General features: G+C 62.4%; 48 protein-coding genes. 26 read left to right on the top strand and 22 right to left on the bottom strand.

Annotation, left to right across the window (positions count from 1 at the left end):
• Positions 1-129: 129 nt before the first annotated feature.
• Complete coding sequence (locus G7016_RS23610; protein WP_181118234.1) at positions 130-1,320, bottom strand: CaiB/BaiF CoA transferase family protein; 1,191 nt, start codon at positions 1,318-1,320, stop codon at positions 130-132.
• 93 nt (positions 1,321-1,413) lie between these two features.
• Entirely contained in the window at positions 1,414-1,584 is a 171-nt protein-coding gene (locus G7016_RS23615; protein ID WP_181118235.1) for a hypothetical protein, read from the bottom strand.
• A gap of 189 nt (positions 1,585-1,773) precedes the next feature.
• Here G7016_RS23615 and G7016_RS23620 point away from each other — a divergent pair, with 189 nt between their 5' ends.
• On the top strand, positions 1,774-2,739 hold the full coding sequence (locus tag G7016_RS23620; protein WP_181118236.1) for an endonuclease: 966 nt from the start codon (positions 1,774-1,776) through the stop codon (positions 2,737-2,739).
• 19 nt (positions 2,740-2,758) lie between these two features.
• Here G7016_RS23620 and G7016_RS23625 read toward each other — a convergent pair whose 3' ends face one another.
• Both G7016_RS23625 and G7016_RS23630 read right to left on the bottom strand, forming a co-directional pair.
• Complete coding sequence (locus G7016_RS23625; RefSeq protein WP_181118237.1) at positions 2,759-3,493, bottom strand: aspartate/glutamate racemase family protein; 735 nt, start codon at positions 3,491-3,493, stop codon at positions 2,759-2,761.
• 13 nt (positions 3,494-3,506) lie between these two features.
• A complete protein-coding gene (locus tag G7016_RS23630; protein ID WP_181118238.1) occupies positions 3,507-4,220 on the bottom strand; it encodes a GntR family transcriptional regulator in 714 nt (237 codons plus the stop codon).
• A gap of 307 nt (positions 4,221-4,527) precedes the next feature.
• On the opposite strand from G7016_RS23630, the gene G7016_RS23635 reads away from it, so the two are divergent.
• Both G7016_RS23635 and G7016_RS23640 read left to right on the top strand, forming a co-directional pair.
• Positions 4,528-5,964 (top strand): NCS1 family nucleobase:cation symporter-1, encoded by a 1,437-nt coding sequence (locus G7016_RS23635; protein WP_181118239.1) that lies wholly within the window; start codon positions 4,528-4,530, stop codon positions 5,962-5,964.
• A gap of 214 nt (positions 5,965-6,178) precedes the next feature.
• A complete protein-coding gene (locus tag G7016_RS23640; RefSeq protein ID WP_181118240.1) occupies positions 6,179-7,954 on the top strand; it encodes a beta strand repeat-containing protein in 1,776 nt (591 codons plus the stop codon).
• A 168-nt stretch (positions 7,955-8,122) separates the two neighbouring features.
• Here G7016_RS23640 and G7016_RS23645 read toward each other — a convergent pair whose 3' ends face one another.
• Both G7016_RS23645 and G7016_RS23650 read right to left on the bottom strand, forming a co-directional pair.
• On the bottom strand, positions 8,123-8,905 hold the full coding sequence (locus G7016_RS23645; RefSeq protein ID WP_181118241.1) for an SDR family NAD(P)-dependent oxidoreductase: 783 nt from the start codon (positions 8,903-8,905) through the stop codon (positions 8,123-8,125).
• Between the two features lie 112 nt (positions 8,906-9,017).
• Positions 9,018-9,740 carry a haloacid dehalogenase type II gene (locus G7016_RS23650; protein WP_181118242.1) on the bottom strand — a complete coding sequence of 241 codons (723 nt, stop codon included), beginning with the start codon at positions 9,738-9,740 and terminating at the stop codon, positions 9,018-9,020.
• A 146-nt stretch (positions 9,741-9,886) separates the two neighbouring features.
• On the opposite strand from G7016_RS23650, the gene G7016_RS23655 reads away from it, so the two are divergent.
• Entirely contained in the window at positions 9,887-11,014 is a 1,128-nt protein-coding gene (locus G7016_RS23655) for a metallophosphoesterase (RefSeq protein ID WP_181118243.1), read from the top strand.
• Between the two features lie 3 nt (positions 11,015-11,017).
• On the opposite strand, the gene G7016_RS23660 is transcribed toward G7016_RS23655, so the two are convergent.
• The gene (locus G7016_RS23660) at positions 11,018-12,016 is read right to left on the bottom strand and encodes a GlxA family transcriptional regulator (RefSeq protein WP_181118244.1); all 999 of its coding nucleotides are present in this window, start codon (positions 12,014-12,016) and stop codon (positions 11,018-11,020) included.
• Between the two features lie 103 nt (positions 12,017-12,119).
• On the opposite strand from G7016_RS23660, the gene G7016_RS23665 reads away from it, so the two are divergent.
• The 3 genes from G7016_RS23665 (at position 12,120) to G7016_RS23675 (ending at position 14,368) form a co-directional block, all read left to right on the top strand.
• The gene (locus G7016_RS23665; protein WP_181118245.1) at positions 12,120-12,671 is read left to right on the top strand and encodes a cysteine hydrolase family protein; all 552 of its coding nucleotides are present in this window, start codon (positions 12,120-12,122) and stop codon (positions 12,669-12,671) included.
• A gap of 77 nt (positions 12,672-12,748) precedes the next feature.
• Positions 12,749-13,543, top strand: a complete 795-nt coding sequence (locus tag G7016_RS23670) for an SDR family NAD(P)-dependent oxidoreductase (RefSeq protein WP_181118246.1) — start codon at positions 12,749-12,751, stop codon at positions 13,541-13,543.
• Between the two features lie 135 nt (positions 13,544-13,678).
• Complete coding sequence (locus G7016_RS23675; RefSeq protein ID WP_181118247.1) at positions 13,679-14,368, top strand: YoaK family protein; 690 nt, start codon at positions 13,679-13,681, stop codon at positions 14,366-14,368.
• Between the two features lie 7 nt (positions 14,369-14,375).
• On the opposite strand, the gene G7016_RS23680 is transcribed toward G7016_RS23675, so the two are convergent.
• The 3 genes from G7016_RS23680 to glpT are packed head-to-tail and all read right to left on the bottom strand — an operon-like array spanning position 14,376 to position 16,674.
• Positions 14,376-14,576 carry a hypothetical protein gene (locus tag G7016_RS23680; RefSeq protein ID WP_181118248.1) on the bottom strand — a complete coding sequence of 67 codons (201 nt, stop codon included), beginning with the start codon at positions 14,574-14,576 and terminating at the stop codon, positions 14,376-14,378.
• A gap of 34 nt (positions 14,577-14,610) precedes the next feature.
• Positions 14,611-15,279: a dTMP kinase gene (locus tag G7016_RS23685; RefSeq protein WP_181118249.1), complete on the bottom strand. Its 669-nt coding sequence runs from the start codon at positions 15,277-15,279 to the stop codon at positions 14,611-14,613.
• 42 nt (positions 15,280-15,321) lie between these two features.
• Positions 15,322-16,674, bottom strand: a complete 1,353-nt coding sequence (glpT, locus tag G7016_RS23690; RefSeq protein ID WP_181118250.1) for a glycerol-3-phosphate transporter — start codon at positions 16,672-16,674, stop codon at positions 15,322-15,324.
• Positions 16,675-16,893: 219 nt separating this feature from the next.
• Between glpT and G7016_RS23695 the strand changes: the two genes are divergently transcribed.
• The 3 genes from G7016_RS23695 (at position 16,894) to G7016_RS23705 (ending at position 20,141) form a co-directional block, all read left to right on the top strand.
• A complete protein-coding gene (locus G7016_RS23695) occupies positions 16,894-17,934 on the top strand; it encodes an SDR family oxidoreductase (RefSeq protein WP_181118251.1) in 1,041 nt (346 codons plus the stop codon).
• A gap of 36 nt (positions 17,935-17,970) precedes the next feature.
• Positions 17,971-18,858 carry an alpha/beta fold hydrolase gene (locus G7016_RS23700; RefSeq protein WP_181118252.1) on the top strand — a complete coding sequence of 296 codons (888 nt, stop codon included), beginning with the start codon at positions 17,971-17,973 and terminating at the stop codon, positions 18,856-18,858.
• Positions 18,859-18,953: 95 nt separating this feature from the next.
• A complete protein-coding gene (locus G7016_RS23705; protein ID WP_375139221.1) occupies positions 18,954-20,141 on the top strand; it encodes an MFS transporter in 1,188 nt (395 codons plus the stop codon).
• A gap of 9 nt (positions 20,142-20,150) precedes the next feature.
• Here G7016_RS23705 and G7016_RS23710 read toward each other — a convergent pair whose 3' ends face one another.
• From G7016_RS23710 to G7016_RS23725, 4 genes are all read right to left on the bottom strand, one after another.
• Positions 20,151-20,990 carry a hypothetical protein gene (locus G7016_RS23710; protein ID WP_181118253.1) on the bottom strand — a complete coding sequence of 280 codons (840 nt, stop codon included), beginning with the start codon at positions 20,988-20,990 and terminating at the stop codon, positions 20,151-20,153.
• On the bottom strand, positions 20,990-21,172 hold the full coding sequence (locus G7016_RS23715) for a hypothetical protein (protein ID WP_181118254.1): 183 nt from the start codon (positions 21,170-21,172) through the stop codon (positions 20,990-20,992). The genes G7016_RS23710 and G7016_RS23715 overlap by 1 nt, the downstream gene beginning before the upstream one ends.
• A gap of 113 nt (positions 21,173-21,285) precedes the next feature.
• Positions 21,286-22,302, bottom strand: a complete 1,017-nt coding sequence (locus tag G7016_RS23720; RefSeq protein WP_181118255.1) for an aldo/keto reductase — start codon at positions 22,300-22,302, stop codon at positions 21,286-21,288.
• 233 nt (positions 22,303-22,535) lie between these two features.
• A complete protein-coding gene (locus tag G7016_RS23725; protein WP_181118256.1) occupies positions 22,536-22,838 on the bottom strand; it encodes a hypothetical protein in 303 nt (100 codons plus the stop codon).
• A gap of 235 nt (positions 22,839-23,073) precedes the next feature.
• Between G7016_RS23725 and G7016_RS23730 the strand changes: the two genes are divergently transcribed.
• From G7016_RS23730 to G7016_RS23760, 7 genes are all read left to right on the top strand, one after another.
• Positions 23,074-26,499, top strand: a complete 3,426-nt coding sequence (locus G7016_RS23730) for an ATP-binding protein (protein WP_181118257.1) — start codon at positions 23,074-23,076, stop codon at positions 26,497-26,499.
• Between the two features lie 84 nt (positions 26,500-26,583).
• Positions 26,584-27,504 carry an ABC transporter substrate-binding protein gene (locus G7016_RS23735; protein ID WP_181118258.1) on the top strand — a complete coding sequence of 307 codons (921 nt, stop codon included), beginning with the start codon at positions 26,584-26,586 and terminating at the stop codon, positions 27,502-27,504.
• A complete protein-coding gene (locus G7016_RS23740; RefSeq protein WP_181118259.1) occupies positions 27,501-28,646 on the top strand; it encodes a phosphotransferase enzyme family protein in 1,146 nt (381 codons plus the stop codon). Before G7016_RS23735 ends, G7016_RS23740 begins: the two co-directional genes overlap by 4 nt.
• Positions 28,643-29,518 carry a sulfurtransferase gene (locus tag G7016_RS23745; protein ID WP_181118260.1) on the top strand — a complete coding sequence of 292 codons (876 nt, stop codon included), beginning with the start codon at positions 28,643-28,645 and terminating at the stop codon, positions 29,516-29,518. Before G7016_RS23740 ends, G7016_RS23745 begins: the two co-directional genes overlap by 4 nt.
• A gap of 99 nt (positions 29,519-29,617) precedes the next feature.
• On the top strand, positions 29,618-31,774 hold the full coding sequence (locus tag G7016_RS23750) for a TonB-dependent siderophore receptor (protein WP_181118261.1): 2,157 nt from the start codon (positions 29,618-29,620) through the stop codon (positions 31,772-31,774).
• 12 nt (positions 31,775-31,786) lie between these two features.
• Positions 31,787-32,380: a nicotinamide riboside transporter PnuC gene (gene pnuC, locus G7016_RS23755; protein WP_181118262.1), complete on the top strand. Its 594-nt coding sequence runs from the start codon at positions 31,787-31,789 to the stop codon at positions 32,378-32,380.
• A complete protein-coding gene (locus G7016_RS23760) occupies positions 32,377-33,105 on the top strand; it encodes a UTRA domain-containing protein (RefSeq protein WP_181118263.1) in 729 nt (242 codons plus the stop codon). Before pnuC ends, G7016_RS23760 begins: the two co-directional genes overlap by 4 nt.
• A 6-nt stretch (positions 33,106-33,111) precedes the next feature.
• On the opposite strand, the gene G7016_RS23765 is transcribed toward G7016_RS23760, so the two are convergent.
• Complete coding sequence (locus G7016_RS23765; protein WP_181118264.1) at positions 33,112-33,414, bottom strand: ArsR/SmtB family transcription factor; 303 nt, start codon at positions 33,412-33,414, stop codon at positions 33,112-33,114.
• A gap of 85 nt (positions 33,415-33,499) precedes the next feature.
• Between G7016_RS23765 and G7016_RS23770 the strand changes: the two genes are divergently transcribed.
• Positions 33,500-34,591 carry an NADH:flavin oxidoreductase/NADH oxidase gene (locus G7016_RS23770; protein WP_181118265.1) on the top strand — a complete coding sequence of 364 codons (1,092 nt, stop codon included), beginning with the start codon at positions 33,500-33,502 and terminating at the stop codon, positions 34,589-34,591.
• 98 nt (positions 34,592-34,689) lie between these two features.
• Positions 34,690-35,370 (top strand): GNAT family N-acetyltransferase, encoded by a 681-nt coding sequence (locus G7016_RS23775; protein WP_181118266.1) that lies wholly within the window; start codon positions 34,690-34,692, stop codon positions 35,368-35,370.
• A 44-nt stretch (positions 35,371-35,414) separates the two neighbouring features.
• On the opposite strand, the gene G7016_RS23780 is transcribed toward G7016_RS23775, so the two are convergent.
• The 3 genes from G7016_RS23780 to G7016_RS23790 form a co-directional block, all read right to left on the bottom strand.
• Positions 35,415-36,575, bottom strand: a complete 1,161-nt coding sequence (locus tag G7016_RS23780) for a (R)-mandelonitrile lyase (protein WP_181118267.1) — start codon at positions 36,573-36,575, stop codon at positions 35,415-35,417.
• A 167-nt stretch (positions 36,576-36,742) separates the two neighbouring features.
• Positions 36,743-37,516: an ABC transporter ATP-binding protein gene (locus G7016_RS23785; RefSeq protein WP_181118268.1), complete on the bottom strand. Its 774-nt coding sequence runs from the start codon at positions 37,514-37,516 to the stop codon at positions 36,743-36,745.
• An 89-nt stretch (positions 37,517-37,605) separates the two neighbouring features.
• Entirely contained in the window at positions 37,606-37,848 is a 243-nt protein-coding gene (locus G7016_RS23790; protein ID WP_181118281.1) for a hypothetical protein, read from the bottom strand.
• A 183-nt stretch (positions 37,849-38,031) separates the two neighbouring features.
• Here G7016_RS23790 and G7016_RS23795 point away from each other — a divergent pair, with 183 nt between their 5' ends.
• Positions 38,032-38,433, top strand: coding sequence for a YybH family protein (locus tag G7016_RS23795; protein ID WP_181118269.1), 402 nt, complete (start codon positions 38,032-38,034; stop codon positions 38,431-38,433).
• 185 nt (positions 38,434-38,618) lie between these two features.
• Complete coding sequence (locus G7016_RS25840; protein WP_181118270.1) at positions 38,619-40,244, top strand: methyl-accepting chemotaxis protein; 1,626 nt, start codon at positions 38,619-38,621, stop codon at positions 40,242-40,244.
• A gap of 54 nt (positions 40,245-40,298) precedes the next feature.
• Here G7016_RS25840 and G7016_RS23805 read toward each other — a convergent pair whose 3' ends face one another.
• From G7016_RS23805 to G7016_RS23820, 4 genes are all read right to left on the bottom strand, one after another.
• Positions 40,299-40,973, bottom strand: a complete 675-nt coding sequence (locus G7016_RS23805; protein ID WP_181118271.1) for a DUF421 domain-containing protein — start codon at positions 40,971-40,973, stop codon at positions 40,299-40,301.
• Positions 40,970-41,638, bottom strand: coding sequence for a DUF421 domain-containing protein (locus G7016_RS25425; protein ID WP_181118272.1), 669 nt, complete (start codon positions 41,636-41,638; stop codon positions 40,970-40,972). Before G7016_RS25425 ends, G7016_RS23805 begins: the two co-directional genes overlap by 4 nt.
• A 75-nt stretch (positions 41,639-41,713) precedes the next feature.
• On the bottom strand, positions 41,714-42,340 hold the full coding sequence (locus tag G7016_RS23815) for an antibiotic biosynthesis monooxygenase (protein WP_181118273.1): 627 nt from the start codon (positions 42,338-42,340) through the stop codon (positions 41,714-41,716).
• An 82-nt stretch (positions 42,341-42,422) separates the two neighbouring features.
• A complete protein-coding gene (locus G7016_RS23820; RefSeq protein WP_181118280.1) occupies positions 42,423-43,544 on the bottom strand; it encodes a glycoside hydrolase family 5 protein in 1,122 nt (373 codons plus the stop codon).
• 329 nt (positions 43,545-43,873) lie between these two features.
• Between G7016_RS23820 and G7016_RS23825 the strand changes: the two genes are divergently transcribed.
• The 5 genes from G7016_RS23825 (at position 43,874) to G7016_RS23845 (ending at position 48,991) form a co-directional block, all read left to right on the top strand.
• Positions 43,874-44,860, top strand: coding sequence for a LacI family DNA-binding transcriptional regulator (locus G7016_RS23825; protein ID WP_219854580.1), 987 nt, complete (start codon positions 43,874-43,876; stop codon positions 44,858-44,860).
• A 91-nt stretch (positions 44,861-44,951) separates the two neighbouring features.
• Positions 44,952-45,731: an AP endonuclease gene (locus tag G7016_RS23830; RefSeq protein WP_181118275.1), complete on the top strand. Its 780-nt coding sequence runs from the start codon at positions 44,952-44,954 to the stop codon at positions 45,729-45,731.
• On the top strand, positions 45,724-46,674 hold the full coding sequence (locus G7016_RS23835) for a sugar kinase (protein WP_181118276.1): 951 nt from the start codon (positions 45,724-45,726) through the stop codon (positions 46,672-46,674). Before G7016_RS23830 ends, G7016_RS23835 begins: the two co-directional genes overlap by 8 nt.
• A 43-nt stretch (positions 46,675-46,717) precedes the next feature.
• A complete protein-coding gene (locus tag G7016_RS23840) occupies positions 46,718-48,007 on the top strand; it encodes an MFS transporter (protein ID WP_181118277.1) in 1,290 nt (429 codons plus the stop codon).
• A 12-nt stretch (positions 48,008-48,019) separates the two neighbouring features.
• Positions 48,020-48,991 carry a 2-hydroxyacid dehydrogenase gene (locus G7016_RS23845; protein ID WP_181118278.1) on the top strand — a complete coding sequence of 324 codons (972 nt, stop codon included), beginning with the start codon at positions 48,020-48,022 and terminating at the stop codon, positions 48,989-48,991.
• Positions 48,992-49,019: the final 28 nt, after the last annotated feature.

Here is a 49,019-nt window from a genome sequence, read left to right on the forward strand (position 1 = left end):
GGCGTTGGCCGTCAACCGGTCGCAGCCAAGGCTTGCTGCTACAGGCTGCTTCAAACTGTGTAGCAGCAGGGCTTGCCCGCGATCTGGTGTTGGCCGGCAAACCGGATGAAGGGCTCAAGCAGGCAGTGCTCATTCCACGATCCCTTCATCTTTCAACCGCTGAATCGCGCCACTGCTCATCCCCAGTTCGGCAAGCACCGCCTGAGTGTGCTGCCCGAGGGTGGGCCCTTGCCAGTTCACATTGCCGGGGGTATCCGAGAGCTTGGGAACGATCCCGGGCATTTTGATCGCAGCGCCATCTGGCAGTTGAGCGTCCAGAATCATGCCGCGTGCCTGGTAGTGAGGGTCGGCGACGATATCGGCAACTGAATAGATGCGGCCCGCCGGTACCTCGGCTTTCTCCAGTGCATCAAGCACGCGCTCGATTGGCAGTTTGGAGCTCCATTCACTGATGGCCCGGTCAAGTAGGTCACTTTCGGCAGCCCGGCCGTCGTTGTGGGCGAACGCCGGGTTCTCGGCCAGATCTATGCGACCAATCGCGGCCATCAGGCGCTTGAAGATAGGGTCGCTGTTACCGGCGATGACCACATAGGCGCCGTCAGCAGTTGGATAGGTATTGGAAGGGGCGATACCTGGCAAGGCGCCGCCGCTGCGTTCCCGTACATGGCCCAGCATCGCGTATTCGGGTACCAGGCTTTCCATCACATTGAACACGCTTTCAGCGAGCGATACATCGACGACTTGGCCATCACCCTGCCCTGTCTTGACTCGAAGCAGCGACATCAGTGCCCCCATCACCGCATGCATTGAAGCCAGTGAGTCGCCAAGGCTGACACCCACCCGAGCCGGCGGTGAATCCGGGCTCCCTGTGGTGTAACGGATGCCTCCCATGGCCTCGCCAATCGCACCAAAGCCTGGGCGATCGCGGTAAGGGCCGGACTGGCCATAGCCTGAAATACGTACCAGGGTCAGCTTTGGGTTGAGTGCGTGCAGCACGTCCCAACCAAGACCCAGTTTTTCCAACGCTCCGGGGCGCAAATTTTCTATGAGCACATCGGCGCTTTCGGCCAATTGCTTGACGATGTCGATCCCTTCCGCGGACTTGAGATTCAGCGCCAGTGACTTTTTATTCCGGGATTGGAGATACCACCAAAGGGATGTGCCGTTGTGCAGTTTTCGCCACTTCCGAAGCGGGTCGCCCTGCCCCGGAGCCTCAATCTTGATCACCTCGGCGCCAAACTCCGCCATCAACCGCGCGGCGAAGGGCGCGGCGATGAGCGTTCCGATCTCGATGACGCGGATTCCGCTAAGAGCAGTCATGGGGCGGCCTCGATGTTCCTGGAATTTGCACCAAGACTAGAAGCTAACGGGAGAAAATTCTTAACCTCGGATAGAAAGCCCCGGGCACCTCACCTAGGTACCGAAATCCGGCCATTCTCCAATGGCCAGGAAGGCGACCTGCGGCACCAACACAATCGCCAGCATCGTATCTACGTCCACGAGGCCCAGCCCGCCCAAGCCGGCGCCCAGGCACACAGCCGTTGCGGTCCCTACACCGGTCCATAGCTTGGACAGTTTCCTCATGTGCCACCCTCCGCTCGCGTATACTGTATGGATAAACAGTATACGGGTATCGCGAGCTGGTCAATGGCTTCAGATAGGCTTTGCCCGAGCGGTATTCGGCGGGATGCCGACACGGGAAAACGACTATTCACTCGGCATCCACGCGCAACGTCCTTAAGATATTGGTCTTGATTTGTTACCGTCGTGCCCATGAAAACTCTGATTGCTGTTCTCGCCCTGTTCCTTTCCACGGCCCTGCCCGCCCTCGCCTCTCCACCTTCAACCTTTACCGAGGCCAAGGTCGTGGCCAAGCAGCAGGTCTACCTTGACCAGGCCAACAGCGCCATGGGAGAGCTTTACTGCGGGTGCCAATGGTCATGGACGGGCAAGTCCGGTGGCCGCATTCACCCGGAGTCATGCGGCCTTCAGGCCAGGAAGCAGGAAAACCGTGAAACCAGGGTCGAGTGGGAACACATCGTGCCGGCGTGGACGTTCGGTCACCAACGCCAATGCTGGCAGAATGGCGGCCGAGAGCACTGTGTCGACGATGACCCGGTGTTCCGTGCCATGGAGGCGGATCTGTTCAACCTTTATCCGTCGGTGGGCGAAGTGAACGGCGACCGCAGCAATTTCAACTACGGGATGGCGTCAGGGGTTGCGCCCCAGTACGGCCAATGCAAAACCAAGGTTGATTTCGATGAGCGGGTCGCTGAGCCACGCGATGAGGTAAAGGGCCTGGTAGCCCGCACTACCTTTTATATGTTCGACCGTTACAACCTGAGCATGTCAAGGCAGCAGCAACAACTGCTCATGGCGTGGGATAAACAGTTTCCTGTCACGCCATGGGAGCTGGAGCGGAACACGCGTATTGCCGCCATCATGGGCCACCCGAATGCCTTCGTGACGGGCCAGCGGTCCTGGACTGAAGGTTACAAGCCGGTTGGCGATGGCGTGGTCGTCCCGATCACTCGGCCCACGGCCAAGCCAGCACCGGCAGCGGATCCCAGCAGGCCTGAAACCACCGGGATGGTTATCGGGAACAAGAACAGCCATGTGTACCATCTCCCCAGCGGGTGCCCGAGCTATGGCAAGGTGGCGCCGAAGAATCAGGTAGCGTTCAAATCCGCAGCTGAGGCGGAAGCGGCAGGGTTCCACAAGGCTGCAGATTGCCGTTAGCTTTCACGCACAGGGCAACCTAGCTCCCAAAATGCGCAAATCGCCCACTGAAGCGCTTGGCCAGTGGGTTGGCGAGGTCGCCGTGTTTGCTGGTACCCAAGCCCAGCTCGACCAGGGCTTCGGCTAGCTTGACAGCGGCTGCCACGCCGTCGACTACCGGGAGCCCTACCCGCTCGCTGACCTTGGCCGCCAGGTCCGCCATACCGCCGCAGCCCAGAACAATCGCCCCGGCACCTTCGTGGTCCCGGGCGTGCATGGCATGTTCGGCCACCCGCTCCACCAGGCCTTCCGGGCCTAGCGCCTCCAATTCCAGCACAGCGATATCCACGCAGCGCACGGACGTACAGTGCTCGGCCATGCCGTAATTGCGTAGCAAATGCTCGGCGATGATGCGCGTGCGGGTCAACGTGGTGACCACGGCGAAGCGCGTGCATATCAGGCTTGCGACATGGAAGGCGGCTTCGGCTATGCCAATCACCGGCCCGCGCGCCAGCTCACGCGCGGCCAACAGGCCTGGGTCGCCGAAGCAGGCGATGATATGGGCGTCATATCCAGCGGCCACGCCCTTGCGCACCTCCTCCAATACACCCACGGCTGCAATGGCTTCGTCGAAGTGCCCTTCGATGGATTCGGGCCCATCGGCTGGGCAGCAGGCAATGATGTCAGTCCCTGGGCGAGCGGCGGCCGCTGCGGCACGGGCGATGCTGGCCGTCATGCGTTCGCTGGTGTTTGGGTTGATAACCTGGATTCTCATGATGGCTCGTGACTCAGCGCTTGAAGAGGCTTTTGAAATCCGGCTCGATCACAGGGCGCTCTTCGACCTGCAGGCTGGCGCGGATGCTTGCAAGGTGCTTGCTCATCCACTTCGCAGCGGCCTTGCCTTCCCCTCGCTCCACGAGCTGGAGCAATTCGAGGTGGTCACCACATTCACAACCCACGCTACGCCGCGATCCGTAGACGGCGATGATCAACGAAGCGCGGGTGGTCAAGTGGGCGATCTGCTCGGTGAGCACCTGGTTGTCGGCCAGGGCCACCAGTTGCACATGAAAGCGCGCCGACAGCTGGATAGCTTTGCTGTGCAGCCCGGCGCGTTGTGCACGATGTTCCTCATCCACCAAGGCGCGCAATGCCGTGAGCTGAGCAACACTGGCCTGGGCCGCCACAGCGGGCATGAGCGCCGGCTCGATGACTTCGCGTGCGGCGAATACGTCCTGCGCCTCTTTCGCGTTGGGTTGCGCGACTTCGGCGCCGCGGTTCGGGCGTAGAGTGACCAGGCGTTCAAGTGCCAGGCGTTGCAGTACCTTGCGAATGCCGGTACGGCTGACGTCGAATACCTCCGCCAAGGCGTCTTCCGGCAGCCGGGTTCGTGGCAACAACCGGTGCTCGACGATCGCCTCAAGGATGTCCTGGTAGATCTGCTCGTCACGGCTCAAGGCTGAACTGTCGATAGTTGGGCCGGTGAGAAAAAGATGGGCGTTCATAGGTGCGCTTGGCGAGGATGTGATGAGATCGTATACAAACGAATCAACGCTGACTAGCGCTGTGACCTCCCATCAAAGGGTCAAGCCATTTGCACTGACTGCGTGCGCAAGCGCCCTCTAACCGCGCAAAGCTAGCTTTAGATCTTCATTCCGGCCTCTATCGAAAGGTGCCCTTTCAGGCCAGAGCCCTCGGATTTTCTGGCCCCGGCATTATCTGGCATGCATTCTGCCTCCCTGGATCGTATACAAAACTGCCAGCCTCCGTATGCAGTCTCCGGAGCGGCACTTACCCAGGGAGAGGCATGCAATGACCCCAGACCTTCCGAAGGGCTATAGCCCCCGCTTGTGCAACCAGGACCTGCGCCCGATACCGCAGACCTGGACCTGGTACAACATCTTTGCGTTCTGGATGAGCGATGTGCACAGCGTGGGCGGCTATGTGTTCGCCGCCAGCCTGTTCGCCCTGGGCCTGGCCAGCTGGCAGGTGCTGGTCGCGCTACTGGTAGGGATCGGCATCATTCAGGTCATTGCCAACCTGCTGGCCAAGCCCAGCCAGCAAGCCGCCGTGCCCTATCCCGTAATCTGCCGCCTGGCATTCGGGGTGTTCGGCGCGAACATCCCCGCAGTGATTCGCGGGCTCATCGCCGTGGCCTGGTATGGCGTGCAGACCTACCTGGCCTCGAGCGCGCTGATCATCGTGGTACTGCGCTTCTTCCCGTCCATGGAGAGCTTCGCCCAGGCCCAGTTCGCTGGGCTGTCGTACCTCGGCTGGATGGGTTTCCTCACGCTGTGGGTGATACAAGCGGCGGTGTTCTGGACCGGCATGGATTCCATCCGGCGCTTCATCGACTGGGCCGGCCCGGTGGTCTACGCGGTGATGTTCCTGCTCGCCGGCTGGATCGTATGGAAGGCGGGCTGGAGCAATATCAGCTTTACCTTGTCGGAAAAGAGCCTGAGCGGTTGGGAAGCATTTGGCCAGGTGGTGATGGCGACTGCGCTGGTGGTGTCGTATTTCTCAGGCCCGACCCTGAACTTTGGCGATTTCAGCCGTTATTGCCGGAGCATGGCAGACGTAAAACGGGGCAATTTCTGGGGCCTGCCGGTAAATTTTTTGGCGTTCTCGTTGGTAACCGTCGTGATCGTCTCCGGCACCCTCCCCGTCTTCGGCGAAATGCTTCATGACCCCATCGCCACCGTCGGGCGTATCGACAGCAGCGTAGCGGCACTGCTCGGGGCGTTTGCTTTTGTCACTGCAACCATTGGCATCAACATCGTCGCCAACTTCGTGTCCCCGGCCTTTGATTTCGCCAACTGCGCGCCGAGCAAGATCAGCTGGCGCACCGGCGGCATGATCGCTGCGGTTGCCTCGATCTTCATCACCCCCTGGAACCTGTTCAACAACCCGGAGGTGATCCATTACACCTTGGACGTGCTGGCGGCATTCATCGGGCCCCTGTTCGGAATTTTGCTGGTGGATTACTACGTGATCAAAAAGCAGCAAATCGACGTGGATGCCTTGTTCAACGACACCCCCACCGGCCGTTACTGGTACACCAATGGCTTCAACCCGGTAGCGATCAAGGCGCTGTTGGCCGCTACCGTTATCGGGCTGGTGTTTGCCTTCGTGCCATGGTTCAAGCCGATCGCCAACTTCGCCTGGTTCACCGGTTGTTTCCTCGGCGGCGCTTGGTACCTGGCGCTGGCACGGCGCGAGGTGAAACACCTGGTACCGGCGATGACGTGAGCGCCATTTGTTTGCAGCTTCCTGTAAACGCGGTGCTGTACAGGGAAAGAGCGCTTGATAACAAGCGCTTCGCTTGAATGCGGTACGGAGTCTACCGTGGCCCCGCTAATTCCCAGAGGCCATCACTCATTATTGTCTCAGCTTTGACACAACACCCACCGCTGACTATACCCACCTCCTCTCTACAACATCGGCGCAAAGCCGGGGGTGGGTCATGGTACGGTTTAACCACGCAGGCCAACCCCATGACCTACCCGCTCCCCGAGCCTTGGCCTGTGCCGCAGCGCTTGCCATGGGCAGCCTGGCAGCGTCGCCTTCCTTCGGCGCCTGCGGCAGCACCGGCAGCACGATAATCAGCGGCGCCAGCACCGGCCCTTGTACGCTCGTCGCCGGCAGCACGCTCAGGATCACCAACAGCGGCAAGCTCAGCAGCAGCGCCGCCCCGGCGATAACTGCGGACCATGTCAACGGCGCTCTGGACATCGTCAATGGCGGCAGGCTCTCGGGCACACCGGGTATTACGCTCACCAACAGCACTCTGGAAGGCGGCATCACCAACTTCTTCAACGCCAACCTGGCCGTGCCCGACAGTAGCGGCACCGCGATAGTGATCAAGGACACCCGCTTGAGTAACGGCTTGGACAATCACGGCACCGTCACGTCTGGAAGCGCCTCGGGCAGTGGCCTTGATATTCAAGGCAGCGTTGTGGGCTCGCTGCGCAACATCGGCAATATGAATGCCGCCGACTATGGGCTGCGCTTGCGAGGCAGCACCATCAACGGCCGATGGTCCAACAGCGGCGGCGTGAAAAGTGGTGGAACCGGCGTGGCAATGGACAGCAGCATTGTCCATGGGGAAGTGATCAACACCGGGGACCTCACGGCTGGTCAGCATGGCATGGCCCTGACCGGGTCGAGGGTGGACGGTGATGTGCGTGCCTGGGGCATCATCAGTAGCGGCGCGGACGCCCTGCGAGTGGTGGACAGCTATATCGGTCGCGACCTGATCACCCGAGGCACCCTTACCGCTGATAGTCATGGCGTGCGGCTCTCCGGAGGGCGGCTAGCTGGGGACCAGGTGAACCAGGCCGTAATTACTGCAGCCAGTGGCATCACTCTCAGCAGCAGCCTGACGCGAGGCAATGTGATCAACGAAGGCACTATCGCGGCGTCCCGCGAAGGGCTTGCGCTATACAGCGCTACGGTGAAGGGCACGTTGCAAAACACCGGCGGCATTTCCGTTGAAGGGGGGATGATTCAGAGCGGCAACAGCTCCCTGGCAGCGCTGGGCGTTCACGCCACTTCGGTCGTCGGCGGGATTTACAACAGTGGCAGCATCGCCAGCTCCGATCGAGTGGCAATACAGGTGGACACGGCCACCATCACCCGCCGTGGCATCAAGAATTCCGGTGGTACCGTTAGTGGGCGCACCGGGCTGTTTATCGACAACTCAGGCGTTAGCGGCGGTTTTAGCAACACAGGCAGCATCTTTGGCGTGGGCAACCTTGGCCAGGCCAACGGCGTGCGCGTTCGCGTTCGCGCCAGCCACGTCACGGGCAATTTCACCAACGCGGGCGTCATCAATAGCGTCAACGGTTCTGCCATTCGCTTCGATAACAGCGCCATGGTTGGCACTGTCACCAACAGCCGTCAGCTCGTCGGCAGCAACGGCCTGCGCCTGCAAGGCACCCACGTAGACGGCAGCATCAACAACAGTGGCGAGATTCAGGCAGACATTTTCGGCATCGCGCTGTTCGATAGCGATCTGAGCGGCGACCTGATCAACACCGGCACGATTTCCAGTACAAACGTCGCCGTACGCTTGAGTGACAGCACCATCCTGGGCACCCTGCGCAACGGCGGCACGGTCGCGGGGCAGTACGGCATCAGCCTGCGCAATACCAGGATTACTGGCGGCATCGACATCAACGGCAGTGTACTGGCCGACACTGAGCAGGTTGGTCAGGTGCGGTTGGCCGTGCCGTTTTAGGCGCTAACGAGTTTTCAGCAATCTAACGCTGCAAATGTTAGATTACTGGAAACCTGTTATGAAGCGGCTGGCCGCTGAGCTGCATACTTTCGGCACGGTCACCCCCACTTTCCCTTCGAAACCAAGCAAAGCGACGGCTTCAATGGCAAGCCGTCGGCGTGCCCACCCCTACTTCAAGCGGGCATTTTCGGCGTGACGTTCAGCCTTTACGGTTTCGGGCGTAGTGCGGTTATCGATGGCTTGCTGCTTGGTCTGCTCGTCGCCGCCTACCACGTGGTCCACATCGTTCATCAGCGCTTCGAAGCCTTGCCGTGCCACTTCGGCCTTGTCGTTTTTCTTCGACTTGCCAATCTCGCTGCTGGCCATACCCGCGTTTTTGTGGAACTCGCTGTCCGTGGCGCCAGGCAGCAGCGCAGTCACGGTCACGCCGGTGCCGCGAAGCTCCTGGCGCAATGATTCGGCGAAGGAAAAACCAAAGGCCTTCGACGGTCCATACACGGTTTCATAAGGCGTTGGTTGCGTCGCAGAAATGGACGAAGTGATCAGAATACGGCCCGACTTATTGGTCACCATGTGCGTAGCTACCCGCTTGGCCATGTGTACGGTGCCAGTGATGTTGATGGCGATCAGCTTGAAATCATCCTCGAGCGTGTTATCGAGGAAGGCGCCGCCCTGGCCGATGCCGACATTCAACGCCGCGGCTTCCAGTGGCCGGTCGAGCGATACCACATGGTTCCACAGCCCTTCGACCCCTTCATAGGTGGACGCATCCGCCTGATAGGGGTAGCACTGCGCACCCATCGAACGGAGTTCCTCGGCGGCTTTGGTCACTTTGTCGCTGGAACCGGAAATGACCAGGTCGAAGCCGTTCTGGGCGAACTGCTTGGCCAGCTCGAAGCCGATGCCAGAGGAACCTCCGGTAACCAGAGCCAAGGGGCGGTTGGATGTCATGCATTCTCTCCTCGATAGGTAGACATTGCCCTTGCCGCGCTGCGGTCGGGGCAAAGGCTCTATTTATCTGAAAGGCAGACCAGCAAATTGATCCATGAACTTGCCCTCGTCTTCAGCAACCCAGCGCCTGCGCGGCCTCGGTCAGCGAATCCACGACCACATCCCAGCCTTGCTCAGGGCCAAGGTCGGTAGCCTGCTGTGCGCCGTGCTCGGTGGGGCGGCGCACGAACACGGTTTTCATGCCAAGGGCGCGGGCTGCCGCCAGGTCGCCGTTGTGCGCAGCGACCATCCCCGCCTGCCCTGGGGCCACACCTACCGCGTTCACTGACTTGAGGTAGGCCTGGGGTTGAGGCTTGTAGGTACCCGCAATTTGCGCACCTACAATCACATCCCAGGGCAAGCCTCCATACTTCGCAAGCCTGAGCATTCCGGCGATATGCCCATTGGAAAGCGCGCCAATGGCAAATCGGCGTTTGAGCCGGGTCAGCCCCTCCACAGCGTCCGGCCATGGATCGAGCTGTTCCCATGCCGTATTCAGTTCGTCCAGCTCAGATCCACCGATAGCGCCAAAATCGGCGCCATGCCGTGCCAGCACCGTTTCGAGGCTCTCTCGATTGAGTACATCCAGCGTTACGAACGGCCGTTCACCGCAACGCACGCGTTGCATGGAAGGCTGATAGAGCCCGCGCCACTGATCGGCGAATTCCAGCGGATCGACCTTCAAACCATGACGCCGCAAAAATGGATCGGCTGCTCGAGCAACCCCGCTTCGCCAGTCCACGACCGTGCCAAACACATCAAAGCCAAGGAAACGCACGTCTTCGAGTTTTGCCATCACCTGCTCCAGAGTGGGTTATTGCGGGCTGCGCGCGGGGTTATCCGCTTGAACGGAACGCCGCAGGCAGGGATCTGAATGTCTTCAGCGAAGCGCCATAGCCCTATGAGCGAAGCCATCGCACAGCCGATCCCGGGAGCAGCCGTATGTTCCACCTCATGTTCAGCGCTCCATGCCTGTATGTGATCCTGCGCTTCATTTCGCCCATGCCCTGGCCAGTACCGGCCAGGCTTGCCGCTGCGCTGTTACTGCTGCTCGCCTCCCAGTATCACCTGTACGCCAGGTTTTCTTCTGGCAGTGTGTTCTCGCCCGAATTCCCTCGGCCGGTAGTGATGTTCTTCAACTGGGCGTTTGGCGCCATTCTGCTGATCGCGGTGCTGCAGATCCTGGTCGACGCCGGGACGTTGCTCACCATGCTGGTGCGCCGGCAATGGCTGACCATCCCTTCCACGCTGCGCTACGCCGTAGGTACGGCCGCACTGCTGCTCGCCGGGGTCGGCGTGCACCAGGCCGTGCGGGTGCCGCCGGTAAAGGATATCGAGGTAGCCATCAAGGACCTGCCCGCGCAGTTTGATGGCTACAGGCTGCTGCAACTGACCGACATGCACATCAGCCGGCTGTTCGACGAGGCGTGGGCGCGTGCAGTGGTGGAGCGCTCGAACGCGCTGGGTGTAGACCTGATTGTGATTACGGGCGACCTGATCGACGGCCCGCTCGCGGTGCGCCTGCAGGACGTCGAGCCGTTACGTGGCCTTCATGCGCCGGATGGGGTTTACGTGATACCCGGCAACCATGAGTACTTCTTCGATAACGAAGCGTGGATGCGGTACTTCGTCTCGCTAGGCATGAAACGCCTTGAAAACAGCCATGCGTTGATCGAGCGTGATGGCGCGCATCTGGTATTGGCCGGCGTCACGGACCTCAGCGCACCCCGCGCCGGGCTACCTGGCCCGGACCTGCGCCAGGCACTGGCCGGAGCCCCTGGCGGTGCCCCGATCATCCTGCTCGATCATCAACCGCGCAACGCCCGCCTCGCCGCAAGTCAGGGCGTGGCACTGCAGCTGTCCGGCCATACCCATGGCGGCATGATCCGCCCACTGGACCGGATTATCGCCAATGCGAACGAAGGCTTCGTTTCCGGGTTTTATCAGGTAGCCGCCATGCAGCTCTACGTCAATAACGGCACCGCCCTATGGCCCGGCTTCGCCCTGCGCCTGGGCGTACCCTCGGAGCTCACGCGCATCACGTTGCGGCGGGCAGCGGGCCCGACTTGAACATCACAGCTGTGGGGCGCGCTGAGGCCCAACCCCAAACCTGGAGCGATATTCACCCGGGGCCAGGCCGGTGATTTTCCGGAAGGTTGCGCGAAACGCCGCCGGGTCCTGATAGCCCACGCTCCAGGCGATGTGGTCGACCGTTCCCTTGGTGAGTTCGAGTAATTCGCGCGCCTTGCCTACCCGCAGGTGCTGACAATACTGCGTAGGGCTCAACCCGGTCGCGGCTCGGAAGCGGCGCAGGAACGTACGCTGCTCAAGGCCCGCGCACTGCGCCATGTCATCCAGGGAAACCTGTACCGCCCCGCTACTCTGCAGCCGGTGCTGAACCTTCAACACCGCTGCGTCACCATGGGTGAACACAGGCGCAAAGTTGCTGCCGCATTGCTGCGAGCTGCCGCTGTGTTCGATGACCAGAAAGCGCGCGGTAGCAGCGGCAATACTTGGGCCCAGCAGGCGCTCGACCAGGCGCAAGCCTAGTTCGGACCAGGCCATCAAGCCAGCCGTGGTAATGACGTCGCCATCATCCACGATGGGTTTGTCCGCATCGACCCTTACCTTGGGATAGCGCTCGCTCAAAAGCCCTGCCTGGGTCCAATGGGTGGTGGCCACCCGGCCGTCAAGCAAGCCGGTCTGGGCAAGTACGAACGCGCCCAGGCATACCGTGCCCACGGTGGCCCCAGCTGCATGTTGCGCCAGCACCCAGCGCGACAACCCCTCCATCGCCTCGGTCCCGGGAAGCCCCATGAGCGAAGGCGGTATCAACACCGCTATCAGCGGCCCAGGTTTATCCGTAGCAAAGCTCTGGAATACGCAGTGAGGTTCGTCGCTGTGGTCTGCCCGCCAGTGGCTCACGCGCAGCCTGGGCAGGTGCGGCGCAGCCTGCTCATCCACCATACGGTTGGCCACTTCAAACAGGTCAGTCAGCCCGTGAATGGCGGCGCTTTGTGAACCGGGGTACATCAGCAGCCCGATGTCTGCGATTGCCCGTTCTACGCTCATTGTCAGTTTTCCCTCGCATTATGTCGCTGCGGCCAATCCCCAACGGCAGGGGAACCTTCAATACTGGTATCCCACACAGCACACTCTCTAAAAGGAAACCGCCATGCCCAAATCAGCGCTTATCGTAGTTGATATTCAGAACGACTACTTCCCCGGCGGCAAATGGCCGTTGGTGGGCGTGGAGGCGGCGGCCGACAATGCCGCGAAAATCATCGACGCCACCCGCGCCGCTGGGGCTCCGGTGATCCACATTCGCCACGAATTCACCAGCGAAGCCGCACCCTTTTTCACGCCGAACTCCGAAGGCGCCAAGCTGCACCCCAAAGTGCTCAACCAGCCGCAGGAGCCTGTGGTGCTCAAGCATTTCGTTAACTCGTTCCGCGAAACCGAGCTCAAGCCGCTGCTCGACGAACAAGCCATCGAAGCATTGGTGGTGGTCGGCGCCATGAGCCACATGTGCATCGATGGAATCACCCGCGCAGCTGCCGATATGGGTTATCCCGTGACGGTGGTGCATGACGCCTGCGCCAGCCGCGACCTGGAATTCAACGGCACTACCGTTCCCGCTGCCCATGTGCATGCCGCGTTCATGGCGGCGCTGGGGTTTGCCTATGCCACGGTGATTTCCACGGAGGAATATCTGGGCAAGGCCTGAGGCAACGCTCCGCTGCGTTGCTATGGTTAGGGAGCTGTCCCCGTAAGTCCCTTCCTAACCTTTTCAAAGGAGTCATGATGAACATCGACTTGAGCGGAAAACGCGCACTGGTCACCGCGTCCACCGGCGGTATCGGCTATTCCATCGCCAAAGGGCTGGCACAAACAGGTGCAACGCTGGTACTCAACGGCCGCAGCGATAAATCGGTCAACGAGGCGGTTACCCGGCTACAGGCGGATGTGCCCGGGGCCTCGGTCTCTGGCGTGGCCGCCGACTTGAGCAACGCCGAGGGCGCGGAGGCACTGGTCAGCAGCGCGGGCTCGATCGACGTGCTGGTCAACAACGCCGGTATCTACGGCATGCAGGATTTTTTCGAGACAGCCGACGACGTTTGGGACCAGTACTGGGCCACTAACGTAATGTCCGGCGTGCGCCTGAGCCGCGCCCTGCTCCCCGCGATGGTTGAAAAAGGCTGGGGCCGGGTGGTGTTCATCTCCTCAGAGTCAGGCCTCAACATTCCTGTGGACATGATCCACTACGGCCTCTCCAAAACGGCGCAGCTCGCCCTGTCTCGTGGGCTGGCAAAGCGCGTGGCGGGCAGCGGCGTGACGGTCAACAGCGTATTGCCGGGGCCCACGTTGTCTGACGGCGTGGCCGGGATGCTGCAGGCCGAAGTGGAACGTACCGGCAAGCCGGTGGAGGAGGTAGCGGCTGATTTCGTCAAGGAACACCGCCCCACCTCGATCATCCAGCGCGTGGCGACCACTGAGGAGGTGGCCAACATGGTGGTGTATGTGTGCTCGCCCCAGGCCAGCGCCACCACCGGCGCGGCGCTGCGGGTGGATGGCGGCGTGGTGGACGATATTGTCTGAAGCGGCCATACCGACTGTTTCCATACAGGAATCACTGAAGTCCTGCCCCGCTTAATTGTCCGGAGAGAAGCCCATACGTAAGGTGAGTTCAACGCTCGCCTTGCGGGCCTCATCTCAGGTACAGGGACAACCACCATGCAGCCGATTCACAAATTTCTCGCCCCCGCACTGAGCTTCAATGGCGGCTACGTCGACACCGTAGGGTTCATCGCGCTGCAGGGTTTGTTCACCGCGCACGTCACCGGGAACTTCGTGACCCTGGGTGTGAGTATTGTGCACGGCACGTCCGGGGCGGTCGGGAAGCTGTTGGCGTTGCCCGTGTTCATCGCCGTGGTCGGGCTTACCCACATGGCTGCGCTGCAGCTGCACAAGCGCAAGCTGGCCTCGCTGCACTTGTTGCTGGTCGCTCACGTTATATTGCTGGGGTTGTTCGCCGCATTTGGAATCACCTTTGGGCCTTTCAGCAATGCGGACAGCACCCTTGCACTGGTAACCGGAATGACCGGCGTAGCGGCGATGGCGATACAGAACACGCTGTCTCGCCAGCACCTTAAAACGGCGCCGCCCACAACGCTGATGACCGGGAATGTCACCCAGGTTGCAATCGACGTATTTGCTTTGATTGGGCTCAAGGATGAACAAGAGCGCCAGGCCATTCGCTCACGCCTGAAATCCATAGGCGCGAACCTTCTGGGGTTCACCCTCGGCTGCATCAGCGCGGCCCTCATGTACCTTGCGGTCGGGTTGTGGAGCCTGGTGCTGCCGGTTGCGGTGGCCGCATGGGCGAGTATTGCGGCCTATGGAGGTTCGAAGCCCGCGCTATAACCTCATCTCACGGCGTACCAGGATCGGCCAACGGCGCCGGTTGATCCACACGCTCGGCAAGGGCGTCGGCGAAATCCTCATCGAGCGCGTCGATATCGTCCCCGGCATCGTCAAGATCGTTGAGAGGTGACTCGTCTGCAAGCAGCGGCCAAGGATTGCCGGGCACGGGAAACACGCGCGAAGAAAGGATGGAATGTACCGTGTTCATGGTGGTGGCTCCGGATCAGAACAACTGTCTTGTATTAGTCCACGTTTTGAGCCGGGCGTTGCGTGCCCTCGTCAATGAACGGGCCCACAGCCGCCTCAAGCACCCGATTGATCTCGAAAACAACCTGCCTCGTGGCGTCTTCGATCTTGCCTTCGTTGCGGCACAGTACCCAGCCATGGGCTGCAACCGCTTGCTCGAACGCCTCGGTAGCAGCGATATGCTCTTTGAGGAGATAAAGCACTGTGCTCCCCAGGCCGCGCGGGCGGGCCGCTGCCCTGGCCCATGAAATTTCGGGGGCGGTCACAACGCCCACGTGCAGGTCTGGCACCTGCACGTGCCGCTCGAGGTTAAGCCTGAGAATTCCGGCAAAGGGCACCAGGCGGCGAAACGCCGCATCGGACGGGTACCAGCGGTCGATCAGGATAATGCTGCCCTGTGGCTGCCTGGGCAGCACGTGCCGGGAAATCCAGGCACGGCTGTCGGCAAAGCGTTCACACACTTGCCATTCCAGATCGCGAGCGGGATGCCGTGCAAGCCGGTTCACCAGGGCCATGGTTTCAGCCCGGCAGGGGTCGCTTTTGCGCTCGCATATTCGCACAACCTTCTTGCCTTCAGCCCGCAATGCCTGGGTTACCGCTTCAAGCAAGGTGGTCTTACCGGCACCTTTGGGCCCATCCAGTGAGACAAACAGCGGGCGATTCATTCAGCTTTTCCTCTGGACTGGCTGGCATACAGTGCCGATGCTTCAGGCGACCGCTTCCCGGCTACTGCTGGCCACGTTGGTATGGCGCAGGGTGGGCAGCAGGAACGCGATGGCCAGCACGCAGGCAGCCACCAGCATCACGAAGCCGCCATCCCAGCCGAAGTGGTCCACGGTATACCCCATGGCGGCGCTCGCCGCTACCGAGCCACCCAGGTAGCCGAACAACCCCGTGAACCCTGCAGCCGTACCGGCGGCTTTCTTGGGTGCCAGTTCCAGCGCCTGCAGCCCCACCAGCATCACCGGGCCGTAGATCAGAAAGCCGATGGAGAACAGCGCAGCCATGTCCACGGCCGGGTTGCCTGGCGGGTTGAGCCAGTACACCAGGGTGGCAATGGTCACCAGTACCATGAACACCACACCGGTGAGCCCACGGTTGCCACGGAAGATCTTGTCACTCATCCAGCCGCACAGGAGCGTGCCGGGGATTCCCGCCCATTCGTAAAAGAAGTATGCCCAGGAGGTGGTGTCGACCGTGAAGTGCTTGGCCTCCTTGAGGTAGGTGGGTGCCCAGTCCAGCACGCCGTAGCGCAGCAGGTACACGAAGACGTTGGCCAGCGCGATGTACCACAGCATCTTGTTGCGCAGCACGTACTTCACGAAGATCTCCTTCGCGCTGAATTCTTCCTCGTGGCTGGCATCGTAGCCTTCGGGGTAGTCGTTCTTGTACGCCTCGATGGGCGGCAGGCCCACCGACTGAGGCGTGTCGCGCATGGTTGCGAACGCAAATACCGCTACCAGTACTGCCACGGCGGCAGGCACGTAGAACGCCGCATGCCAGTCGTTGGTCCAGCCCAGGCCCAGCAGGAATAACGGCCCGATCAGGCCGCCGCCGACGTTATGCGCCACGTTCCAGGTAGACACCACACCGCCGCGCTCTTTCTGCGACCACCAGTGCACCATGGTGCGGCCGCTGGGTGGCCAGCCCATGCCTTGGGCCCAGCCGTTGATGAACAGCAGCACGAACATGATGGCCACGCTGGACGTCGCCCAGTGCGCGAACCCGAACAGGAACATCACCGCAGCCGACAGCAATAGCCCGAATGGCAGGAAATAGCGCGGGTTGGAGCGATCGGACACCAGCCCCATCAGGAACTTGGATAGGCCATAGGCGATAGCGATGGCGGAAATGGCCAACCCCAGTTGCCCCCTCGTGTAGCCCTGCTCTTCTATCAGATAAGGCATGGCCAGCGAGAAGTTCTTGCGCAGCAGGTAATACCCGGCATAGCCGAAGAAAATACCGGCGAAAATCTGCCAGCGAAGGCGGCGGTAGGTGCTGTCGACGCGCTCATCGGGTAACGGCGTGCGGTGCGCTGCGGGGCGGAAGAATGCAAACATCGTGTCTCTCCAGCTGTTTTTATTGTATGCGAAAGCGAATATTACATTTTCATTACAGAAAACCCACTGGTTTTTCGTTGCCCGAAATGTTGGAAAGTGAACCCTTTCAAACCTTGAAAATATCGGTGCCGCAGTGCTCCCGGCGCACTTTTGACTGCACGATCACATACCAGGGCTGTCACTTTCTGAACCACTCATACCCTCTCAGGAGACCCCTCCATGGCTGAACATCATGTTCTGATTGCCGGCGCCAGTGGCGTGATCGGAAGTGCCGTGCTCGCGGCTTTTGAACAGGAAGGATGGCAGATCACTACCGTAGGGCGCGGCGAGCCGCCAGCTTCCCACACACACATCAAGGCGGACCTTTTGGCCGACGGCTCGCTGGACAACGCCGGGCCGCTTCTGGAGGGCGTTACCCATGTGTTCTACAGCGCGCTGAAGCCCAACCCGGACCCGGGTGCGGAGGCCGACGAAAACGCGGCGATGTTCGAAAACCTCATCAACGGCATGCTGAAGGCTGGCGCTGCATTGGAGAGAATCACGTTTGTACAAGGCGGCAAGATCTATGGGGCCCACCTTGGCGTGTACAAAACGCCGGCGCGCGAAGACGACAGCCGCCATTTCCCGCCCAACTTGTACTTCCGCCACGAAGACTTCGCCAGGTCGCTGGAAGCGAAAGGTATCAAGTGGACGGCCCTTCGCCCGGACATCGTGATAGGCCATTCGCAAGGTTCGGCCATGAACCTGGGCAACCTGATCGGCCTTTACGGGGCACTGTGTAAAAAAACCGGCACTGCCATGCAGTTCCCCGGGCCGGAGCGCGCCTACCGGCACGCCCTGGTAAACCTCACCGCTGCCGAGCTGATCGGCGAAGCCGCGGTCTGGGTAGTCAAAAACAACGCAGACGGGGCTTTCAACATCACCAATGGCGACGTGATGCGCTGGAGCCATGTATGGCCCAAGCTCGCGGCCTGGTTCGGGCTGGAGGTGGGCGAGCCTCAGCCGATTTCGCTCGAGCAACGCCTGAAGGCACTGCAGCCAGTGTGGAAGCAGTTGGCTGAAGAAGAACACCTGGCTCAGCCGGACGCCGACAAGATCGCCCTGGGCGCCTTTGGCGACTTTATTTTCCATGTGGAAACGGACGCGATCTTCGATGTCACCAAGGCCCGCCAGGCTGGCTTCACTGCGATGACGCTTCGCTCCGACGAGGTGCTGCTGCAGCACCTGGAGGGCATGCGCGAACGTCGTCTTATTCCCTGACAGCATCGCCGCAGCCAACCTCGGGAGCACAGCGCCATGAAGCAGATCCACGCAGGCGTATTGAACGTAGCGTACCTTGAATTCGGCGCTGTAGAGGGGCCAGCCGTGGTGCTGCTGCATGGCTTTCCCTATGACGTGCACGCCTATGACGAGGTAGCGGCTAGGCTGGCCGCAGCGGGGTGCCGATGCATCGTGCCGTGGCTACGGGGATACGGCGGCACGCGCTTCATTTCCTCGGCCACCCCCCGCTCTGGCGAGCAGGCGGCGCTGGGTGCAGACCTGCTGGCATTGCTCGACGCGCTCAATGTCCAGCGGGCGTTGCTGGCCGGCTACGACTGGGGCGGTCGGGCCGCCTGCGTGGTAGCCGCGCTTTGGCCGGAGCGGGTGGCTGGCCTGGTGAGCTGTGAGCCTGGTTACAACATCCAAGACATCACCCAGGCAGGCAAGCCTTTGGCCCCAGAGGTGGAACAGCGATTGTGGTACCAGTATTACCTTCACGGCGACCGGGGTTATGCCGGGCTCGAAGCGAACCGAGATGCCTTTTGCCGGTTGTTGTGGCAGCTGTGGTCGCCGAGCTGGCCCTTCACAGATGGGCAATTCGAGGCCACCGCGCAGGCTTTCCACAACCCGGACTTCGTCGAGGTGGTCACCCATTCTTACCGGCACCGCTTCGGCTTGGTGGAGGGCGACCCGCAGTACGCCCCTATCGAGCAACAACTGGCGCAGCAACCCGCTATCACCGCGCCTACCGTCATATTGACGGGCACCTGTGACGGCGTGACTGCGCCCCAGGATGAACGTCAGGCCCTTGGCCGGTTCAACGGCCCGGTTCGCCGGCTGATGCTGGAGGGGGTGGGCCACAATGTGCCGCAGGAAGCCCCTGTTCAGTTCGCCCAAGCCGTGTTGAGCCTGATCCAGCCCTGAACCGACCGTATACCCGGATGCAATGCCTCGACGCTTATCCGCAAGCGCACTTAAAATCTAGCCTTTAACGTTTCAGCTTTTATGTAAGGATTCGGATGTCTGTTCTTGAAACCCCCTCCCTGCCGGCCTCCACGCGTACCGTGGCTCAAATGGAAGCGGCCATGGCCTTGGGCAGCTTTGCCATCGGCACCGGTGAATTCGCGATCATGGGGCTGATGCCCGATATCGCGGCCAACCTGCAGTTGAGCGAGCCCCAGGTGGGGCATGCCATCAGCGCGTATGCCCTGGGGGTAATGGTCGGTGCGCCGGCACTGGCTATTCTGGGTGCCCGGCTGTTGCGCAAGCACATGCTGCTGCTGTTGATGGCCCTGTATGCGCTTGGCAACCTGGCTACAGCGTTCGCGCCCTCTTTCGCTGGCCTGGTTGCGTTTCGGTTCATCAGCGGCTTGCCCCACGGGGCCTACTTCGGCATTGCTGCCGTAGTGGCTTCCAGCATGGTGCCGAGCAACCAGCGGGCCGGTGCCGTGGCCCGGGTGATGATGGGGCTTACGCTGGCCATGCTGCTGGGCAACCCGATCGCCACCGTGCTGGGGCAATTCTTCGGGTGGCGCGCCGCCTTTGTGCTGGTGGGGTTGATTGCACTAAGCACCATCGTGCTGGTGTGGCGTTTCGTGCCGCAGCGGGACGATGAGCAGCGCAGCGACCCGCGCAAAGAGCTCCAGGCCTTCAAGCTGCCCCAGGTATGGATGGCATTGTCGATTGCCGCCATCGGCTTTGCTGGCATGTTCTGCGTGTTCAGCTACCTGGCGCCTACCATGCTCGAGGTCACCGGCGTGTCAGCCAAATGGATTCCATTCGGGCTGGCAGCGTTCGGGCTGGGCGGCATCATTGGCAACATTGCCGGGGGCAAGCTCTTCGATCGCATGCAATTTCGCGCAGTGGGCGTTGTGTTGGTGTGGTCCATTGCCGTGTTGCTGTTCTTCACCTTTGCTGCCCACGCGCTGTGGTCCGTACTGCTAGGCATCGCCCTGGTGGGCACCATGATCGCCATGGCCGCGCCATTGCAGATCCGCTTGATGGACATCGCCCACGAGGCACCCAGCCTCGCCGCTGCCTCCAACCATGCGGCGTTCAACCTCGCCAACGCACTCGGGCCATGGTTGGGGGGCATGGCGATCACGGCAGGCATGGGCTGGACCAGTACGGGCTATATCGGCGCGGCCACGGCCCTGGCCGGCCTGGGCCTTTATTTCATCGCGCGACGGATGAAAGGCGGGCGTTGAAATCTGCCCTTAGAGCCCGTCCGTAAATGCCTCGAGACGTTCCAGATAGGCGTGGTTCGTCTCGGTAACATCCTGGCGAGCCTTGAATCGGGTCCACACCTCGGGCTCGAACCGGCTGATGGACACAATATTCTTTTGCGATAGCAGGATGGTGAAGCCGATCTCCCTCCCACTCAGCTCCATGTCTTCAACCACGGCAGAGTAGTCGGTGGTATAGGTGACCTTGAGCGTGTCCTTGTCTCGGTATCCGCTCATTGTCGGCACTATCTCGAAGTCCTCATCCATCAGTCCTGCTTCGTGCAGGTCTCCAACCGATGACACGCGGCCGACGTAAACCTTCCTGTCTTCCATCGAAAACATGTACAGGCTGTCTCCATCACTGATCGAACCAAGCAGGTGCTTGGTGAGCGGAGGGAGCGGCACCAATGAATTAAGGACCAGTGCTTTGGCCTTCGCGGGCCCTATCCGGTACCTGACCATCAGCAGGAAGGGGAACACCCGAGGGAACAGCCAGGCGAAAAAGAAGGACAGGACAGACGCCTGGCCAAAGAACACCCAGAGCGATGCGCCTGCCTCGTCGGCGATACCATAGCGCACCAGAAACGCCCTGATGTACTTGGCGTAGTCTGCATAGTCCGGTGTGATGTATTGAAAATAGGCGTGCTTGCTGGCGTACAACAGCGCGAAGCTGACGATGGCAGCGATGGCAAACAAGAAAAGGCCGGTTTTGGCGATCAGCATGTAGAGCAGCTGGCCGTCGTAGCGGCTAAGAGTGGCCTGGTGGTAGATGCTACCGTGGCAGTAGATGTAACCGCTGACCAGGATCGGAAGAATGAGCAGCAGGCCCATCAGCCATTAGCCACTATCTTCTTGGCCTTTTTACTGGCTGCGATGAAATGCTCGTTGCTGAGGATTTCTTTCGAGTCGATCGACATTCCCCCGCGAGGGCTGACCCGCAGGGTCTGCAGATCACGCAGCGCGTCGAGCAATTTTCTCTCTCGCTTACTGGGCTTCCAAAGCAGTCCAAGCATCTTTGTTCCTCACGGTGGGAGGCCATGGCGGTAAAAACCGGGCGGCGCCATGACGTTCTGGTCCGGGGCACTATACCACATTGCTGTGCCCGCGAAATGTGCCCTACGGCGCTTCAGGCCACAGGCCGCAGCGGCAGGCTGGTGCCTGTCAGATCCAGGCCCGCCGCGGTCGCGGGCGTATCATCACCGCCCTTTCCGCTGGCAGCTTCCAGCGCGGCGAGCTGATCCGGAGACAGGGCCAGCGCCGTGGCACCCAGGTTGTTCCGGCACTGCTCAAGGTTGCGCGGGCCTATCAAAGGGATCGTGCCGCGGCTCAACACCCAGGCAATCGCCACCTGATCAGGCGTGACGTTTAACTCGCTTGCGATGGCCAGCACCGCGTCAACGGTGGCCGTGCGCTTTTCGCTGTTTTCAGCCTGGAATACCTTGCCACCCAACGCTTCGGCGCGGCCGGTTTCGCCTTTGCGGTATTTGCCGGTCAGCACCCCGCCACCCAAGGGTGACCAAGTGACTGGCGCGATGTTCAGGGCCTGGCACACCTCGAGCACATCGGTTTCCGGCTCACGATGCACCAGGCTGTATTCGAATTGCGCCGCGGCGATCGGCAGCGCGCGGGTCAACTCGGCAAGGGTAGCCGCGCGTGCGAGCCGCCATGCGGAAAAGTTGGAGAGCCCCGCGTAGATGATCTTGCCAGCGCGGCTCAAATCATCCAGCCCTCGCACGATCTCTTCCGTCGGCGTGAGGCCGTCCGGGTTATGGACCCACAACAGATCGATACGCTCGGTGTTCAGTCGCTTCAGGCTGGCCTCTACCGAAGCGATCATCGCGCGGCGGCTGTTACCCGTTGATAGCCGCCCCGGCGTTGGCTGCGCCCCATAGGTGTATTTGCTGGCCAGCAGAAACCGCTCGCGGCGGCCTTCCAGCGCCTTGCCCAGGTATTCCTCGGACTGGCCGAACTGATAGATATCGGCGGTATCGAGGAAGTTACCCCCTGCGTCTTCATAAGCCTCGAGGATCCGCAGGCTCTCTTCGAACGTTGCGCCATGGCCCCACTGCGTGCCGAAGTTGGCCGTGCCCAGCGCGAGCTCTGAAACCCGCACCCCGGTATTGCCCAGTAGCGTGTAGCGCATGACATTCCCCTGCGAAGCGGATATGAGAGCTTTTGATGATAGTCATAATCCTAACGACCGTAAAGCGCATGCCGTTCTACTGCTCTGGTCCGCACCAGGAACTGGCGGGGCTCGCTTATACCTGCCCTGCGAAGATGAAGTTATCCGCGCCCAGCTGCCCTTCGAGGTTGCCAAGCGGCGAAGCGGGCGTGGGCAGGATAGGTCCCGGCTGAAAATACAGCGCTTCTTTCAGGTTACGCCCGAACTGAACGAAGTTCGTATCGTTGTCCAGTTGCACCCTTGGTACCGTTGCCCTCGGTCTGGAAGCGCGTGCTGAACCCATCGTTGCCGTTATCCGCCGCCAGGCTGTCACTCACCGTCAGGCGAATGCTGAGTGCATTGGCCAGCAGGCCGTTCCCGCTGCAGTTGGCCAGCGCCACCCCTTGTACAGCGAAGTCGATGGTGTGGGCCCCTGGGTTGCTGTCAGAGCCTGTGATCAACCCATGAACGGTGCCGCTGGTATGGCTTTGGTTACCGTCGATGGTCAGGTTCTGCACGCTGGCGTTCAGATGGGTGGCAGGCCTGCCCCGCGGGCAGCAGTTGGCGCGGCGCGACCGCTACGGGGGTGATATGCTCCACGGCTTTTTCACGGAACCGCTCTGCCGCCCGCCCCCAGGTCAGTAACGTGCACCGCGAGCCGAGATCGAGCGAACCTTGCCCCCGCTGTTGTGGCCTACACCACATGCAACAAGCCTTCGAATAACTGTTCCATGTACCTGGATAGAGTCGCTGATGAACAAGACTGTCGAGTACCGCGCCGCCTCTGACTTTCTTGTCGGAGATGGCGAAATGTGTGGCCTGATCCGAGGCAAGGACTGGTCCGCCACGCCGCTCGGCCCGATCGACTCCTGGCCTCAAAGCCTGAAAACCACAGTGAGCCTTTGCCTGGCGTCCAATTTCCCGATCAACATCATGTGGGGCCCCGAGCACATCCAGATCTACAACGACGGATACCGGGCAATCTGCGGCGCATCGCACCCTCAGGCATTGGGCGAACCCTATACCGTGACCTGGGCCTCTGCCTGGCCTGCCATCGGCCAGCCGTTCGCCAACGCCTTGGCTGGCAATACCTCGTACCTGGAAAACCAGCGGATGTTCCTGGCGCGCAACGGGTACCTGGAAGAAACGTTTTTCACCTTTTCCACCAGCCCGATCCGGGACGAAACCGGTGGCATCGGGGGCCTGTTTCACCCGGTGACCGAAACCACCCCGACCATGCTCAGCGAACGCCGAACGCGCGCCTTGCGGGAGCTTCATGCGGCCCTGGCGGATATCCGCGCTACCCCATTGATCCCCGACGCGTCGCTCGCTGCGTTGCAGCCTTATGCATTCGATCTTCCGTTTCTGGCGTTCTACCAACTGAACTCCGACAGCAGCGGCTATAGCCTGGTTGCACACAACGGCGTAGGCCCGGGCCACGGCCTGCCGGCTCAGCTATTCCCCGACATGCAGCAGCCTTTTGCTGTATCGCCGGCCATAGCCTCCACGCACCCATGCCCGGTTTCGGGCCTTTCATCAATGTTCGGCGGCACCACGTGCGGGCCTTATGACCAGGTACCGGACAACGCCTTTCTTCTTCCTTTATGGGTGCCGGGCGATGCATTGCCGGTGGCCATCGTGCTGGCTGGCGCCAGTGCGCGGCTACCGCTCAACAAGGCGTACGAGGACCTCTTTTCGCTTCTGACCGGGACGCTCAGTGCGGGCTACGCGAATGCACGGTTCTACGAGGAGGAACGTGAGCGTGCTGAAGCCCTGGCGGCCCTGGATAAAGCCAAGACGACGTTTTTCTCCAACGTCAGCCATGAGTTCCGTACCCCCCTTACATTGATGTTGGGACCACTTGAAGACGCCCTGCTCCATCACGATGACCTGCCGCCTGACCAACTGGAGCGCTTGACTCTCGCTCACCGCAGCGCGTTGCGGCTGCTGAAACTGGTGAACTCTCTGCTGGATTTCGCCAGGCTGGAATCCGGCCGCGCCGGGGCGACGTTCCGGGAGGTCGACCTGGGCGCATTCACCGCCGAGCTTGCGAGCAATTTCGAGTCAGCGTGCGAGCGTGCGGGTATCGCGCTGCACATCAGCGTTCCCGCTGTGCCGGTGCCGGCATTCATCGACCAGGAGATGTGGGAAAAGATCACCCTGAACCTGCTGTCCAACGCGTTCAAATACACGTTGAGCGGCGCGATTCATGTGAACGTTACGCCCATGGCAGGCTCGGCGGTGCTCACCGTGCGCGACACCGGTGTGGGCATCGCCGCCGAAGACCAGCCACTGGTATTCAAGCGCTTTCATCGGATCGAAAACCAGGCTGGCCGAACCTTCGAAGGCACTGGAATCGGCCTGTCCCTGGTCGATGAGCTGGTGAAGCTGCACGGCGGTACCCTTGGGCTGGAAAGCGCTATCGGGGTGGGCTCTACCTTCGCCGTAAGCATTCCGCTGGGTTCAAGCCACCTTCCTTCGGAGCGGATCGGCGCGCAGCCCAGCGTGTCGTCCACCGGCATCAGGGCACAAGCCTATGTGGAGGAGGCCCTTCGCTGGCTGCCTGACGCCGGCCTCAGCGAGCAGCATGCCCCAGCTGCGCCGACTGCTGATGCCCCAAGGCCCCGGATACTGTTGGCAGACGACAACACCGACATGCGCGGCTATATCGCGAGCATCCTGGGCGGCGCTTCCTATGAGATCGAAGCGGTCGACAACGGGCTCAAGGCGTTGCAAGCCGCCAAGGCCCAGGTGCCCGATCTGATCCTCAGCGATGTGATGATGCCGGGGCTGGACGGCTTTGCCTTGCTGCAGGCTGTGCGCAACGATCCTGCCCTGCGCAATGTGGTGTTTATCCTGCTGTCGGCGCGCGCTGGCGAAGAAGCGCGCGTGGAGGGTTTGAAGGCGGGCGCCGATGACTACCTGGTAAAACCGTTCAACGCACGCGAGCTGAGAGCCCGTATCGATGGTGCGATACGCCTGGGCCAACAGCGCGTGGAGGCACACCGACGTGAACAGGCGCTGCACGACAAAGCCAGCCGCGAGCGCGAGGCGCTGGTGGTGCAGTTTCACCAGATGCAGAAAACCGAAACCATCGGGCAACTCACCGGTGGTGTGGCACACGACTTCAACAACCTCCTCACGCCGATCTTCGCCAGCCTGGAAATGCTCAAACGGCGCTTCAACGATGATGATCGCGCCGTGCGGATTGCCTCGGCAGGGCTGGAGTCGGCCGAGCGGGCGAAGGTATTGGTCAGCCGGTTGCTCGCCTTTGCGCGCAAGCAAAACCTGGACGTACGCCCGGTCGATCTCAAGCAGCTGATCGTCGGTATGCAGGACTTGCTCAAGCGCTCGATCGAAGAGGATATCGCGCTCGAGTTCAGCCTCGGCTCGCCCAGCCGCCTTGCCATGGCCGACGCCAACCAGATGGAACTGGCGCTGCTTAACCTGTGCCTCAACGCCCGGGATGCCATGCCGAATGGCGGCACACTGTCCATAACGCTCTCGGAGGTGCAACTTCCCTTACAACCGAACGCCCTTGGCGGTACTGAGGATCACCTGCAGATCGTGGTGAGGGATAACGGCGCCGGGATGGACGAGCATACCCTTGCAAGAGCAATCGAGCCATTCTTCACCACCAAGGGCGCCAAGGGTACCGGGCTGGGTTTATCAATGGTGCACGGCGTGGTGGCGCAACTGGGGGGGCAATTGCTGATTGAAAGCCAACCGGGCCAGGGCACACAAGTGCGCGTACTGCTTCCGGCAAGCGAGGCGCCAGCAGCGGTCGAGGCCTCTGCAGCGCAAGGCAGCGAAGTGGCTGCTGGAAAAGCCACGATTCTGGTGGTGGACGACGAAGCGTTGGTGCGCATGACGGTCGCCGAGATGCTGGGCGATGAGGGTTACATCATCCACGAAGCGGACTCCGGCGAACGCGCATTCGAGCTGGTGCGCCAGGGCCTGTTGCCCGACCTGCTGATCACTGATTTCAAGATGCCAGGCATGAACGGTTCAGAGCTGGCAAACAAAGTGCGGTCGGTCGCGCACCAGGTCGCCGTGCTGGTGATAACCGGCTACGCGGAGCTGGAACTGGAGTGGCCGACCCTGCCCAAGCCTTTTGCCTATGCGGCCCTGCTGGAGCGGGTACGGGAGCAGCTCGGCCAGGAGGGCACAAAAGCTTAAGCATAGTCATTTTCAGTATTTGGTATATACCAACAGGCCCCTTATAAAGGCAGCACTTCACGAGCTACGCAAGGCTGCTGTTCGATGCTTTCGCTGAAAATCATGCTGGAATATTTCCACCCTTGGCCTAATTCGGCGGGTTTCTACGTCGCCCGGGAGCGCGGCTGGTATGCCGAGGCGGGCCTGGACGTGGAGCTTCGGGTACCGGACCCAGAGCGGGGCGACAGCTTGCAGTATCTGCTGGAGGGCCAGGTGGATCTGGCGGTATTCCCTGGCAATCGCCTGCTGGTACGGCGCGATCAAGGCCAGCCGCTCATAGGCGTTGCGGCGATCAACCATGACGGGCTGGAAGCGATCCAGACCCTCACCGATTTCGCCATCGCGCGGCCGCGGGACCTGATGGGCAAACGCCTGGCCATGAACCCTACCCCGCGGGGCCTGGCGATGGTTCGCCACCTGGTGTGCCAAGACGGCGGCGACCCCAATGCGCTGATAATTGTGGATGCTGGCACCCGCGAGCTGCGCCCCGAGGACCTTGCTGCCGGCGTGGCGGATGCCAGCTTTGGCGGTTACTGGGCCTGGGAAGCGCTGATGGACAGCCCTATCGCTGCCGAGCGGCGGCAGGTGTGGCCGGTGAGCCAGTGGGGAGCCCCGCGTTATCACAGTTATCAGCTGGGCGCCCAACAGCAATGGGTTGAGCGCAACCCTGAGGTGCTGCGGGCCTTCCTGGCTGCGACAGAACGCGGCTTCCGGGCCGTGGCCGAGCGACCGCTGCGGGGGCTGGCCGCTTACGAACGGGTGATTCCGTACTTCCCGGCGCGGTTGATCGAACGGTCCCTGGCGCACGTTGCGCCCACTTGGCTGCACCACGGCCGCTGGGGAGAACAACGGCAAGCGTTGATCGAGCCCTATGCGCTGTGGCTACACCAGCATGGCATCCTCGGCAATGCTGCCGTATGGGCCGATGCCTTTACCAATGATTTCCTGCCGGAGCCGCAGCCATGAGCCAGCTGTTGCACAGCCATGGCATGGCCGGAGAGCTCGTTGCGCCCGCATGGCCGCTACTCGCCGAAGCCCAGGTAGAAGAGGTATTGCTCGACTTTCCTCAGCTGGGCGAGCTTGAGGCGCTTCATTGGCATAGCCCGCGGCCGTTTTCGGCTGCGGCATTGGCCACCACGGATACCGGCGAGTGGTTCATCAAGCGTCATCACCCTGGCATTCGCACGGTAGCCGGGCTGGAAGAAGAACATCGGTTCATCGCTCACCTCCGGCAGCATGGGTGCCCGGTACCTCAGGTTCAACGCGCTACAAACCGCCACAGCGCTATCGAGCGTCACGGCTGGACGTATGAAATCCATGCCCATGCCCAAGGGGCCGACCGCTATCGCGACGCCCAATCCTGGGAGCCGTTCCAGCATCCTGCCCATGCCGAGGCAGCGGGTTATGCGCTGGCAAAGTTGCACCGGGCCGCGGAAGGTTATGAGGGCGCGAAACGTACCGCCAACATGCTGGTGAGCCGGCCCCGCTGGCTGACCAGCGCCGATCCGCTAGCCGCTGTGGAAGCCCAGGCCAGTAGCCTGCCGGGGCTGGCGCACTACCTTGCCAGCCGTGACTGGCGCCGTGAATTGGCCGCCCTGCTGCCCTTGCAGCAGGGCGCGCGTGAATACCTTCAGCCACAGCCGCCCTTGTGGACCCATAACGACTGGCATGCTTCTAACCTGCTGTGGGCCGACAAGCCTGAGGCGCACGAGGTGGCGAGCGTGCTGGATTTTGGCCTGTGCGACCGCACGTTTGCCCTCTACGATCTGGCTACCGCCCTGGAGCGTAACGCTATTGCGTGGCTCGGGCTCGATCAGGGCATAACAGTGCAGGCCGATCTCGCCACGGTTGACCAGTTGCTCGCCGGCTACGCCCGGTCGCGGCCACTGCCCGCCGCTTCGATAGACGCGCTCATTGCATTGCTGCCGGTGGTGCATGTGGATTTTGCGTTGTCCGAGGTAGCGTATTTCGAAGGCGTGCTTAACGATCGCGGCAACGCAGACGTGGCTTGGGAGGGTTACCTGTTGCGCCACGCACACTGGTTTGCCCGTGATGAAGGGCAGCGGCTATTGGCCCACTTGCATCAGCGCCGCGGAGACTGGCAATGACCCAACTGTTGATGAGCGCGGCCGAGCTCTACGCGCGCCTCGGTACCCCGGGCCTGGTTATTCTCGATGCAACCGTGGCCCTGCAAGCGCCCCGGTTCGATGGCGACTATCGCGCGCGCAGTGGCTATGAGGGCTGGCAGCAGGCCCATCTCCCTGGCGCAGCCCATGCCGACCTACTCGAGGGGCTGACTGATCCTGATGCCGGCTATAGCTTCGCCATGCCTGCCGCCGACGCCTTTGCCGGGCAGTTGCAACTGCTTGGCATAGGCCCGCACAGTACGCTGGTGCTTTACGACAGTGCCGATGGCTTCTGGGCGGCGCGCTTGTGGTGGATGTTGCGCAGCGTCGGCATCCAGGCCTTTATCCTCGACGGCGGCTTGCAGCTATGGCAGCACGCCGGCCTGCCCCTGCACAGCGGGCCAGCAGTGATTGAACCGGCCACCGAGGCGCCGCCCGTGCGGCCTGACCCGCGCGCCTGGGCCAACCAGGAGGAGGTGCTTGCCATCAGCCAGGGCCATGCGCCGGGCCAGCTGCTGTGCGCGCTGTCGTCGGGGGTGTTCGATGGCAGCGCAGTTACGCGCTATGCCCGCCGCGGGCACATCCCCGGCAGCCTCAATCGCCCAGCCCGTGAAGTCTACCAGGCCGACCACCGTTATCAGCGGGCCGCCGCATTGCGTGCAGCGCTGGGTGAAGCCTTGCTGGCTGACAACGCTCGGCTCGTTTTGTACTGCGGCGGAGGAATCTCCGCTGCCGCCACCGCAGTGGCCCTAACGCTTTTAGGGCGCGACAACGTTGCCCTGTACGACGGCTCCCTCCAGCAATGGAGCGCCAACCCCGCCTTGCCAATGTCCACCGGAGCAGCTCCGGCCTGACTGCCTCCCACAGGCACGCGTACACTCCGCACCCTCGCTCGCCCCTGCACAGGGGGCAGGCGCGCGCGCACCGGAACGACTTGATCATGGAGCTGCTCGATGTTGCATCACCTACCCTTCCCGGCCCGTTTGCTGTTGACCGGTATCGCCCTGGCCTCGGCCGGCGTGGCGGCGGACGATTCCACCACGCTTGGCACCGTGACGGTGGTCGGCGACGCGGCAGATGGTTACCAGGCACCCACTGCCTCGGTGGCGGGCGGCGATGACGCGGCGCTGCTGGACACTCCCGCCTCCGTGTCGGTGTTCAATACCCGGCTGCTGCAAGACCAGCAGGCGCGCCTGCTCAGTGACGTACTGCGTAACGACGCCGCAGCCGGCCAAAGCTATGCCCCGGTGGGCTACTACGAGAATTTCGTGCTGAGGGGGTTCTCGTTGAACGCCGCCAGCAGCTACAAGGTGAACGGCTTTACCATCGCTGGCGAGCAGAACGTGGCGCTTGAGAACAAGGAGCAGGTGGAGGTACTCAAGGGCCTGGCTGGCCTGCAGAGCGGCGTGAGCGACCCGGGTGGCATCATCAATTACGTGAGCAAGCGGCCCCGTGACGTGCGCTCGGTCACCGTTGCCACCAACCAGGACGGCGAGCGCTCCCTGGCCCTGGACGTAGGCAGCTGGTTCGGCGCCGAGCAGCAGTTCGGGATACGCGCCAACCTGGCCCATGAGGATTTGCGTTCTTACGTTGACCATGCCGATGGCGAACGCGATTTCGCGTCGCTGGCCGTAGACTGGGCCATCGACCCCCGATCCACCCTGCAACTGGACGTTGAATATCAGGCCCAGGAGCAGCGCTCGGTACCTGGCTATCAGTTATTAGGCGGTACCGACGTTCCCTATGGCGTAAACCCCCACGACCTGTTGGGCGATCAGGAATGGGCCAAGCCGGTTCGCATGGACTCGCTCAACACCAACGCCCGCTACGCCTACCTGTTGAACGATGACTGGACCGCTCGTTTCGGCCTGGCCCATAGCCAGGTGGTTATCGACGACTACAGCGCCTTCCCATGGGGCTGCTACGGGGCGGCCAGCTGTGCGAACGATGCGGTGCCCAATTACTTCAGCCGCGAAGGCGACTACGACATCTACGACTTCCGCAGCCCCAACGACACCCGGCGGGTCGACGAAGCCCAGGCGTCGCTATCCGGCCGCTTCAACACTGGCAGCCTTCTCCACGAGCTGGAATTGGGCCTCAGCGCCCAGCGGCGCACCCTCGACAGCCATGAAGAAATCAACGAATGGGTAGGCAGCGGCAACCTGTACACCGGCGCCGTCAGTGTGAGCCCGTACAGCGGGGGCCTGGGCCCGAGCTATCGGCACCTGGACAGCCGCCAGTATGGCTTCTCGCTGAATGATCGCGTTCATTTCGGCGAGCATTGGCAGTTGGCGCTTGGCGGGCGTGAGGTATTGCTGGACGAGAAAACGTTCAACAGCGACGGCGATACCACCCGCCATACCCGTGAGTGGAAATTCCTCCCCAACCTGGCGTTGATCTATCAGCCTTGGGCCAATACCTCCTTCTATGCCCGCTACAGCAAGGGCCTCTCTCTGGGTCGAGAGGCCGACTGGTACACCACCAATGCGGGCGAAACTCTTGCACCCACGGTGTCACGCCAGGTGGAACTGGGCGTGAAGCAGGACTGGCAGCGTTTGAGCCTGACTGCGGCGATGTTCCAGATGCATCAGGGCTACCAGTATTCCCAGGCCAACAGCGACGGCACGCTCACCTTCGTGCAGCAGGGCGAGCAGAAAAATACTGGCGTGGAACTGACGGCCAGCGGGCGCGCCACCGAGCAACTTCAACTCACTGCCAGTGTGGCGGCGATCCGTGCTCGCGTAAGCGGTAGCGGCACCGATGCCTACGATGGCCACCAGGCAATCAACGTACCCAAGGTTCGCGCAAGCTTCTACGGGGATTACAGCGTACCGGGCATCGAAGGCCTGGCCCTGCTCGGCGGCGTGCAATACAGCGGCAGCAAATATGCCAACCGCGCCGGCACGGTGAAGGTGGACAATTATGCCGTGTTCAACGCAGGCAGCCGCTTCATCACCCATATCGACGGCTATGAAACTGTGTTCAGGCTGAGCGTGGACAACCTGTTCAACAAGGCATACTGGCGCGACGTTGGCGAATACATGGGCGACGGCTACCTGTTCCCGGGCGCGCCGCGTACCGCGCGCCTGTCCGCCACAGTCAATTTTTAAGGAAAAACGGCCATGTCCAACCTCGAAATACTTGCAGTGGTGGTCAACGTGCTCGGCGTGTGGCTTACGGCGCGGCGCACGCCGTGGTGCTGGCCGGTGAACGTGATCGCGGTGTTGCTGTACGTGTGGATCTTCTATGACGTGAAACTCTACTCGGACATGCTGCTGCAGATTGTCTTCGTGTTCATGCAGGCCTATGGCTGGTGGCGCTGGCGCTCGGGCCAAGTGGACGAAGGCCGTGTGCATGTGGACCGGCTACCAATGCCCATCGCGCTGGCAAGCCTTGCCATCGGTGGGGTGATTGCGCTGGCGCTTGGGGCCAGCATGGCGCACTTCACCGACGCCGAGGTGCCTTGGCTGGACGCCACCCTCACGGCGTACAGCCTGGTAGCCAGCTACTGGGCTGCCCGCAAATACGTGGCCAGCTGGTGGCTGTGGATTGCCTTGGACGCGGTATACACCGGGCTCTATTACTACAAGGCCCTGCCGCTCACCGCCGCGCTCTACGCCGGCTTCATCGTGCTGGCGGTGTATGGCTTGCGGGCGTGGCAGCAAGACCTGGCAGCCCACCCAAGCGCTACCCAACCGGCGCAAGCCCTGCCATGACCATCAAACCCGCCAACGCGCAGTACTTGCGCATTCACCACGCGCTTGGCGCCGACCTCGGTGCCGGCCGCCTGCTCGCTGGCGAGCGTTTTCCGACAGAGCGCGAACTGGCCGAGCGCTTCGGCTGCACGCGGGTAACGCTGCGCCAGGCACTGCAGCGGCTGGAGGCTGAAGGCGTGATCTACCGGGGGCACCGCCGGGGCTGGTTCGTTTCGCCCGCGCCCATAGCTTATGACCCCACGCGCGTGACCGGCTTCATGGATTACGTCAGCGCCCAAGGCCGGGAACCACGCACTGAAAGCCTGCTGGCCGAACGGCGCCAGGCCGAACCCGGGCTGGCGGCACGCATGGGCCTGGACGCCGGCGCCTGGGTTTACCACCTGGAGCGGCGGCGCTGGGTGGACGACCGCCCTGTGTTGCTGGAGACCAACGTGCTAACGGAAGCCTGGTGCCCAGGGTTGCTGGATATGCCATTGGGCAGTTCCCTCACCGAAACGCTTCGCCAGCGCTACCAGCGGGTACAGGCCCGTAGCGAAATCACCCTTAAACCGTGCCTGCTCGATGACACTCAGGGCCAGCTGCTGCAACTGGCGAGTGGCTCCGGTGGCCTTATGCTCGAACGCTTGTGCCGCGATGCCAACGGCACAGCTGTGGAATACGATCGCGAATACTGGCGGCCGGATGCGGTGGAAATACGGCTGGCGGTGGGCCCCGCCCAAGGCTGAAGCCTCTTAGGCCGGTTGCCCGAGAATAGCTTTCAGTAGCCCTGGAAACCGCGCTTCCATTTCCTCGCTTCGCAGCGAATTCATATGCGTGGTGCCCACGTTGCGGGTGTGCACCAGCCCCGCCTCGCGCAGCACGCGGAAGTGATGAGACACACTGGATTTGGGTCGGCCGCCATCCAGTTCACCGCACGAAGCCTGCGCTACAAGCGACAGGCAGCGAACGATTTCCATGCGCACGGGGTCACTTAAGGCGTACAGCACGCGCTCGAGGACGAAGGATTCGGGTTCGGGGTGTTTGTAAGGTCTCATGGCGCCGATGATACCGAGGGGGTTCAATTAACGCCATATTTCGAATACTATCGAACAATCGCACCAACGACTCAGGAGTCACTGCATGGCAACGCTGTTCGAACCCTACTCCCTCAAGGACGTTACGCTGCGCAACCGGATCGCTATTCCGCCGATGTGCCAATACAGTGCCAAGGACGGCGTAATCAACGAATGGCACCACGTGCACTTGGCCAGCATGGCCCGCGGCGGTGCCGGCCTGGTGGTTGTGGAAGCCACTGCAGTCGCGCCGGAAGGCCGTATCACCCCCGGCTGCGCGGGCATCTGGAACGATCAGCAGGCCCAGGCCTTCGTGCCGGCCGTGCAGGCAATCAAGGCGGCAGGCTCGGTACCGGGGATTCAGATTGCCCATGCCGGTCGCAAGGCAAGCGCCAACCGCCCGTGGGAAGGCGACGATCACATGGCCGATTCCGACCCTCGTGCCTGGGAGACCATCGCACCCTCGGCCATCGCCTTCGGCGCCAACCTGCCAAAAGTACCCCGCGCGATGACCCTCGAAGACATCGCTCGCGTGAAACAGGACTTCGTGGACGCTGCCCGCCGCGCCCGCGATGCAGGGTTTGAATGGATCGAGCTACACTTCGCCCATGGTTACCTGGGGCAGAGCTTCTTCTCCGAGCACTCCAACCAGCGCACCGACGCCTACGGCGGAAGCTTCGAGAACCGCAGCCGGTTCCTGCTGGAAACCCTCGCGGCCGTTCGTGAGGTATGGCCGGAAAACCTGCCGCTCACTGCCCGTTTCGGCGTGATCGAATACGACGGCCGCGACGAGCAAACCCTCGAAGAGTCGATCGAACTGGCTCGCCGCTTCAAGGCCGGCGGGCTGGACCTGCTGAGCGTCAGCGTCGGCTTCACCATCCCCGACACCAATATTCCGTGGGGCCCGGCCTTCATGGGCCCGGTGGCTGAACGTGTACGCCGCGAAGCTGGCTTGCCGGTGACTTCGGCCTGGGGCTTCGGCGCGCCGCAACTGGCCGAAGAGGCAGTAAAAGCCGGCCAGCTGGACCTTGTGTCCATCGGCCGCGCACACCTTGCCGACCCCCATTGGGCGTACTTCGCCGCCAAGGAACTGGGCGTGGACAAACCCTCGTGGACCCTCCCTGCGCCTTACGCCCACTGGCTGGAGCGCTATCGCTAAGTAATACCGCCAGGTGTCACCAAGCGTCAGGTTCGCCTGGCGCTTGTCTCGTTCGCATTCGGGGTATGATTGCCCATCCTTTTCCGCGACCGAGCCCCATGTTCAGCCTCAGCCACCTCGTCACCCCTCCTCCGGAAGCCTTCGCCAGCCAGGTGCAACAGTTGGCGATCGATAACCTCACCACCCTTGGCAGCGTGGCGATGGTCCCCAGTAACCCGCTGTATCCCCTGTATCAATACGGCCTGGGCCTCGAGGTGCATCACTACCTGCAGGCGATGGGCGCAGGCACGGATCTGCAAGTCGAGTTGCTGTTGGCCCTCGATGCGCAGAGCCCGGACCAAGTACTGGGTTTCGCCCTGTTTCTACCCGCCACAGGCGCGCCCGATGCCTGCTCCCTGCTCTATCTGGCTGTTCATTCAGGCCATCGCCGCAGGGGTGTCGGCCGCGCGCTGCTAAATGCCGTAGTGCAGCGCTACCCACACACCGAAGCCGCTTGCCTGGTTTCAACGCTGGGCTGGTTCCAGGCCCAAGGCTGGCATGCCGTGGGTACCAGCGGGCCGCAGGTGGTGGTCAATACGCGCCCGGTGCGCACCCTTGGGCATGTTCAGCGGCTGGATGTGGCGCCGCTTTACCGAACGCTCGAGGTGCAGCAAATTCATGCCTACTTGCTCAAACAGCATGGCCGCAGGGCGATGGCGGATGCCGAAAAGCAAAGGGATTACCGGCTTGATCAGCTGGAGCGTCAGGTAAAGCAACATGTGCAGGCTGGGCCGCAATAGCGTTGATCGGGTTTGGCACGCTCAATCCGTAACGCCTGAGGCCCTCATGCCCCGGCGGTCGCCACTGCTTGCTCCAATGCTGTGGCTGCCCGCTGAGCCGCCGCGTCATCGCCCGCCTCGCCCAGCAGCTCGGTCACTTCGTGCAACTGCGCCTCGCTCAGCCCCACTCGCAGGCTGGCGCTCATGTGGGCGCGCAACTGCGATTCAACACCTGGGGTCGCGGCCAGCGCGCCCACCGTGGCCAGCTCGCGGCTGCGCCAGTCAAGGTTATCCCGCTCGAAGATGTCGCCGAACAAGTGAGCCTGAAGGAACCGGTTGATCACCGGTGCAAAATCAAACAACGGGCCCTTCACCGGGCTGCCGGAGATCGTCGTCTGGTTGGCCGTACCTGCTGCCAGTAAAGCCTCACCCGTAGGAATACCCCGGCCCGGCTCGCGCCCCAGTTCATCGTGCACGCCCCGCTGCTGGCGAGCCTCTACAACGTTCATCAGTTCTGAGAGCGCGTTGAGGCTGCGCGGGAAGCCCACGTAGGCATACAGCTGCACCAGCACTTCGCGAGCCTCGCTCACGCTCAGCCCGGCATCCATGCCCTGATTCAACGCCCCGTTCAGCCGCGGCATATCGCTGACCGCCATGCTGGCGGCGATCAAGGGAATCGCCTGCTGCCGCGCTGAAAGGGTTTGCGCTACGGGGGCGTCCGGCAAGCGCCCTGGCGCGACTTTCGGTGCCACACCCTCGCCAAGGTACTGCGCTTCGGTCACCTGCTCTGCCCAGGTCACCACGCTGCCGTCTTGCGCCTCAGCAATGGCAACGTGGGTCATTCCACTGGTGGGCGTGGCACCGTGCCAATGGCGCACGTGAGGCGGAATCCACACCACGTCCCCGGGGCGGATCTCCTGGCGAGCGCTGCCCGCTTGCTGTACGTAGCCGATACCGGCAGTGACGATCAGTGTTTGCCCCAGCGGGTGGGTATGCCACGCCGTACGCGCGCCGGGCTCGAAGGTAACCGTGGCGCCGCTTACCCGCGCCGGCTCATCCGCCTTGAAGGGGCCGTCAACGTGCACCGTGCCAGTGAAGTAGTCCTGGGAGCCCTGCACCGGGGGTTGCGAACCCGCAGCCGAGATACGAATGCTTGCAGCATCCCGACCCGAGGCCTCAGCGGTCATCAGCGAAAGCGCCATGAGTGGGGCAATCAGTGGCTTCATCTAGTGTGCTCCTGGCCTGAAAGGGAAAACGGGCGTTACCCGTTCAATGAGCACAGGCTAGGTGAGATACCCGGAAGGGACTAGGCCGCCAGATCGACATGGACTTATGAGCAGCACTCATCAACGTATGGCGTCTGGCGCAGCCTCTTGGGAGCGGTGAACAGCCCTCAGGCGTGCCAGCAGCGGTACCAGCCGTCCTGCTCGCTTACACGCAGGTCGATCTGGTAAAGCTCGGACAGCCGTTCGCTGGTGAGTACCTCGGCCTTGGGGCCATCCGCCACGATCTGCCCTTTGGCCAACAGCACCACCCGTTCGATTTCGGGGATGATTTCATCGAGGTGGTGGGTAGTGATGATCATCGCATGCTCCGGCCCGCAAAAGCGCCGAAGCAGGTTGAGCATGCCCAGGCTGGCCCCCATGTCCAGGCCATTGGCCGGCTCATCGAGGATAAGCGCGCGCGGTTGATGCACCAACGCGCGTGCCAGCAGCAGCCGGCGCTTCTGCCCGGTAGACAGCCGCTGGAACATGGTGGATTCGTGCCCGGCCATCTCCACGGTGGCCAGCAACGCCCGCGCCTGATCCCGCTGCGCCTCGCTTGCCTGAAGATGCCCATGCGCGCCAATGGCGCCGAAGAAGCCCGAGGTCACCACATCCAGCGCTGGTGTGTGTGGGGTGTAATCGTCCTGCAGGTCCTGGGACACGAAGCCCAGCCGGCTGCGCAGGTCCCACAGGTTCACGTTCTGGCTGCCGAACAGCTTCAAATGGCTGCCTTCCCTGTCCAGCGGGTACAGCTCCCGGGTGATCAGCTTGAGTAACGTACTCTTGCCCGCGCCGTTGGGGCCAAGAATGGCCACCTTTTCTCCAGCGCCAATGTGCAAGGAAAAGCCATCCAGCACGCGGGTCTGCTGCTGGAAAGCGGTGACGTTGTGGAAGTCGATCATCCAAGGCTCGCGTCGGAAACTGTCGGGACACAGACCTTAGAGGGGAAGGCGTTGTTGGCTCAAGGAAAGTTTTTCCAGGGAGGATGAAATCACCCGAATTTATCGGAGCTGGTTTGGATAGAGGCTTTTGGGGGTTCGAATTCAATTTCGGCGGTATCCGGCATCGCCAAGGCATCGACGATGCCCCTAGGCACCGCCATTGGCTGCTCCATCGCATCGTCCGGTTCTGGTCCGTACGTGGGATGTTTAGACAACACGGAGACTGCATCTGCGAGGTCTTCGTAAGCGCCCTCACGGCGAATGAGCTCACGGCTCGAAATGGCGTCAGGCATGGAACCTTCTCACGGTTGGGACGGAAGACGTTACCACACGCTACGCAGACGTCGGGCATGATCGAGCTAACAGTCACCCTTCACTTTCCAAACGCCTGAACTGATTATTTCGCCCACGCGATTCCATCGCTTCGCTGCCCTGCGCAGAATCGGGCGCTTGCGTGCAAACAACAAGAGAAGCCCATGGAAACGAGCATTGAACAACAGGTGTTGACGGCGGCCCGGCATTTGGTCGAGGCGTTCGGCAGTAACGACACCGAGGCGTACTTCGCGGCATTCAGCGAGGACGCTACCTTCCTCTTTCACACCACCCCCGGCGTGCTGGAAAGCCGCGCGGCCTATCGCGCGTTGTGGGACAGCTGGCAGCAGGACGGTTTTCGCGTGCTGAGTTGCGAATCCCGCGAGCCCCGCGTGAGCGTTCAAGGCGATGTGGCGATATTCATGCACGAAGTGGCCACTCGGCTGAGCGTGGGCGGCGAAGAAGTGGAGGCGCTGGAGCGTGAAACCATCGTGTTCCGCCAGCCTGCACCTCAAGGCCGTTGGCTGGCCTGCCACGAGCACCTGTCGGCGATGCCTGTGGCGTAACGGCTGGGCGCAAGCGCGGCTCCCGCAGACGAACGGCAGGCGCGGCGGCAGGGAGCGCCGCACGCGCTACGACGGCGCTTTCCTATGCCCGGAGCCATGCTCGCACCGAAAGTTATCTCAGGGTGCCATTCAGCCTGGCGATGATTGGCCGATAGCGCTTCATGCCTACTTCTGGAGTGTGTCGCATGTCGCTTCGTAAAATCGGGATCGCGCCCCGGGCTGCCTTCGGGTTTGCCACCATCGCATTGTTCATGGCCGTGCTCGGCCTGCTCAGCCTGCGTTCCATGTCGCAGCTCAACGACAACACTCACGAGTTGGCCGACAACTCGCTGGCCTCCACCCGCCTACTCGGCGACCTCACCGATACCGTGGGCCGTTACCGCACCATGTCGTACTTTGTGCTGGTTAACCGCGCCAAGGCTGACGTGGAAAAATCCAGCACCCGCATCAGCGAACTGACCGCCCAGGGCGAACGGCTGATCGACAAGTACGCCGCGCTGGTGGGCGCAGGTGAAGAGCAACAAGACTTCAACAAACTCAAACAGCTGCATGGGCAATACATTGCGGCACTGGATCGCTTGCGCCAGGCTTCACTGGCGGGCCGCGAAAGCGAAATCGCGCCGTTGATTTCCGGTGACCTCAAGGCGGTTTCTGACCAGATCAGCCCAGTGCTGAAACAGCTGACCGACCTCAACCAGCAGAACGGAGACCAGGCCGTTGAAATATCGCAAGGCAAATACGAAGCCGCGCGTTTGCTGGTGTCGTTGATGCTTGCCGCCGCCTTCGCGCTGACCATCGTGCTTGCGCTGGTACTGACTCGCAGCATCGTGCGCCCGTTGCAGGTTGCGGTAGCGTTGGCAGAAAAAGTTGCCGCGGGCGACCTCACCCAAGCCATCCGGCCAGAAGGCCGCGACGAAGTTTCGCGCCTGCAAACCGCTCTGGCTCAGATGCAGGACAACCTGCGCGGTACCCTTTCACGTATCAGCGGGTCGGCGACGCAGCTGGCCTCTGCCGCCGAGGAACTTAACGCTGTGACCGAAGAAGGCTCGCGCGGGCTGCAGCAGCAGAACGATGAAATCGAGCAGGCCGCCACCGCTGTGAATGAAATGACCGCAGCAGTCGAGGAAGTCGCCACCAACGCGGTATCCACTTCGACTGCTTCGCAACAATCCAGCGGTGCCGCCGTGGACGGCCAACAACGGGTGAGCCAGACGGTTGAGGCCATTGTGCAGATGAACCAGGACGTGGAGGCCACTTCCGAGCAGCTTCGTGAGCTGGCCGAGCGCACCCGGGACATTGGCAAGGTGCTGGATGTAATTCGCGCCATTGCCGAACAAACCAACCTGCTGGCCCTCAACGCCGCGATTGAAGCAGCCCGCGCAGGTGAAGCCGGTCGCGGGTTTGCGGTGGTAGCCGATGAAGTACGCGCGTTGGCGCACCGCACTCAGGAATCCACCCGCGAGATCGAAGCCATGGTCAGTGGCATTCAACATGGCAGCGGCCAGGCGGTGGCGTCCATGCACACCAGCAGCGAACGCGCCCGCTTCACGTTGGAAGCGGCCCGCAGCGCTGGCACGGCCCTGGAAGAAATTACCCGCAGCATCAGCGAGATCTCCGAGCGCAACCTGGTGATCGCCAGCGCGGCCGAAGAGCAAGCCCAGGTAGCGCGGGAGGTGGATCGCAACCTGGTGAACATCCGCGATCTGTCGCTGCAGTCCGCTGCCGGCGCCAACCAGACCAGCGCTGCCAGCCACGAACTGTCGCGGCTTGCGGCCGAGCTGAACGAGATGGTGGGGCATTTCAAGGTGTAAGGTGGCGCGCTGGCTTCCTTGTATTCCTGTCCCGCTGCGCCAATACCCTACGCGCTAGGCCACAGCCGGCTCCCAATGCTCATTACCGCACTGGCTGCAGGCCGGCCAACCCTGCACGTCCGCGGTCGCCGTATAGCCGCAGCGGTTGCAGGCCAATAGCTCGGTTTGCGCTGGCGGCTGGGCATCGGGCAACGGCGGCAGCAGCGACAGCCCAGGCCTGGGCTGCACGTAGCGCAACAAGGTGAAACGGCCGGTGGATTCAAGGTACACGCGGCGCAGCTGCCCCAGTTGCTGCACGCCCTGAGCGCGCAGCTCGGAGTGCACCCGGTCCAGGCTGAGGCCGGCCTTGTTGAGTTCGTCCATCAGCAAACGGCCGTCGGCCAGCAATAGTGTGACATCCCCCTGCACCCGCACCTCGACGGCGCGCCATCTGAACGAGGCCGTGGACAGTCCGCGCTGGAACACCAAGGCACACACTAGCAATACGACTGCGGGCAGCACGCCTTGACTGGGCGTTTGCAGCGGTGCGCCGATGGCCGCGCCGAGAGTGAGCATTACGGTCAGCTCCGAGATGCTCAGCTGCGCAGCCATACGTTTGCCCAGCAGCCGCATCACGATGAACAGCGCGACGTACACCACAAGCGCCCGGCCGACTACCTCCAGCAGGAACAACCAAGGCGCGTTGCCTACCAGCAGGCGATGCAGGGTCGCGGCCGCATCGCCGCTCATTGGGCGAGTACCTGCGCAGCCGGCTCCCATTCCCTGGCGCTACAGCGCGGGCAAACCGCAGGTGGGCTGTCATCCTGGCGATAACCGCAGGATGAGCAGCATCGGGTGTGTTCCACGGCCGCTTCGCGCCGTAGTACTTCATCGATACTTGGAAGGATGCACAGGCCAGGCTCCGGCTGCTCGGCACGCACCAGGGTCAGTTTGCCGGAGGGCTCCAGCCAGGCTCGGCTCACCTGCCCCAGGTGCTGCACCTGAAAATCGCGCAACAGGGCATACAGCTTTTCCCGGGACAGGCCTGCCTGCTTCAGCGCTGGCAGCACCAGCGCCCCCTGGCTCACCACCAGGTCGGGCCCACCAGACACCGCCCTGGCAACCCGTGCGTTCTTCATGCTCAGCGCAACCACCGCCCGCTGGATGGAGATCAGCACTGCGATGATCACCAGCGGTGGCAACAGGCCGCGTTCCTGCGCTTGCAAGGGGATACCGACCGCGCCGGCAAGGGTTACCACGATCGACAGTTCAAACAGCGTGTATTGCGAGACCACCCTGCGGCCAAGCAGGCGCATGCAGTACATCAGCATCCAGTACAACACCGCCGCACGGCCGCAGATCTCCAGCAGCATCCACGGGCTGGCCTCGCCGAACAGAAACCTGTGCCACTCCACGGTCCATTGCCTCCAGTACGTTTCTGGAGTGTATGAGCCGCTATCCGATGCCCGGGTTCGTTTTAAATCGGCCGCTTAGCCCTTGCTGAGCCAGCGAGCGCACCATTGGGTAACCCGCGGCATGATCACGAACACCACAAGCCCCACAATGCACGCCGTGATCAACATGTTGCTCGGCAGCGTGCCGCCCAGTTCAGGATAACGCTGGAACAAGGGGCGCCATAGCATGGGGATCACGATGGACAGTGGCAGGATCACGGCGTAACTGATCACCGCCTGCTTCCATTTCGGAGGCTGCGCGCCAGCGCCGCGTACCGGGGTAAACCAGAATTCGGCGTCGCTGTGCACCAGGGGGTGGTCGCCGTCCTCCAGCAGCGGCAGCACTTCGGCGACCAGCCCCTGCCGCTCGCCAGAGTCGATCCAGGTCTGCAGTTGCTCGGCACTGGCGAAGCGCAGCACGGACGTGAACACCTGGCTGTCGGCGGCGGGCCGTATCACGTTTACACCCAGGTGCCCCGGCTGGCCACGCGCGGCTTTCACCGTGCGCTTGAGCCAGGCCTCATAGGCCGATTGCTGGCCAGGCCGAACCTTGTGGTTGATCACAAGTGTAACCACGCTGTTGGGGCCGGCCGGCCCCGGCACGACTGGCCCCGGCACTGGCTCGGCGGGGGGCTCTTGCACAGGCAAGGGATGGTCGACCATGAGGGCGTTTCCTGACACGTGAAAACCACCAGTGTGGAAGGCCCGCCCATTACCGGATTGTACTGGCGTGCTGGCTTTCGATTTACTGCGCGGCCGGTTTCAGCCGACGCTGAATGATCTCGAACAGAGGGCTGCCATGGCGGGGCAAAGGATCCGGCGTGCCCGCCTCGATGGCTTTCCAGTAGGCCCAGGGCACCGGCCGGGTTCCCAGCTCGTAATCCATCCCGTCCCATGCATCCTCCCGGAAGGCGTAAAACGCCCAGTGCACCCCTGCCTGCTCGGTGACGTCCAGCACATCAGTGAGGTAAGCCCCACACCCCGGCCACCTTCGCAGGCATCCGAATTCACCCAGCACCAAGTGCTGCGGTGGTACCCCGGCGCCCCTTGCCCAGCGCGTGAAACTGCCCAGGTAATCCGCCACCCTTGCCTTGCCCCAGAATTGCTGATGCTCGGCGAACGGTGCCAGCCCTGGGTAGGCATGTAATGGCCGGTTGAACATCGACGGGTCGCTGGTGGCCTTCCAAGGCTCGTACATGTGCACGCTATACAGCACGTTGCGGTCAGCCAGGGGCACTGGCCAATAGCTGAAACCGTCGGCGGCGGCATACCACCCGGCGTCCACCATGATCGGAGTGTGCGGGTCTACCTCACGTATGGCCTTCACCACCTGCGTATAGAAGGCCGGCAGATCGCGGCCGGTGCCTTGCCTGGCGGCGTACCACGCATGCCCGTCTGCCTGAGGCGCATGCTCGGCCAGCCCGCCGTGGCGTTCGGGGGCTGGCTCATTGACCAGGTTGTAGGCCGCGACAGCGGGGTGATCGCGCAGCGCGCGCGCCAGGTCTTGCCAGAAGGTCGCGGCTGCGCGCCAGTTCTGGGTATCGGCCCATAAGCGGTCATCGAAGCGCCCCCCGTTGTTCTGCGACCAGCGCATCAAAGGCAGCGACAGCGGCGCGATCACCACCTTCAACCCCGCACGGTGAGCGCGATCGAGCGTACCGATGAGGGTTTGCAGGTCCTGGCTGGCAAGGCCCTTATAGCCATCCGCGTTGCCGATAAGAAAATCCACCTCCCCTGCCGGCCACTTGTCATAGGCCAGGCGCACCCAGGTAGCGCCTGTAGCAGAAAGGACCTCGAAATAGCCCTGCCCGGGCGGCAACCGGTTGAAGCTGTTGGCGCCTCGCTGGGGCGTTGCCCAGAAGGCCATGAGGTCGGCGGCCCAAAGGCCAGGGCTGGTGGGCCACAGCAGGGCAATGGCCAGGAAGATCGCTTTGCGCACGGGTGTGCCTGTGGAATGGCTGCAGGGGCGCTGACTATATAAAACACCTAAGGCCAGGGATGCAGGACGCGGCTGAAACGCTTGTGGGAAAGAGGGAAATATCTCCCCTGGGCAACGCGGTACTCGAGCCATCGACCAACGGCGGCTTGACGGACCTTGCGGAATGCGGTTTCCTGAAACCGGTTTCAACCTGTCCTGAACAAACACAAAAGGATGACAGGCCTGTGAATGGTTCTTCTCCCGCACGCCGTGTGACCATGCACGACGTCGCCCGCCACGCTGGCGTTTCCAAGGCAAGCGTTTCCCGGTTCATCGGCGAGGACCGCGGCCTGCTGTCCGAGGGTATTGCCCAGCGGATCGAAGCCGCTATTGCCAGCCTCGGCTACCGCCCCAACCAGATGGCCCGCGGCCTCAAGCGTGGGCGCACCCGTCTCATCGGCATGTTGATGGCCGATATCCGCAACCCCTATTCCATCGCGGTAATGCACGGTGTAGAAACCGCCTGTCGGCAACACGGCTACAGCCTTGTGGTGTGCAATACCGACCGCGACCCGGATCAGGAAGCCCGACAGCTCGAAGCGCTGCATGCCTACAACATTGAAGGGCTGATCGTTAACACCCTTGGGCGCCATCCCGAGCAACTTCGAGCGTTGCAGAGTGACATGCCTATTGTGCTGGTGGACCGCAAGCTGGAGGCTCTCGGTACCGACCTGGTGGGGCTCGATAACGCCGGCGCGGTGAACATGGCCATTGAGCACCTGCTTGAGCAGGGCTATCGCGACCTCGCGCTGGTGATGGAACCGGCGGAAGGCGCCAGCTCGCGCAGCGAACGCCGCGCCGCCTTCGACGCCGTCGTTTCCAGTTCGGCAGGGGTGCGCGGCCACGTGATGCAAACCGGCCCCGACCTGCAAGGCGCCCTCGCCCGCTTTCTTGGTGCCCGTGACCACGGGCCCAAGGCGGTGTTTTGCGCCAATGGCGTAGCCGCGCTCGCTACCACGTTTGCCCTGCGCGAAGCAGGCGCTCGGCTGTTTGACGATGTGGGGCTCATTGCCTTGGATGACCTGGATTGGTACCCCTTGGTAGGCAGTGGGATCACCGCCCTTGCACAGCCAACGGATGCCATTGGCCGTACCGCCTTTGACTGCCTGGTACGCCGGCTGCGGGGCGACCCGGGCCCCGATCGGCAGATTGACCTTCCTGCACAGCTGGTCGTGCGTGGATCCACCCCCCGGCAACGCAGCTAAACTCAACGAACAAGGCGCGCCGCGGGAGGGAACGAGTACCCGAACACCGCGTCGTACCATGAAATGAAACCGGTTTCAGAGGATAACAATAATGCATCAGCCCGTTTCCATCAGCCTGTCCAGCTTCGGCGCGGAATACGTTCGCAGTCGCGGGCAGGCATCCTGTTTCGAACTGCTTTCCCAAGCCGGTGCCACCCATGTAGAGCTGCGCGAGGAGCTGCTGGAAGCCAACCCGGACCTTTCCACCTATGCCAACCTTGCGGCCGAGCTAAAGCTGACGCTGGTGTACTCTTCGCCGCTCGAGGTATGGCAGGCAAACACCAACTACCCCAACCCCGCCCTTGCTGAGGTGCTGATGGCCGCGCAGCGTGCCTGCGCGGTCTGGCTCAAGACGTCGCTGGGCCATTTCACACCCAATGCCGACCTCAAGGCGCTGGCTGCGCTGCTCAAGGATTCCCCGGTGCGGTTGCTGGTCGAAAACGACCAGACCGCCCAAGGTGGACGGATTGAACCGCTGGTTCAGTTCTTTACCGCAGCCCGGGCGCGCGGCGTTCCGGTGGGGATGACCTTCGACATCGGCAACTGGCAGTGGCAGGCACAATCAGCCCTTGGCGCCGCTGGCCAGCTAGGCCAGTACGTAGAGTACCTGCATTGCAAGGCGGTACGCCTGAGCCCCGCTGGCAAACTGGTGGCGGTGCCGCCGGAGGCACGTGACCTGTCGAGTTGGGCCAGCCTGCTGCGGCGTTTCCCGGCCGGCATCGTGCGCGCGATTGAATACCCCCTTCAGGGCGATGATCTGGCAGGCGTTGTGAAACAGCGGGTAAGTGAACTGGCAGCGCTGGGCACCCAGCGGGAGGCCACCCATGCCTGACTACGACATCCTCGGTTTCGGCGAAACCATGGCCATGTTCGTGGCCGATGAATACGGCGACCTGGCCAAGGTCGGGCATTTTCACAAGCGCATCGCCGGTGCTGACAGCAACGTCGCCATTGGCCTGGCGCGCCTGGGGTTGAACGTGGCCTGGCTCAGCCGCACGGGGGCGGATTCGTTCGGCCGGTTTGTAGTCGACAGCCTGGTGGCCGAAGGCCTGGATTGTCGCTTCGTGCGCACCGACCCACACCGCCCTACCGGCTTCCAACTCAAATCCAGCGAAGCCGACGGCCGCGATCCCGCCGTGGAGTATTTCCGCCGCGGCTCAGCGGCCAGCGCCATGAGCGTCGCAGACGTAGACCCCTCGTTACTTCAGGCGCGGCACCTGCATGCCACCGGCATTCCCCCGGCCTTGTCGGCCGACGCGCACGAATTGTCGGCGTACTTGATCGCAGAGATGCGCGAACGCGGGCGCAGCGTGTCGTTCGACCCCAACCTGCGGCCATCGCTATGGCCCAACGAGCGCACCATGATCGACAGCATCAACCGCCTCGCCTGCCAGGCCCACTGGGTACTCCCGGGGCTGGCCGAAGGTCGCCTGCTGACCGGGTGTGAAAACCCGCCCGACATCGCCGCCTGGTACCTGGACCATGGCGTGGAGGCCGTGGCGATCAAGCTGGGGCCTGAAGGCGCCTATTACCGCACCGCCCAGGCCGAGGGCATGGTAGCGGGGTTCCCGGTAGAACGCGTGGTGGACACCGTGGGTGCGGGCGACGGGTTCGCCGTGGGCGTGATCAGCGCGCTGCTTGAGGGCCAGGGTTTCGCCCAGGCGGTGCGCCGTGGCAACTGGATCGGCAGCCTGGCCGTTCAAAGCCCTGGCGATATGGAAGGCCTGCCCGGGCTGGAGCAGCTACAGGCCGCGCGAGAGCAACTGCAAGGCTAGCCGCTTGAATACACCGACCAACAACAATAAGTGGAGTGTGATCATGAGTGCATTGAAACTGGCCAGCCGCCGCTGGTGGTACCTGATGCCGGTGGTGTTCATCACCTACAGCCTGGCGTACCTGGACCGCGCCAACTATGGCTTTGCTGCCGCCTCCGGGATGGCCGAAGACCTGCACATCACACCTGGCATGTCCTCCCTGCTGGGCGCGCTGTTCTTCCTCGGGTATTTCTTTTTCCAGGTACCCGGCGCGATATACGCCGAAAAGCGCAGCGTGAAGAAGCTGATCTTTGTCAGCCTGATCCTCTGGGGTGGGCTGGCCAGCCTGACGGGTGTGGTCACCGATGCCTATTGGCTGATTGCCATCCGCTTCCTCCTCGGCGTGGTCGAAGCCGTGGTGATGCCTGCGATGCTGGTGTACCTCTGCCACTGGTTCACCCGGGCCGAACGTTCCCGCGCCAACACCTTCCTGATCCTCGGCAACCCGGTCACGATGCTGTGGATGTCGGTCGTATCCGGCTACCTGGTGCAGCACTACTCCTGGCGCTGGATGTTCATCATCGAAGGCTTGCCAGCGGTAATCTGGGCCTTCATATGGTGGAAGCTCGCCGATGAGCGCCCGGCTCAGGCCAAGTGGTTGAGCGTGCCCCAGCGCGAAGCCCTGGAGAGCGCCCTGGAAGCCGAACAGCAAGGCTTCAAGCCGGTGAAGAATTACGCCGAGGCGTTCCGTTCGCCCAAGGTGATCCTGCTGTCCGTGCAGTACTTCTGCTGGAGCATCGGGGTCTACGGGTTCGTGATCTGGCTACCGTCCATCCTCAAGAAAGGCCAGGAAATGGACATGGTGCAGGCCGGCTGGCTGTCGGCGCTGCCTTATCTTGCCGCCGTCATCGCGATGATTCTGTGCTCGTGGGGCTCGGACAAGCTGCAGAAGCGCAAGCACTTCGTATGGCCGCCCCTGCTGCTCGCCGCCCTGGCGTTCTATGGCTCGTATGCGCTGGGCAGCACGCATTTCTGGTGGTCCTATGCATTGCTCACCTTTGCCGGTGCCTGTATGTACGCGCCTTACGGGCCGTTCTTCGCGATTGTTCCGGAGATTCTTCCGGGCAACGTAGCCGGTGGCGCAATGGCGTTGATCAACAGCATGGGCGCCCTGGGTTCGTTCGCGGGCTCCTGGATTGTCGGCTACCTCAACGGCAGCACCGGTAGCCCTTCGGCGTCGTACCTGTTCATGAGCGCGGCCTTGGCGATCTCGGCAGTGCTCACGCTGTGCCTGCGTACCCGCGATGAAAAAACCCGGCCCGCCCCGGTGGCCGCTCGAACTGCTCACGTGTAAGAAGGCAACCTGATGAACAAGCATGTCGTGGTTTACAAGCAGCTGTCCGCGCCCTTGATGGAACGATTGCGAGCCGCTGCCAGGGTCACCGTGATCGATGATGTGAAGGGAGCAGGCTATGCCGCCCTATGTGACGCCCTACCCACCGCCCATGGGCTACTGGGCGCCAGCCTGAGGATCGATGACGAACTGCTCGCCTTGGCACCGCAGCTGGAAGTGATTTCCAGCGTGTCCGTGGGCATCGACAACTACGAGGTAGAGGCGCTTGACCGCCGCGGCATCCAGCTTACCCACACGCCGGACGTGTTGACCGAAACCACCGCCGACACCGGTTTTGCACTGTTGATGGCCACGGCCCGGCGTGTGGTCGAGCTGGCGCGCTGGGTGCGCGATGGGCATTGGCAGGCCAGCCTGGCCCCAACCCATTTCGGCACCGACGTCCACGGGAAAACCCTGGGCATCGTGGGTATGGGACGCATCGGCCAGGCCTTGGCACAGCGCGGGCATTTCGGCTTCAACATGCCCGTGCTGTATCACAGCCACCGTCCACGCCCCGAGGCTGACCAGCGCTTTGGTGCCCGGCACTGCTCTCTGGATGATCTGCTGCGGGGTGCGGATTTCGTCTGCCTTACCTTGCCACTCACCGAGGCGACGCGGGGCCTGATCGGGGAGCGAGAATTGGGGTTGATGAAGCCGGGTGCCATCCTTGTCAATATCGCCCGGGGGCCCGTGGTGGATGAGCCCGCGCTTATCCGTGCATTGAAACAGGGCCGCCTGCGCGGGGCCGGGCTTGACGTCTTCGATCAGGAACCGCTCAGCCCCGACTCCCCCCTGCTGCGGTTGGACAACGTGGTCGCCACTCCACACATCGGTTCGGCCACTGACGAAACCCGAGAGGCCATGGCCGCCTGTGCGGTAGATAACCTTCTGGCGGTGCTCTCGGGGCAACCGCCGCGTAACCCCGCCAACCAGCCACGGCGGTGAACGCACAGCCGGCCGTTTGGCCAGGGGA

Origin of the sequence: Pseudomonas japonica (assembly GCF_013522925.1) — a bacterium.
GTDB classification, from domain to species: domain Bacteria; phylum Pseudomonadota; class Gammaproteobacteria; order Pseudomonadales; family Pseudomonadaceae; genus Aquipseudomonas; species Aquipseudomonas japonica_A.

What these genes read in the sequence shown, in the direction of transcription:
- G7016_RS23610 (WP_181118234.1), bottom strand. Translation starts at nt 1,320, where the DNA reads ATGACTGCTCTTAGCGGAATCCGCGTCATCGAGATCGGAACGCTCATC.
- G7016_RS23615 (WP_181118235.1), bottom strand. Translation starts at nt 1,584, where the DNA reads ATGAGGAAACTGTCCAAGCTATGGACCGGTGTAGGGACCGCAACGGCT.
- G7016_RS23620 (WP_181118236.1), top strand. Translation starts at nt 1,774, where the DNA reads ATGAAAACTCTGATTGCTGTTCTCGCCCTGTTCCTTTCCACGGCCCTG.
- G7016_RS23625 (WP_181118237.1), bottom strand. Translation starts at nt 3,493, where the DNA reads ATGAGAATCCAGGTTATCAACCCAAACACCAGCGAACGCATGACGGCC.
- G7016_RS23630 (WP_181118238.1), bottom strand. Translation starts at nt 4,220, where the DNA reads ATGAACGCCCATCTTTTTCTCACCGGCCCAACTATCGACAGTTCAGCC.
- G7016_RS23635 (WP_181118239.1), top strand. Translation starts at nt 4,528, where the DNA reads ATGACCCCAGACCTTCCGAAGGGCTATAGCCCCCGCTTGTGCAACCAG.
- G7016_RS23640 (WP_181118240.1), top strand. Translation starts at nt 6,179, where the DNA reads ATGGTACGGTTTAACCACGCAGGCCAACCCCATGACCTACCCGCTCCC.
- G7016_RS23645 (WP_181118241.1), bottom strand. Translation starts at nt 8,905, where the DNA reads ATGACATCCAACCGCCCCTTGGCTCTGGTTACCGGAGGTTCCTCTGGC.
- G7016_RS23650 (WP_181118242.1), bottom strand. Translation starts at nt 9,740, where the DNA reads ATGGCAAAACTCGAAGACGTGCGTTTCCTTGGCTTTGATGTGTTTGGC.
- G7016_RS23655 (WP_181118243.1), top strand. Translation starts at nt 9,887, where the DNA reads ATGTTCCACCTCATGTTCAGCGCTCCATGCCTGTATGTGATCCTGCGC.
- G7016_RS23660 (WP_181118244.1), bottom strand. Translation starts at nt 12,016, where the DNA reads ATGAGCGTAGAACGGGCAATCGCAGACATCGGGCTGCTGATGTACCCC.
- G7016_RS23665 (WP_181118245.1), top strand. Translation starts at nt 12,120, where the DNA reads ATGCCCAAATCAGCGCTTATCGTAGTTGATATTCAGAACGACTACTTC.
- G7016_RS23670 (WP_181118246.1), top strand. Translation starts at nt 12,749, where the DNA reads ATGAACATCGACTTGAGCGGAAAACGCGCACTGGTCACCGCGTCCACC.
- G7016_RS23675 (WP_181118247.1), top strand. Translation starts at nt 13,679, where the DNA reads ATGCAGCCGATTCACAAATTTCTCGCCCCCGCACTGAGCTTCAATGGC.
- G7016_RS23680 (WP_181118248.1), bottom strand. Translation starts at nt 14,576, where the DNA reads ATGAACACGGTACATTCCATCCTTTCTTCGCGCGTGTTTCCCGTGCCC.
- G7016_RS23685 (WP_181118249.1), bottom strand. Translation starts at nt 15,279, where the DNA reads ATGAATCGCCCGCTGTTTGTCTCACTGGATGGGCCCAAAGGTGCCGGT.
- glpT (WP_181118250.1), bottom strand. Translation starts at nt 16,674, where the DNA reads ATGTTTGCATTCTTCCGCCCCGCAGCGCACCGCACGCCGTTACCCGAT.
- G7016_RS23695 (WP_181118251.1), top strand. Translation starts at nt 16,894, where the DNA reads ATGGCTGAACATCATGTTCTGATTGCCGGCGCCAGTGGCGTGATCGGA.
- G7016_RS23700 (WP_181118252.1), top strand. Translation starts at nt 17,971, where the DNA reads ATGAAGCAGATCCACGCAGGCGTATTGAACGTAGCGTACCTTGAATTC.
- G7016_RS23705 (WP_375139221.1), top strand. Translation starts at nt 18,954, where the DNA reads ATGTCTGTTCTTGAAACCCCCTCCCTGCCGGCCTCCACGCGTACCGTG.
- G7016_RS23710 (WP_181118253.1), bottom strand. Translation starts at nt 20,990, where the DNA reads ATGGGCCTGCTGCTCATTCTTCCGATCCTGGTCAGCGGTTACATCTAC.
- G7016_RS23715 (WP_181118254.1), bottom strand. Translation starts at nt 21,172, where the DNA reads ATGCTTGGACTGCTTTGGAAGCCCAGTAAGCGAGAGAGAAAATTGCTC.
- G7016_RS23720 (WP_181118255.1), bottom strand. Translation starts at nt 22,302, where the DNA reads ATGCGCTACACGCTACTGGGCAATACCGGGGTGCGGGTTTCAGAGCTC.
- G7016_RS23730 (WP_181118257.1), top strand. Translation starts at nt 23,074, where the DNA reads ATGAACAAGACTGTCGAGTACCGCGCCGCCTCTGACTTTCTTGTCGGA.
- G7016_RS23735 (WP_181118258.1), top strand. Translation starts at nt 26,584, where the DNA reads ATGCTTTCGCTGAAAATCATGCTGGAATATTTCCACCCTTGGCCTAAT.
- G7016_RS23740 (WP_181118259.1), top strand. Translation starts at nt 27,501, where the DNA reads ATGAGCCAGCTGTTGCACAGCCATGGCATGGCCGGAGAGCTCGTTGCG.
- G7016_RS23745 (WP_181118260.1), top strand. Translation starts at nt 28,643, where the DNA reads ATGACCCAACTGTTGATGAGCGCGGCCGAGCTCTACGCGCGCCTCGGT.
- G7016_RS23750 (WP_181118261.1), top strand. Translation starts at nt 29,618, where the DNA reads ATGTTGCATCACCTACCCTTCCCGGCCCGTTTGCTGTTGACCGGTATC.
- pnuC (WP_181118262.1), top strand. Translation starts at nt 31,787, where the DNA reads ATGTCCAACCTCGAAATACTTGCAGTGGTGGTCAACGTGCTCGGCGTG.
- G7016_RS23760 (WP_181118263.1), top strand. Translation starts at nt 32,377, where the DNA reads ATGACCATCAAACCCGCCAACGCGCAGTACTTGCGCATTCACCACGCG.
- G7016_RS23765 (WP_181118264.1), bottom strand. Translation starts at nt 33,414, where the DNA reads ATGAGACCTTACAAACACCCCGAACCCGAATCCTTCGTCCTCGAGCGC.
- G7016_RS23770 (WP_181118265.1), top strand. Translation starts at nt 33,500, where the DNA reads ATGGCAACGCTGTTCGAACCCTACTCCCTCAAGGACGTTACGCTGCGC.
- G7016_RS23775 (WP_181118266.1), top strand. Translation starts at nt 34,690, where the DNA reads ATGTTCAGCCTCAGCCACCTCGTCACCCCTCCTCCGGAAGCCTTCGCC.
- G7016_RS23780 (WP_181118267.1), bottom strand. Translation starts at nt 36,575, where the DNA reads ATGAAGCCACTGATTGCCCCACTCATGGCGCTTTCGCTGATGACCGCT.
- G7016_RS23785 (WP_181118268.1), bottom strand. Translation starts at nt 37,516, where the DNA reads ATGATCGACTTCCACAACGTCACCGCTTTCCAGCAGCAGACCCGCGTG.
- G7016_RS23790 (WP_181118281.1), bottom strand. Translation starts at nt 37,848, where the DNA reads ATGCCTGACGCCATTTCGAGCCGTGAGCTCATTCGCCGTGAGGGCGCT.
- G7016_RS23795 (WP_181118269.1), top strand. Translation starts at nt 38,032, where the DNA reads ATGGAAACGAGCATTGAACAACAGGTGTTGACGGCGGCCCGGCATTTG.
- G7016_RS25840 (WP_181118270.1), top strand. Translation starts at nt 38,619, where the DNA reads ATGTCGCTTCGTAAAATCGGGATCGCGCCCCGGGCTGCCTTCGGGTTT.
- G7016_RS23805 (WP_181118271.1), bottom strand. Translation starts at nt 40,973, where the DNA reads ATGAGCGGCGATGCGGCCGCGACCCTGCATCGCCTGCTGGTAGGCAAC.
- G7016_RS23815 (WP_181118273.1), bottom strand. Translation starts at nt 42,340, where the DNA reads ATGGTCGACCATCCCTTGCCTGTGCAAGAGCCCCCCGCCGAGCCAGTG.
- G7016_RS23820 (WP_181118280.1), bottom strand. Translation starts at nt 43,544, where the DNA reads ATGGCCTTCTGGGCAACGCCCCAGCGAGGCGCCAACAGCTTCAACCGG.
- G7016_RS23825 (WP_219854580.1), top strand. Translation starts at nt 43,874, where the DNA reads ATGCACGACGTCGCCCGCCACGCTGGCGTTTCCAAGGCAAGCGTTTCC.
- G7016_RS23830 (WP_181118275.1), top strand. Translation starts at nt 44,952, where the DNA reads ATGCATCAGCCCGTTTCCATCAGCCTGTCCAGCTTCGGCGCGGAATAC.
- G7016_RS23835 (WP_181118276.1), top strand. Translation starts at nt 45,724, where the DNA reads ATGCCTGACTACGACATCCTCGGTTTCGGCGAAACCATGGCCATGTTC.
- G7016_RS23840 (WP_181118277.1), top strand. Translation starts at nt 46,718, where the DNA reads ATGAGTGCATTGAAACTGGCCAGCCGCCGCTGGTGGTACCTGATGCCG.
- G7016_RS23845 (WP_181118278.1), top strand. Translation starts at nt 48,020, where the DNA reads ATGAACAAGCATGTCGTGGTTTACAAGCAGCTGTCCGCGCCCTTGATG.